This window comes from Thermincola sp. GK-1 (genome assembly GCF_059412445.1).
On record NZ_JBSQAT010000006.1, the window covers coordinates 57,672 to 113,985 of the forward strand.

The following is a 56,314-nucleotide window of genomic DNA, read 5'->3' on the forward strand; positions in this document are numbered from 1 at the left end:
TCAAAATCTTTTTTTAAAACATCTTCAAATTCCCTGGGATATAAATGGGGTTCGGCAAACTCTATCCCTTTGAGAACCTGGATTTTGTCCCCGAACTCTTCCCGCATGCGTTCTATAGTCTCAGAATACTTCGCGTAATTGAAATATTTATACCCATTATCACTCGGGTTGTTATCAATGTGATCAGTAAAACAAATATAGCTTAGTCCTTTACTGATAGCCGCCCGGCACATATCTGCCATATGGTCTTTTCCATCTGCCGAGAAATTGGTATGGGTATGTAAATCTGCAAGAACATTCAACTGGCTCGCCTCCAACTGTTACAACAACGATAATCCTAACTTATTATGTTATAACATGTTTTGAAGCGTTTAGCAATGAACAAGCTTGCGAAGCAATCCCATTTTTTTGCGAACTAGCAGTATTTTTCTTGCTATTTGGTTCACCCGGTTGTGTCGGTTCGCTAAATTTGTCCGTTTGCTTTTTTGTCTACTTATTCAACAGGCGGAACTGCAAAAACACGTTCCGCCCGAACATCTGGTATCGGTTATCAATCGGCGTTGGCGCCCTGGTTTCTTCCCTGATGGACCGCCACATCAACCAGAACGAACTATTGGAGGCCCTGAAAAAAACACCCTTCGGTCAAACCCCTGATCGCGGGAACTGATCCTAAAGAATATATGGCCCATCTAATTCCGGAAGGCGGCTACAAAGGTATGCCAAAAATAGTGGATCATGGCCTGGGTGGTAGTCGGAGATGCCGCGATGCCGGTCAATGTAAGCCGTCATTTACCCCATTAACTGGCTGCAGGCGCCGGGTAAATCTCAGTTACTTTTATTTTTACCACATATGTAGGTTTTGGAAGATTTAAATTTAACCCTTCCACCGCAGAACAAACCTTATCGTAGAGTTCACCCTGATCCAGGAGTTCAGCTTCCCCTTTAAACTGGTACCCGACCATTTTCTTGTGGTCTGCCACGACGATACATATCTTATTATTTTCCTGTAAGTTTTTTCTGGTTTTGGCTGAAAAAATGTCAGCAAAAACTAAATTTTCGTCGTCCAGAACCTGAATCGTTCCTTTGAATGATGCATTAGGCATCCCGTTGCTGTCAGCCGTGGCAGCAACACATAATTTAACGTCCTCAATAAATTCTTTCATTTCAGCCGTTAACTTACCCACATTAAGCACCTCCAAGACTTTTCTCTGTTTAACTAATTAACTCTGCCTGATATTAAACCCAATACTACTTTTATCACCTCCTCCTTTACATATTAACCCTTTAACACTATCATCGCTGTAAATTCCTTAACATTTAAAAAAAAACCTCCAAAAGGAGGTTAACACTAATTAAGCCAACTATTGTTTTTCAGAAAAAACGGCATTTTTAAGACAAAAATCTGTTTTTATTGTATAATATTTACCATGTTTGCTGACAATTCCCGCGTCCCTTAACCCTGATAAAACCTGGGACACCTTGACGCGGGAAGCTCCAATTAAGTTGCCCATTTCCTGCTGCGTTATATTTAACTCAATTATTGTCATATCGGATGCCACTTTCCCATATTCGTTGGCCAGCCGAATTAACAACCGTAGCAGCTTTTCTTTAACAGATACCCCTGAAGTCTCACTAACTTGCTGCATAATTGTATTCAATTTGCGAGCCAAGTGACTTATTATCTTTACGGCAAAACCAGGATTGCGTTGAATGACCATTTCCAAATCCTGTCTACTAAAACCGCACAATCGTGCATTTTCTAAAGCAACTGCGCTAAAATGCAACTCGTGATCCTGAAATAAAGCTGTTTCTCCCAGCACTTCCCCAGGACCGACGATAGAAATAATTATTTCCCTTCCATCCTCTGTATTTTGAATAAGTTTAAATTTCCCAGATTTTATTAAATAGACAGTACGGTGGTCTTCTCCTTGCCTGAACAAGAACTGCCCTTTAGCAACTGACCTGTTTATCACCCCCGGGCAAATACTGTAAAAATCGGTGTCACTTAGCCCTTGAAATAGCGGTAATTCCCTTAAACAAAGGAGATGACGAGGCATATACTCACCAACCGTTCCTGCAATTTATTAATCTGTACCTCAAACTGCAAGAAAAACATGTTAAGTAAAGTATAACAAAAGGAGTAAAGGCTATCAACCCGGGGCAAAACGGTTTAACCGGACATAAGCGTTAATTAACCGATAATGGGGCCAACAGATAATTTTTAAAGTATCTTTAGTAAAAAAGGAACTAAAATTACTGTAATAAACCCCGCCAAACCTATGGCCAGGCCGCTCATAGCCCCCTGGACCGGCCCAAGTTCAATGGCCTTTGTGGTTCCAATTGCATGAGCAGAAGTACCCATAGCTATCCCCACGGCAACTTCATCCCTGATACCAAATAACTTACAAATCAACGGCCCTATAACAGCGCCTATCATACCGGTAACTATTATCGCCCCCGCCGTGACGGAAGGAATGCCGCCGATTTGCTTGGCGACTTCAATACCAATAGGGGTAGTTATCGATTTGGGCAGCAAGGAAACAGCTAAATCTCCTGTAATGCCGAATAACTTAGTCAAAAAAAATACGCTTGTTATACTGACGACGCTGCCGACAGTTATGCCCACAATTATGGGAATAAGGTGATCCTTCAGGAGGGATAATTGCTGATACAGCGGAACGGCTAAAATAACGGTAGTGGGACCTAGAAAATATGAGATAAAACGACCTCCCTTATTATAAGTTGCAAAAGAAATATGGAATATCGAAAGGAAAACCGTAATGATAATTACACTAACCAGCAATGGATTGCAAAGAGCAATCCTGAATCTCCGGTATATAATCAGGGCGCATTGAAAGGCCAATACTGAAATGCCAATACCAAATAACGGTGAATTTAACAGTGCAGTCATTTATTTAGTTTCCTCCCTAATAACTGGACAGTAAGACCTGTGGAGACCATAGTAACGACGGTAGAAAACAAACATATAATTACAATTGCCAGCCATTTGCCATGCAGCAAATTCATTAAAGTTATCAGGCCGACAGTGACCGGAATGAAAAAAAAGCTTAAGTTATCCAACATTAACTTACTTACTCGGTCTACCATTTCCACTTTAATGACTCCCGCACCAAGGCAGGCCAGGAGAATGGCCATTCCCAGCACATTCCCCGGTATGGGAAGAGAAAGCAACTTGCTAACTGTATCTCCGATATAAGAAATAATTAAAATAATGGCAATCTGGCTCAATAGTTTCAATTTAAACCAACCCTTTGTTTTTTTAGAAAGAAGCTTCCGGGCAAACCCGGAAGCTTCAGTAATGTATGCAACAATATTTTCAGTAAGATTATTCAGCCAGAAAAGCTTCGCCAATGGCATCGGCCGCTAAAATGGCGTTGTATACCAAATCAGGAGTTACGGGGAACGGCATGTTATAGATTGTTTCCCCCTCTGCACAGGACATTTCAGCAACTTTCCTGATTTTCTCGGGAGTAACTTCCGTTACACCAATTTGTCTTAATGTTACAGGCAGTCCCACAGAAACGCAGAACTCCAGAACCTCATGCAATTCCTCATTGCTGCGGTTTTCCATAATCATTTGCACCAGAGTTCCAAAAGCAACCTTCTCACCATGGAAATAATGATGAGTTTCTTCCAGCGCGGTAAGGCCGTTGTGTACGGCGTGGGCTGCGGCCAGGCCGCCGCTTTCAAAACCAAGGCCGCTTAACAGGGTATTGGCCTCGACCACTTTTTCAACATCTTCAGTAGCCACACCCTTTTCTACTGCCAACTTGGCCCTGTAACCATAATCAATTAACAACTGGTAGCATAACCTGGCCAGGGCAAGGGCCGACTGGGTAGCAGCACCACCGGGCATATTTTTGGCCGCAGCCTTGGCACAGGCGTCAGCTTCAAACCAGGTAGCCAGGGCATCACCCATTCCGGCAACCAGGAGGCGTACAGGCGCCTTAGCCACTATGCCGGTATCAACCAGTACCAAATTGGGGTTAGCGGGTAAAATCAGGTAACTCTCAAATATCCCCTCGGGAGTATAAATTACCGACAGAGCGCTGCAAGGAGCGTCAGTGGAGGCAATGGTCGGGACGATCACCACAGGGAGGTTCATGTAGTAAGCCACTGCCTTGGCAGTGTCGAGGGTTTTTCCTCCGCCGATGCCAATTATTACATCTGCTTTTACCTCTTCACCAATGGCCTTTAGGCGGTTGATTTCCTGCATTGAGCACTCGCCGCCGAACTCTTCGAACTTAAAATTGATCCCATTGTCCTGCAGGCTTTTCTGGACATCTTCCCTGGTGAGGGGCAGGGCAATCTTGTCCCCTATAACCAGAGCAAATTTACCAAGGCTTTTCACTTGTTCACCGATCTGCCTGATAGCACCCTCACCCTGTACATAACGACCTGGAGAAATCATGATTTTCTGAGCCATTTGAATTACCTCCTTAACTTTTTGAATTTGATAAAATGAATTTAATTTAATGCGGCGAGCAGATCTTTATGCGGCGCCGCAATAAATTCCGCTCCGGCATAAAACCCGTCTTCCCGCAGCTTTTGCACCGCTGCATTGATACTTGACTTGACAGCGCTTACTTCTCCGCTCAGGAGAAAAAAACTCTTGCCTCCCAGCCCCCGGGCCAGCCTCACTTCCAGCAAATCCACACTGGCTGCTTTGGCGGCAACGTCAGCGGCGGTAATGGCTGAAGCGACCGAATAAGTCTCCACAATGCCAAGGGACCGAATCTTCTCAATAGCGTTGGTTCCCGATAAGGCGGGGAAAACTGACCTGTGTACATTGGGCAAAATCAGGGTATCTATCACCTGGTCAGCGGCACGGGCCATCCCTGCTTTTATAGAGCTCTGTACAGCTCCCACATCTCCTGCCACCAGGGCTATAAACTTACCCGGACAGACAGGCATGGCCTGCAGTAATTTAACGTCAGCCGCCTTTACCATCTCATCGGCGGCAGTAATACCCCGGGCAATGCTCTTCATTTCCAGTAAACCTATTGCCGCTTTCATTGTTCCACCTCCTTTAGTTCTCTATGACAATTTCTTTTTCTGTGACCATGGCTACCCGGCCATTTATACTTGCATGAAGGGGAACACTCAAAGCGCCTTCCGGGGCTTCAGCTATCAGGTCTCCGCATTTGACCGAATCACCGGGCCTTACTACCGGTTTGGCGGGAGCGCCAATATGCTGTGACAGCGGAAGGGTCACCCTATTTGTACTGAAGTTTTTCGGGCTAAGAGGAGCCGGCAGGTTATAGGATTCCAAATTTAACCTTATTATCAGCCTTTTTACAGGAATTTTCTTCATTTCCCGGTCAGCATTAGCCTGCAGTGTGGCGTTACTGTAAGGATTCTTAAGTCCTGCCGCCTGCAACTGCTTCTTCAGTTCCGCGTTTATTCGGTTAGGCGCCAGGCCCATATCACAACCGTAAATCTCACAGGCCCCGCACTGGCAGCAAAGGAATGCCATGGCCAAATCACCGGCCAGACCACCGATACCCTGTCCCACGGCCCGCATGACCCGGTGGGGTTTCATCCTGTGGCCTAAGAGGTACCTGGGGCAAATTTCCGTGCATTTGTTGCACTGGCAGCAAACGGACCTGGCCCGGTTTAGAGTATGGGCCATGGTTATTTCTTTTCTGGCAAGTAGTGAGTGGTTTTCCGGCAGTACAATCAAACCTTTGGTGATTTTTGTCACCGGTTTGTCTGGGTTCTCCAGGACGGTGCCCATCATAGGACCGCCCTCAATTACCTTGTACTTTTCCGGCACAGGATTAGCTGTTTCAACTAATTCCCGTACACTGATACCAACAGGCACCTTCACCGTCAGGGGCTTCTCCACGGCGCCTGTAACAGTAACATATTTCTCCGTTACAGGTTTGCCGGCCAAAGCATGTCCGACATTTAACAAGGTTTCCACATTGGTAACAACTGCTCCCACGTGCACTGGAATGCCACCCTCAGGTACTATCCTCCCCGTAGCTTCATAGAGCAAAACCTGCTCGTCTCCTGCCGGGTAAAAATCCCCTAACAGCTTTAATTCAATTTTGCCGGAACCTTTAATGGCTTTTTCGAGGGCCTCCACCGCTGCCGTGTACTTGGCTTTGAGAGCAAATATACCTTTGGAAGCTCCTGTTATCTCCAAAACCTTTAACAGGCTGTCCGTCAGGAAACGGGCCTCTTTTTCCATTAACTGCTGGTCAACCCGCAGTAAAGGCTCACACTCAGCGCCGTTGACGACAACTACATCTACTTTCGCATCCAGTTTTTTATAAGCCGGGAACCCGGCGCCACCTGCTCCCACTACTCCGGCTTTCTGAATCGCCGCAATGGCTTCTTTAGACATCTCACTTCACCTGCCCATCTAAACAATGGAGAAACCGTCAACTAATACACAGCGGCGCTGCCTGGTAAAGCTGCTGGCGGCGGTAAGTCCTTCGCCTGTAGGGCCTGCAATGGTGAAGGTGGTATACCCTTCACCGCCTATACCGATACCGGCATAGGATGGCCCGTTTTTCACAAAAATTGTGGTTTGTACTGCCCTGGCGAAAGCGCTCAGGTTATCAATATTTTGCGAATGCATTACCGCTGTATGGCGGTTGCCGTGCTCAACCCGGACACCGACTTCTATGGCCTTTTGCACGTTAGGCACCCGCACAATCGGGAGAATAGGCATCATCAGTTCTTCCAGGACAAAGGGGTGGTCTTCATCCACTTCACAAATAATTAATTTGGTGTCTTCGGGAATATCAACTCCAATTTTCTTCATGATGTAAGCGGCGTCTTTCCCGACATATTCCTTGTTAATACCTCCATAAAGCCTTTCCGGCTTTACAGTGCATCCTTCTGCCTTTAGGTTCTCGTTCTTAGTCAGTACCAAATCCATCAAGGCTTTAATTTCCCTGTCATTAGCCAGGTATGCACCGTTCTGTTTCATGTAGGAGATCAACTGGTTGGCCACATAGTCCACCACAATTACTTCTTTTTCAGCTATACAAGGCAAATTATTATCAAACGAAGCGCCGGCTACAATGCTTTTGGCTGCCCTCTCCAGGTCGGCTGTCTCGTCTACCAGCGCCGGCGGGTTGCCTGCTCCTGCCCCAATGGCCTTTTTACCTGATGATAAGACCGCCTTCACCAGCCCCGGACCGCCGGTAGCCACAAGAAGTTTGATATCCGGATGTTTCATCAAAGCATTTGTGTTTTCAAGGGACGGACTGGCAACTGCTGTCAGAACATTAGCCGGCCCACCCGCCTTTTCAATAGCTTCGTTAAGAATCTCTACTGTTAAAAGCGAAGCCTTTTTGGCCCCCGGATGAACACTGAAAACAACAGAATTACCGGCAGCTACCATGCTGATACTGTTGTTTATAACTGTTGCACAAGGGTTAGTGGAAGGAGTAATGGCCCCAATAACACCGTAGGGAGCCCTTTCGATGAGGGTCAATCCCCTGTCACCGGTGACGGCGCTTGGCTGTAGGTTTTCTGTACCGGGTGTTTTCTCTGCAGCAACACGGTTTTTAATAATCTTATCCGTTACTCTCCCCATCCCCGTTTCTTCAACTGCCAGCCGGGCCAGTTCTTCGGCATGGGCTATAGCGGCTTCCCGCATTGCCTTTAAAAGCATTTCCCGTTTTTCAATCCGCATAGCGACCAGTTCTTTTTGGGCCGCTTTAGCTGCTTTTACAGCCTCGTCAACGGACTCAAAAATTCCCTTGGCTTTGCCGGCAAAGCTGTCCCCGGAACCTCCGGAAACCATCTTTTTCATAACTTCCTCAACAATCTTTTCTATTTGATACGCTTCAATGGCCATGTATTATTTCACCTCTCAGTCGTTAATTTAAAGCCTTGATGCCTGCCTCGGCCACCTGCTTGTCCTGTTCGACGCTCCCGCCGCTCACACCGATGGCCCCAACCAGAGAACCATCCAGATAAATGGGGTATCCACCGCCAAAGGTGACTATGCGGCCCCTATTAGTAACTTCAATGCCGTACAGTTCCTGGCCCGGTTGAGAAATCTCCGCCAGTTGATGGGTAGGCATCTTAAGGGCAAGCGCTGTATAAGCCTTGTTAATTGCTATGTCCACACTGGCCAACAAAGCTTCATCCATGCGTTGAAAGCTTTTTAGGTTCCCGCCGTCGTCTACTACAGCAATGACCATTGGTATACCTATTTTTTCAGCCTCTTCCTGCGCCTTCGCTATCACTTTTTGGGCCTGTTCCAAAGTCAGTTTCATTTCCTCCCCCCCTTTGCCGGTGTTTGGTAAAAGGCTGTACCTTTCCAGCTCGCGAAGTACTAACCTGGTTACGAGTTCTTTTATTTCCCGCCGGCCAACAACCCTGGCCATTATAAATAACAGGTCTGAAAGTCGGTTTATATATGCTAACAAATTGGCATTTATCTGGTCCTTAACGGCAAGACCGGTTAAGAGCCTCTCCATCCGCCTTACCACGGTTCGGCTTATATCAAGGAAGGAAGCCGCCAGACTTTCTCCCGGCGTTACAAAACCTCTGACCCCGCCACATTCTTTGGTAAATTGGTCAATCAATGTTTCCAGACGCTCTACATGTTCATAATGGATTCTGGCAGGAAGCTGCATGGCAGAATCGGGAGTGGCCAGCTCAGCGCTTACCACAAACAGCTCCTGCTGTATTTGATGAATTATTTTTTTTATGTCCTCGTATTTAATAAGCGATTTAGCCGCGCCCAGAAAAGAATTGGCTTCATCCACCGTGCCATAAGTATCCACCCGCCGGTTGCACTTGCTAACCTTGTCCCCATTGTATAAGGTTGTTTCTCCTCCGTCTCCTTTTTTGGTATAAATTTTCATAATTGCTTTTCACCATCCAAAAGAGACAGTTTTTCCGGCTGCAGCAAATCACCGCAAGTCTCTACTTCATCAATTATGCCGACAATAGCGCAATCAATAGGGGCATTTTCTTCTGTCACAGCGCGCCTGGCAGTACTTCCGTCAACGCAAAGAACCATTTCCCCAATACCGGCACCAACAGAATCCACAGCCACCAGTGGGTACTCTACTTTTTGAGGATAGAGCGCTACCGGCACAACCAGAAGCAGTTTACATCCGGTGAGCCGAGGGTCTTTACTGGTGGAAACCACCGTTCCGACAACTTTTGCTAGATACATCACCGCACCTCTTTCTATCATCACTCATAGCAGATCTCGATGCCTGCCTCGGCTGCCGTTTCTTTAGCTAACGGGGTAACCACGGTATTTTTCGCAACAATTATTTTATAGTTTTCGGCGGCAGCAGCCTGTACTTTTGCCGAAGTCAGCACGCCTTCAACTCTAAACCTTCGTGAATTGTTGATGGGATCACAACCGAGGGCCTGCATGACACCTGGTAGAAGGTAATCTGCCTCCACCAGTTTGACACCAAACCGGGCCAGCGATTTCAGATTTTCCCGGAGCCTGGCTTTATGTTCAGGTTTACCGCCGGCGAGCCCTAATCTTTGCAGTTCGGGAGAATCGGGATCAGCCGAATTGGTGACGGCTATTACAGGTTTTCCCATCATCAAAGCCCATCCGGCCAGACAGGTAACCTCCGTATCCTGAATCCCGCCGGCCAGCTTGGCGGCTGTATTGACAGTCAGGGTTGGCAGCATCACCAGAGACGATTTTTTTACTGCGGCAAGTAATTCGTTTTTTTCAAGATTTTCGGTTACCCCGAAAATCCTGCTTAATTCCTGGGGGTCAAAAATCCGGCTGGCCGCTTCCGACAAGACCGGCCTTAAAACAATCCCGCGGTTTTTCATTTCCTCCAGTTTAAATTTAACCCTGGGCCATATGGCTCTGCCCCCCGTTAACAGGACCAGCACTTCCTGCTGAGCAGGGCAGTTTAATTGTTTCAATACTTCGGAGGTAATTAATTTTACTAACTCTCGCATTTCCACTGCCGCCACCTCCCTTATGCACAGTGCATGGCGATACCCAGCGGAGTTACCAGCAAGGGGTTGTAAGGCTTGACAGTCGGTAAGCCGGTGTACCGTGAAATTACTTTTTCAATGCCCTCCAAACAGGCCGTCCCGCCTACCAGAAAAATGGGCCCGGCATCTCTTCCGGCAATATGGGTATTGATTATATCAGCTACTTTTTCTATAACGGGAATTACCAGAGGAAATACCTGGTCGTACTTGTCAGGATCTCTCTTCAGCCGTTCAGCTTCTTCAAAACCTATATTGTAAGCGCCAGCCAGGACCAGGCTGAAATGAGTGCCGCCCGTCGGTTCATCAGCCACATAAATAACATGGCCGTCCCGCAGAATGGAAATTCCCGTCGTCCCTCCACCGATATCCACGACGGCGCCATCTTTTATGCCCAGGACAGTTGCAGCAGCCGTAGGTTCATCAACAACATTGGTCACCTCGAGGCCGACAGCCTGGACCACATTGACGATAGCCCTGGTATCTTCCGCCCTGGTTCCCGGCGGAATGGCCACAGCAGCTTCTTCCAGGCTCCTACTGAGTTTTTCTTCCACCTGCTGTACCAGCTTCCTGACAATGTTGATGGCGCCTATGAAGTCAACTACCAGTCCGTCTTTAACCACCCTGGCTTCCTGCAAGGCCCCTGCAACGGGTTGTTTATTTTCATCCAGCACGGTAACGACGATATTGGCGGTACCCAAATCAATTCCGGTATAAAGCTTGCCCTTACAGTCCGGTCTTTCCGGGCAGAAAATTTTTTGTTCCATCCGGGCAATCAATTCATTGGGCTTTTCAAAATCAATCATCATCATCAGTTCCTCTGCTTGGTCCGATAATCCTGACCCTGTCCTGGTTGTTTAACCCGGCCGCATTGCCTTCTTCCACGTCAATATGCATCTCCAATTCGAAGTCTTTGTGGACACGCACCAGAACGTTCTTAAAAATAACCCCCCTGAGGCCGGGCACTTCCACATCGACCCTGGACCCGTCCTGAACGCCAAAACGCTCTGCGTCGCCGGGACTCATGTGAATATGCCGCCTGGCTATAATTACACCGTTCTCCAGGGTAACAGCTCCCCGGGGCCCTATTATAATCAGCCCCGGCGTACCTTCCAGGTCGCCAGAATCCCGCACGGGCGGATTGATCCCAAGTTTGAAACCGTCGGCCCGGGAAATCTCAACCTGGGTTTTCTTGCGCACAGGCCCCAGCACCCTGACTTTTTCAATAATACCTTTGGGGCCGGCCAGAGTAACTGTCTCTCTTGCCGCATACTGCCCCGGCTGCAATTCCTTTAACACTGACAGTTCATACCCGGGTCCGAACAACAGATCGACATCCTGGCGGGCCAGGTGAACATGCCGGTTGGAGATTCCTATCGGCACCAGACCTTCCTCGTTGCTGCCCTCCTCCGGGCCGGCGGGGTTGTAGTTGAATCCCTGCAATTTTTTGGTCAGTTCTTCTAAAACCTGCTGTACCAGTTGGTTTTCATCTGTTATCATAGCACCACCTGCAAATTACCGGTCTGTGACAGGCGCCTGCCAGCGGCGCCTGTCAGGGACCTTACTGAATTTTTTCGTCTTTAGCCAATCTTGGGTAAAATCTTTTCTACGTCGGTATGAGGTCTTGGAATTACGTGCACCGATACCAGTTCGCCAACTTTTGCCGCAGCAGCTGCTCCGGCATCTGTTGCTGCCTTGGTAGCGCCGACGTCGCCCCTGACCATCACAGTAACCAGACCTGAACCTATTTTTTCATAACCGATAAGTGTCACATTAGCGGCTTTCACCATGGCGTCAGCAGCCTCAATGGCGCCAACCAGCCCTTTTGTTTCAACCATTCCCAGAGCTTCGCCTTTCATTTAAAACCCTCCTTAAGCAGTTTTTTTGATTTAAGTCCTTGTTAATTTGCGTATTGGGTCAGACATGTCAACCTTTAACCCTTTTTATTTTTCTTCTTGGCGCCCCTGTTTTTGGGCCCATCGTCGGGTTCATCCCGACCGCCCGTTTCCTCGCCCGTACCGGTCTTATCAGGAATACTGGCCGTTGTTGTCTCCGTAGTTTTTACACCCTTTTCGCCGGGACCTCCGGGCGCAGTTGTTGCATTCGTCCCTGAATCGTTTTCCTCACTCCCGGTTGGGTTGGCATTGGCTTTTATTGCATTGCCTTCCACATTACCCGTTTGCCTCACTTCAGGTTCTCTTGCTTCTGTTTCTCTTTTTATTGGGTCTTTTGTTTCTGTATCTACTGTTTCAGATTCTGCTGTTGCTTCCCGGAGCGCTCCCTCTGCCAGCACCATTTTTCCGGTATCTCCGGCAGGCCGCGGTATTACATGGACCGAACGGACGTCGTGCACCCGCCGGGCTTCCGCTGCTCCGGCTTCAACAGCCGCTTTTACAGCAGCAACGTCCCCCTCAAGTTTTACGGTTACCAGGCCGCCACCCTTGGTCAGTTCATATCCCAGCAACCTTATGTTGGCGGCCTTGGCAGCAGCGTCCGCCGCAGCAATTGCTGCCGGCATTCCCACAGCCTCAATTAGTCCGAGGGCTTGTCTGATCATAACTACCCTCCTTCATTACTGTTTATGGCCTAACCCGGCCAGATCTTTAAAAGGTATTTTTTTCACCAATCGTGCCGCATTTGTACCCACTAACCTGGCCACTTTTTCAGAAGCCCAATCCGCCGATAACAGGAACAGGGGCTCCGAATTTTCACCACGGTTAAAATAAACAGCTATGGAACAGGCGGGGTCTATCCCTATTCCTACTCCCAGTCTGGATTGGCGGGCTCCCCGCAAAGCCAGTTCTGCGGCGCTTAAGGTACCTTCTTCCTCTCCTTCCAGCCACGGCACTGATTCCTCTTCCATACCGGCTTTTATGGCAGAAACCAATTTTGAAAATTTCCTGTCCGCGTCCAACCCACGCGGGCGCAGTAAACTTATAACAGGCCGGCGTTCCAATTCCTGCTCCATATTCAATTTATGCCACCTGCCTCTTCATAGGAGAGCACCAAGCCGGTGGCAACCGCGTTCCGCGGTCCTGCCTGCCCCCTGATATTACCGCGGCCCGCCACTACTCCGTATTCAGCCAAACGGTCGGAGATAAATCCCGGAATTTCGAAGTCCAGCGCTGAACCGCCAACCATAACCACAAATTCCACATTACGGATATTTCCGTGGGGCGCCACCCGCTGTAATGCCCTGACTGCATTGGTCACAAACACCTTTTTCTTGGCTTCCTGACGGATCAGTTTTATCTTTTCTAGGGAATCCTTAACCGGAATAGGCTCCATAACTCCCTTTTCTTTTAAGATTACTACCCTGGCAAAAAGCCTGGGGTCGAGGGCCTTGTCAAAAAACTGTACGCTCCCGTCTTCTGTCCGGATATGATACAGGGACTCCACCTTAGCTAAGGGATACCGCTTGATTTCCTCCGCCAGCCCGGGATTGTCCAGGCCAAGCTCGGAATTAATCAGCAGAGTGACCATATCTCCGGCGCCGGCCAGATGCACAGAATTGATGTGGCCTTCTCTGTCGATGATAGCTGCATCGGTAGAACCGCCCCCCATATCGAGAATGGCCAGGGGCCTGTCCGAACCCGGAGTGGTCAGGGCGCCACGTACAGCCATCTCTGCCTCCACGCCGGCAATTTCCACTTTAATACCTAATTCCCCGGCCAGTTTTTCGGCGATTTCCTGCATCTGCAGTTTGTTGGTTTTCACCATGGCTGCCAGTCCCACGGCATTTTCCAGAGAAAACTCGCCTGCCAGAGCACCCTGGACTTTCTGAGGTATAAAGGTATCTACGGCCAAAATATCCTGAATCTTCATGTTGTGCACCGGTTGGTTGGTTAGGTCGCTCATTACATGCCTGATACGTTCGATCATACCGCCGACATTGGTTCCGGGCTCTCCCCTGACGTCTTCCAGTTTGCCGGCACTCTCAATTACTTCCTGGACTTTTTCCGCACCCGCCTGGATATCCACTTCAAATCTCTGTCGTGCACCCAGAATAGATAGTTTGCCGGCAGGAATGCGCCTCGTTTTCACATCACCCCGCGGGGTTCTGATAACCACTGCTGAACGGTTACCGATCAGCGCCCTGGCTACCGGTACAATCAGCTTGGTTTCTTCGGGCGTTAACTTAAATACAGTAGCTATCCCATAAGGGTCGGCCAGGACCTTGATTGTTTCCCCCGGCGCCGTAACTTCCACGGCCGCCTCCATATTTAAAGGGATGCGGTCAATGTATTCCACTTCATCTATGACAGGGATGATTTTATTCAGCCGGTTAGCAACCAAAACCCCGTCATCATTTTTCAGGATAGCCCCCTGTACATCCACGCCCCGCGCAACGGCCCTATTCAACTGCTCAGCCACAGTACGGAAATCCACATCCTGGTCAGCCACCACAATTACTTGTTTACCGGGCGGGCAGCCGTCCAGGTTACTTAACCTTACAGTTGTCCCAATCCCTAAGCCTGCTCCACCGGGAGTGGCGGGATTATGGCCAATCATGGTAGACTCTGTAATAACAGTTTCGGTGATAGTTTCCATGGCCACATCGCCAATGACCGGCGTAGCTTCGTTGAGCCTTATTAAATCAATGTCATTTAAGCTGATACCAATAGAAGCCGTTGTTTCCTTAAGAACTTTAATAATACCTACCACATTATCAACGGTACCCTTAATCCCGGTAGTCTTTGTTAACCCGCCGCCCAAAAACCTAAAGCCGTTAAAATACTCCGCTATGGCCACTTCGGTAGTTGAGTTGCCCACATCAACTCCGGCAATTATTTTAGCGCCCATTTTCCATGCTACTTCCGCAAGCGGTTCCTTTTTTCGTATACTTCTGCAGCCTGACGGACCATAGCGGCGTTAATTTTAGCCTGGTAACGGTTCTCCAGTTCATCTGCAATGGCCAGGAGTTCTTCTTTCGTTGAACGGTACGGTCTCAAGGCATTATATATTTCAAGGACCCTTTGGTCCGGAATTTTTGTAAGCTCCGCAGCTCTCCTGAGGTTTTGGGCAAACTGGGGCCTGTTTACCTTTTCCGCAATGCGCGCCTGCAGCAGCAGGGTTTCCGGCGTAATCCTCAAGTCGTCCGATTTAATTTCACCTTCAACTACTTTGGCTAAGGTTATGTCGGTAAGCCTGTTTCCGGCAGGCGTTTTAATCAGTTCAGGCCGCTTGGTTCCCAGGGGATAGTCCTGCAAGCCGACTTCCTGACAACTGTCGGAACTGCCTGTCACTGAAGTCGGGCAATTGTCTTTTTCTCCGTTTCCTACTTCACCAATGCCCGTTTCCTTGGCTAAAAATGTCTTTACCACTTCACGAACCAGTGTTTCGAGATCTTTCCTATTAAAGTCAGACATTTATCCCACCCCTTTCCGTTATATACTGAATTCCAACTCTTCAGGCTGGCTGTCCGGCTGGATAAACTCCGTTTCCTTGATGTGCAGAAGGGCTGCCTTCGCCTGATATTTGGGCCTGGCCATCTGGTCGTTCAAAGTGGGCACAGGGTCCGGAGATTCTCCCTTGACATATTTTGCTGCGTTCTTACCGATTTTTCGGAAGGTTTCAGGGGTAAGAAGCGGCGCCTGGGGGAATAGTTCCAGGTTGTTCAACGGAAGTAAATCTCTCTGATGAATGATTGTGGTGCCCCGGGACTGGATGCCGATACCTATCCCCGAACCGCTCAGCTTGGCGGCCGTAAGGCCGATGTAAGCCAGGTCGCTGGTATGTTTCACACGGACAACCCGGGCAGATACTCCCTCTTCCTCTATCCCGGCAATAACTTCCCGTAAAACTGTAGCATGAGGAATATCTACTATGGTCTTATGCTGGCCCAGCCCGAAGGCAGGTCCCACGCCGATTACAACCTCATCCGCCTTAACCCCTTGCCGGGCCGGCCCTTTTACTTTCAGCAACGCGGCACCTGTGTCAGCCTCTCCCTTACCTGTCAGTTCCTCTTTCTTATTCTCCACCTGTTGTAAAGCATTTTGACTAATTTCCGCTACAACCTGAGTAATCAATTCTTTTAAATAATTTTCGTTTAGATGCACTAATGACACCCCCTTTAATTTAAATACCGAGTTTTTCCGGACTGAGGGCCCTTTCAATGTTTTTGATTTCTTCCCAACGCTCGGGGCTCAGCCGGTAACCTGTTCCCGGGCCGCGGTAATCGTTAGGATTATTTACGGCGCTTAACACGTTAAAATTCTTATCAAAAATTGCCGATGTATGCAAATAGTCCCCTGATACCCTTTGTTTCAAGAGGTTCAGCAGGTTTTCAGCCACATCATGGAAGTTATGCTTGGCCAGGGCTTTAACCACATCCAGACCGGTGATATTGCCCCGCATCAGCGCTTCAGCGGCCTTCAGGTCTTCAGGAATATTGCGTTTGATAATGTCTTTGCTACCGTGGGCATAGGTAGCAGCTTCCACCTCTTCGTCGGTGATAAGGGGTAACCCCAGTTCCCTGAATACTGCCTGCAGAGCCCTGGCGGCCTTGTTTCTTACCGCAATAATTTCCTCTTCTTTTACCGGCCGGAGACCCCCATCTACCATTAGGTCCCTCTGCAGGAGCAGGTAATCATCGAAGTCTTCACAGTCAAAGTTAGACCCGGCAAACATATTGTCATAATTTGGTACTGCGCTGTAACCCGAAAAGATAAAGTCTGTTCCCGGCAGCATCTGCATCAACATCCGGGCCGTTCTCCTGATGTCCGAATGAGAGAATGTCTGGTCGTTGCCGGAAGCTACTTCCAGGTCCAGCATAGTGGTAATCAGGTTTTCCGCCAAAACAGCCCTGATGCCTGACGGAACAGCGCCCGGGATGCCGATACAACTGATAGAACCGTTCTGTAATCCCTGGACGCCGGCCCCTTTGGTAATCATGATACACCTGGTCTCCAGGTAAAGCATTGACTTACCCTCGGCGTAGCCCATTTGCACTTCGGAACCGGTACCGGAAGTAAATCTCATTTTCAGACCCCGGGATGCGTAAGCGGACGCCAAAAAGGCTTTGGACCAGGGAGTGTCGTCACCGTCTACAAAAACCTGCTCTGTTCCGTATACCGAAACCGTTTCGGCATAGCTGGTAAAACCTTTCATGCCCAGCATCAGCTCAGTTGCTTCTTCAACGGCGCATTGGGTAATAACGCCCCCCCTGCCGGTCTGGGAACCTACTAATATGGCCAGGGCGTTTAAAGGCGCGTAACGCACTACAGCAACAGTAGTCTCCATTTCATCAAAGCCTCTGGCAGCAGCTTCTGCCGCGTCGGCAGCCAGGAGTACGGGGTTGTCTTGCAGGTTGGTAACATGACACTGGTTAGAAGGAGTTTTCCGGGCCCGCATCTTTTGCAGAGCCATCATCATTTCAACCACGTTAAGCTGGCTGACTACTTCCACAATTTTAGCTGGGGTCATGCCTCTGGTGAGCTTAATTATCTCTTCCCGCGAACAGTTGATATCCACCAGCAACCGGGCAATTTCCGTAGAATCCATGTTCATTACCTTTTCTGCCACAGATACATCAATAGCGTAATCAGCAATAAATTGGTCTATCATATCAAATTCTTCCGCCGGCTTGCCATCCAGTTCAACGACAACGCCATCCCTTATTTTAATTCCCGGTTTAGGGTCGTTGGGACTGTTCATGGCAATTAAACCAACCTCCGGCCATTCCTGAACAAGACCGTCCTGGTTAACAGGCCTGGCTTCGAGAACTTCAAATCTCTTTGAACGGCGCATCTGTCAATGCCTCCTTTTTACTAATTACTTTTTTAAACGCCTGTTACGGTTTGCATTTATATATAAGGTTGCGTAAGGGACTTGCAGGGGCCGCCCAACGCTGATAACAATTGCAATCCTACTTCACGCGCAGCTATCAGCGCCTGTCTTACGGCGCCGGAATCACCACTGAAGGCGAGGATAGATTCGTTAGTATGGCTGGTTGTGCTGGGGCTAAGGTAGGAAATCACTTCAATTTCGGCCGCTTTTACCGCCGTATCACATAAAAGCACGCCTATTGCCGCGGGGGCGCCGACCAGCAAACCGAAAGCCTGCCCAACAGGAGCATTAAAGGCTTTTTGAATAGCGTAACTGGCCCTGGCCGTATATTGGAATTCCAGATGTCCGGCGCTGTTGACATAAACGTCTCCCATGGTCCGGTTCAAATCTTTTAACGCCACTTCCACAGCCCTCCGGGCATCAGATACTTCCTCGGCGCCAAAAATGATCAAAGAGCCGTGGCCCGCTCCACCTTCAGTATCCCTGGGCAGTTCAATGGCTACAACCTCTGTATTGGTAGCCTTAACTGCTTCGTCAGCAGCCATTATTTGCGGGCCGGCTCCGGTCCGACCGCCAAAAATACCGATAGACCGGTATTTTTTGTCCAGGCCCATTTTTTCATGCAGTTCACTGTCTACATTAGCGATTACCAGGCCGATGGTATTGCCTATTGCAGTACCCACAAACTCAGTCAGTTTGCAGTTTTCAGTTACTTTTTCCAACACCGGAGCCTCAGGTTTGGCCATATCCTGAGCTACTTTTTTCATAACTTCGTTCAACACTTTTTCCACCAGTTGATCACTCACAGTTTGTACACCTCCAAAGCGTTATGTGATTACTCCAGTTTCGGTAAGATTTTTTCAACATCAGTATGGGGTCTGGGTATTACATGCACAGATACCAGTTCCCCGACTTTCTGGGCGCTGGCCGCTCCCGCATCAGTAGCCGCTTTAACAGCGCCTACATCACCCCTGACCATAACGGTTACCAGACCGGACCCGATTTTTTCGTAACCGATTAATACAACATTGGCTGCTTTGCTCATAGCATCCGCAGCTTCAATGGCCGCCACCAGACCCTTTGTCTCCACCATCCCCAGCGCTTCATAGGACATTATTTCACCCCCTGTTCCCACATGTTCTATCAAAAATTTAATCAACGGAGATGATCACGTGATTAGATTTCTCTGCTCTGGGCCATTCTCTTCTGGATTATTCGAGAGTGCGTCTGGACAGGTTTGACTCTTCCAAACAGGGCAAAAAAAATAATCCAGCCTGCTTTATGCAAACTGGACTATTTTGTCCTTCTACTATCTTTTCTTGACTTTTTATGAAATTCAGGGCCTTTTCCTGGCGTATTCACTGGGTGGTATGCCTTCCAACCTGCAAAAGACCCGGCTAAAGTAATTGGCATCAGCAAAACCTACCTTCCTGGCTGTAAGTGAAACAGACAAACCTTCTTCTTTCAATAAAATCTTGGCCCGCTCAATACGTCTCCTGGTTAAATATTCAATAAAGGTTATCCCTGTTTCCTTTTTAAACAGCCTGCTAAAATACTGGGGATTCAGGTAAACCACCCCGCATATGTCTTCCAGGGTTATGTTTTTGTGCAGGTTTTGTTCAACATAGTCCTGCACCTGTTTAATTACCCTGTTGGATGACAGCTCCCAGGTCTTTTTAACCAGCATGGTAACTTCAGCAAAACCCTTCTGCATCCATCCCTTTAGCTCCTCTAACTGGTTGAGTTCCAATAGTTCGTTTACCAGGTTTGAATTTATTCTGACTAACTCCTCGGCATCAGCCCTTGCATCTGCGGCCACCCTGCACAGGACCCCAAGCAGTTGGAGGCACCGCGCTTTTGCCCAGATCAGATTGCCGCTACAAGAGCGGAAAATTGCCTGGTAAAGTTCCTGAACACATTCACCAATCCCCTCACAGTTTCCCTGGAGGACCAGTTCGGCCAATTTCTTTTCTGCCCCCAGGGAATATTCAGGAATGTTGTTGTAATACCTGACACACTCACTTATATGCAACACCGAATTTTTGCCTTGCAGGAGGTTGGCCAGGTTTACGGCGCTGCAGGCTTCCCGGTATGACTTATATAAATCAGCAAAGTCATGATAAACCCATCCGATACCAATACAGCTATCCAACCCTGTTTCCTGGGCAACCTGCTGCTGTAAATTATAAGCCATTTCCTTCATATCCTGCAGGGTTAATTCAACCTGTTCCATGTTATGACCCCACAGGAATGCGATACGGTCCATTCCTACGGGCACTACAAAGGCAAAAGGAATATCTGCCAAAAAATCTTTGATGGATTTACATGCCTGTTGGATAGGCCTGGGGTTATTTGGGCTTTTAATAGAAATGACCATTACCAGAGCGCTCTTAAATTCAAAATTCAGATATTCGTTCTTGTCCCGGAATCCTTCTTTATTATAAAAATTACCGTAAAGCAGGTCATAAACCAGGGCGGTCTGAATCATCGGCCTGGATTGCCGGAGTTCCTGCTGCAGTTGTTCATGTTCAGTCATTTTCCGCCGTTCGTACTCCAGGCTCTCCATTACTTTACGGCATGTTTCTTCCAGTATATCGGGCCTGACAGGTTTCAACAGATAATCAGCAGCTCCCATCTGTAAGCCTTTCCGGGCGTACTCGAACTGGTCATACGCTGTAAGAAATACAACCCGGCACTTGGGGTTTGTCTCAAGAATTTTTTTTGCTGCCTCCAGGCCATTCATTCCAGGCATCTGGATATCCATAAATATCAGGTCCGGCTTTTGTTCAGCGGCTTTACTCACCGCTTCCGCACCATGTCCTGCTTCAGCAACACATTTAAAGGGCAAACTGCGCCGCTCCATTATTACCTGAATAGCTTTTCGTTCCAACTGTTCATCGTCAACTACCATGAAACTATACATCGTTTTCGACCTCTTCCGGTAAAGGGCATTTCAGCAAAATCCTGGTTCCCTTTGCTATTTCGCTGTGTATTTCATAAGAAAATTTTTCGCCAAAATAATGGGACAACCTTTTTATAACATTGGTGAAACCTATTCCCGTGGTATGGCCGCGCCCTGTTTGAGCGGCCAATGAGTGACAGATTTCCTGCAATCGCTGTTCGGTCATCCCCATGCCATTATCCTCTACTGTAATCCTGACTATGGAGCCTTCTTCCGCTGCGGCAATTCTGATATTCCCTCCTTCAATCTTAGGTTCCAGGCCATGGACTATAGCATTTTCGACCAGAGGCTGCAAAGTCAGGATTGGCAGCTTCAGTCGTGCCGCTTTCTCTGAAATGTCAATTTCTGATTTCAGCCGGTCTCCATACCGGTACTGTTGTATCATCAAATACTCTTCTACATGTTTTACTTCATCCAGCAGAGTAACTTCCTGTTCTATCCTGCGCAGGGTATACCGGAGCAGGTGGGCCAGGGCATAAGACACCTTTTCAGTTTCTTCGGCCCCTTCTATCATAGCCAGTCTTACAATAGTATTTAACGTGTTAAACAAAAAATGAGGATTCACCTGTGACTGGAGGGCTTTCAATTCCATGGTTTTTAAGTCGTTTTCCAGACGGATTCGGGAAGCTTCCTCCTGCATCAGTTCCATGTTTTTTTGATTAACCAGTTTTTCATTCAACGAGTTAATGCCTATCTGCACAATATACTGGGCCATTATCTGGAGTAATCCGGCTGCAGCCTCAAACCTAACAGTAGACATAACCGGCAGTTCCTCTACCAACTTATCACCGTCCGGCAAGTTCCCGAGACAGTTAAACAAGTAGGCGGCCAGTTCTCGGTTTTTGGACGGTGACTTTTCCGGCAGGACCTGACCGCATAGTACAGACCCCAGGTGTTTTCCGTTAACTATTATGGGAGCTGCTAAATCCATTAAACCGGCATGGCAGTAGGCCATTACGGGTTTTTGCGACTGGCTGGCCATAAGGCCGAGCTTTGCGTCGGACTGCTGGCATTTCACCAAACCGCCCGGTGTAGACCTGATTAACTCACAAAACCTGGTAAAACAACTCGGCCTGGTAAGGGGATTACCGTCTTTGTCGGCGATAACCGCGGCCAGGCCCGTTGCCTGGGCAAATTTATCCTGAACTTCCTGCAGCACTTCTATGTCAATAATTTCTGTAAGACTTTCCACCCCGTATTCCTGCACAGGGACCCCCCCAAATAAGATGAACTGTGGCTTTAATTATAATTTTGGCCCCGGTCCTGAAAAATCCTTGTGGAAATTTATGAGGGAATACTTCTCTGGAGAATTATTTTTTGTGCATCCCGGGCTATCAGCAGTTCTTCATTAGTGGAAATGACCATTATTTTTACTTTTGAATCTTCAGCGGAAACAGTTATGGCATCGGGAGTTAAGTTTCTGCGCCGATCTAATTTTATTCCCATATGCTCCAACCCGGTGCAAATTTTCTCTCTTACCAAGGCAGAGTTTTCTCCGATACCTGCCGTGAAAATCAAGGCATCCAACCCTTCAAGCAAAGCATAATAAGAACCGATATACTTTTTAACAGACCTGCAGAACACCTGGATGGCCACATCACATAGGTGATTTCCTCCGGCAGCCGCCTGCTCCAAATCCCGGAAATCACTGCTGACCCCGGAAATGCCGTAAACGCCACTCTTCTTGTTTAATACTTCCATAACCCCATCAAGAGACATGTTTTCTTTTTTCACTAAAAATTCAATAATGGCGGGGTCAATAGTGCCGCTCCGGCTGCCCATCGGAAGGCCTTCCAGCGGTGTAAAGCCCATACTGGTATCAATGGAACGACCTTCTTTAATGGCGCATATACTGGACCCGTTCCCCAGATGGCAGGAAATAAGCTTTAACCGGTCAAGAGGCTTATTTAAAAGCTCAGCGGCCTGCTCTGCCACATAGCGATGTGAACTGCCATGAAACCCGTAACGGCGAATTTTATGCTTTTGGTAGTATGCATATGGTATAGCATAAAGGTAAGCCTCTTCCGGCATAGTCTGGTGAAAGGCCGTATCGAATACGGCCACCTGAGGCGTACCCGGCATCAACCGCATACATTCCTCTATACCTGTTACATTCGCCGGATTATGCAGGGGGGCCAGCGAAATACAATCTTTAATTCCCCTTAATACTTCTTCGGTAATAAGGGTCGCGGCTGTGAAGAGTTCGCCCCCGTGGGCGACCCGGTGTCCCACAGCATTAATGGTACTAATATCGGAAATAACCCCGTAATCCCGTTGGGTTAAGGCCTTTAAAACAGCCTCCAGGGCATTGGCATGGGAAGCATAAACCTGGCTGTCAGTAAATTCAATAGGTTCTTCGGTTCCCCGGTAGTATTTAAACTTCCCGCCGCTTAACCCAATACGTTCTACAAGGCCCCTGGCCAAAACCTCTTCTGAACGCATGTCAAATAACTGAAATTTTAACGAAGAACTGCCACAATTTACTACTAAAACAACCATTCCCATTAACTCCTTTGCTCATTTTTATTTTACTCAATATTTCTCTTTTGATATTAACTTCACCTTCTGCCAACCGACATAAATTAGTAAAGGGCACTGGATTGCGCAGCGCCCTTTTGGCCCTAATTAATTATGGATTATTCTAAGTTAGGCTTTTGGAAATACTTTGGCAGCACCGCCGATACCCAGCCAAGTACTGTTCCGAAAACAAAAGGAATCACCGCCGCCATAATATCCCCATTAGCACCAAAATAGACTGCACAACCGGCAAAAGCCGCAGGTGTAAAGGAAAATAATTTAACAGGCATGACCATAACCATGATGATAGCGATAACAGTTACACCAACAGCCACAAACCAGGCTCCGGGAATCAGGGCAGCGCCTTTGACAACGGCCAGACCAAGAACCATACCTAGTAAACCGGGGCCAAGGACTTTTTTCACTGACTCATTGTCTCCTCCTGCCGCAAAAAACAGAGCCCAACCCACAAACGCCGGCCAGGTTAGAATTTGAAAACTCCCAGAAACAAAAGTCCAAATGCCGGCTAAAATTCCGATACTTAATGCAAGCGGCAACATATTTAAAACCTCCCTTGAAATAGATGCGGGAACGCCCTGAGCAGACTGCAACCTCCTTTCTTCCAGGCGGCCCTTTTCCTTTTAGCTGCTTAATTCTCCGCAATTTCAAGGTTTCTTCTGGATTTTTTCAGTTATCATCTGGAGTAATTTGACTTGTGAATAGAGTACGCTGCTTTTTCCCTTAATACCCTTGCGTATAAAGTTACTTAATACTTCCTGACATGGGGCCTTGGCAAACCAATAATCGCACGGCGAGCAATGTCCCAACAGGATTTAACGGCCTCTTCAACCTGGTCTGCTCTTCTTCCCAGCAGCCGTACCGCAATACCGTTTTTAACTGTAAGTGAAGCGCTGCCCATAACATCCTTTTGTTCGAGCAGCCTCTCATGTAAATTGTCAGCCAGGCCCTGACATACTTTTTCAGAAAATATAAAGAGGCTCCCCTGGTGAGTAAAGCCGTCGCAAATGCCAAGAGAAGCAATATCGTTCTGCCTGGGACTCAGGCACCAGTTATCCCACAGTACCGGCTCCCCATCCCAGTAAACCCTGGTTTTTGAACGGTAATACTCATATTGAAAAACCTCGTTGCGCTTGATTCTGCCCGGGGTCACTATTTCGGACAGGAAGGCCGTACAGCCTTTTGTCAAATGGACTTCCGTATCCCCTACAAACTTTGATCCAGCAAAGGGGATTGACGGGTCGGGAAAATACTCGAAAAGGGCATCTCTGCCAAGCCTGAATAAATTGTATTGTGCAGCACAACATTGAGGTGTACGGTATATCCTGGTGGCCGACTGGGTCGACATAAACAGGCGCCCGCCGGGTTCGATTTCTACTTCCTGGCGATATACGTCTCCCTGGAGCATGCCGCCAGAGGGGTTCATCTGGTAAATAAAGATTTCACCCGACTCCGGCTCCAGATAGAAAGGTTTGGCTATCTTCAGAGGCGCCTTGTTGTACGCGTCTAATATCACTGTTCTCCCGTTTTTTACGCCAAGACGCAGCATCAGTTCACCCTTGTCGCCGTATTGCAGTTTCACAATATTGCTCTGCCTGGTCACCCCGGGTATGACAGAATCTGTTCCGGGCGTTTGTAAATTGGGTTTTAACATGCCAGGTCCTCCAGTAAAGCGTGCTTTTTGATCCAAGATATTACCTCATTGAGGCCCTCTTCTGTAAACAAATTGGTAAATATGAAGGGACGCTGCCCCCTCATCTTCCGCGAATCCCGTTCCATTACTCCCAGGTCGGCCCCTACGTATGGGGCCAGGTCAATCTTATTGATTACCAGCAGGTCTGATCTTGATATGGCCGGCCCGCCTTTCCGCGGGATTTTGTCACCCTCGGATACGTCAATGACAAAAATGAACAAGTCCACCAGTTCGGGGCTGAAAGTGGCAGAAAGGTTGTCACCGCCGCTTTCCACAAAGATAATGTCAAGGTCGGGAAACCTGTTTGAAAGTTTGTCAATTGCCTCCAGGTTCATGGAAGCATCTTCGCGGATAGCAGTATGGGGGCATCCCCCGGTTTCCACGCCGATGATCCTGTCCGCCGGCAGAACCCCGTTGCGAGTAAGAAATTCAGCGTCTTCCTTTGTATATATATCGTTGGTCACTACAGCCAGGCTGTACTCCTTGTGGAGGCGGCGGGTCAGTTTTTCTATTAAGGCGGTTTTTCCCGAACCAACAGGCCCCCCGATGCCTATTCTTACAGGCTTTAAATGATGTGCTAGCTGACTCAAATTAACCACTTCCTCTACAAAAAATTTAAAACTGTTCAACCAATTGATAACCGACAAATATATAAGGCCCTTAATTTGTAGCCATGTAGAAAATCTGAATTTTAGGCCTATGACATAAAAAGCCGCGAATACAACCTCTCGTGCTGCATTGACCTGATCTCCAGGGCGGGGGCCGACGACCCTATATCCTCAAGTGAAAACTGCATGGCCTTCTTAGCTGTTTCAGCCATTAAATCCTGTAGTTGGGCCAGGACCCACTGGCCGTCATTTTGTCCCAAAGGTATTAATCGGACGGCATTGTTTATCATACTTGCGGTCACAGCATATACATAAGCCAGTGCCGCCTCTTTTATCCCAAATCCATAAACCTTCGCTACTATGCCATAGACTACCGCATGATTGCCAAAAGCTTGTCCGGAATCTATCAAATCACTCAACCGGACTAACCTTGAGTCCTCAATTAGCTTCATAACTGCCCGCAGCATCCGGGTACCCGTTTTAACACTCGCTTCACGGCTCTCCCTGGCCAGTTTTTGTGCTGAAAGTAGGTAGTCCAGTTTCAGGACCTTTTCCCACTCCTCATTTTCGACATATCCGTAAGCCAAAACCATGGCCAGGCAGTCTGAAGTGGCGGTGGATTCCAGCAGGTAAGCAGTAAGGAAGCGGGCCAATGTTTCTTTGGATGCCACCTGGCCCTCCTGCACATAAGTCTCTAACCCATAGGAATGCGAAAAGGCGCCGGTGGGAAAAAAACTGTCACTGATTTGTAGTAATGACAGTAAGCTTTGTTCAGTGATGGTGAGGTGATTCAGGCAGGAGGCCATGTTCCAACCTCCTCCTTTCAATTTTGACAGGGATATTCAGGCGTTCGAACAATTCCACTATTGTCTGGTCAAAAGGGACCAGGATCTGTTCCCCGCTCATATACAAGGGAGCATGCCGGTTCCCCAACTGGTAGCAAACCTGAGCCATCTCCGGCATATTTCTGGGTTCCAGCACAATGGCTTTCGTGGGCAGTACTTCAACAGCGATGACCCTTTCGGGCGTAAGCAAAAGGATATCGCCATGCCGCAACCGCCGTCTCCCTTCCACGGCAATCCCGATGTCGTTGCCCTTATCAGTGGTTTTGCATAGCAGCCTTTTATCCAGTTCAAACCATTCAAGGGCCACTTTTTCAATACGATGATCCGGTATGTCCAGGTCATGTAAGTTACCAAGTACTTCTTTAAATATCACAGTCATCACCTCTCTAACCGGGTGTGGAGATTAAAGTGGAGATTAAAACAGAAAGTATCTCTGGGCAAGCGGCAGTTCCTTCGCCGGCTCGCAGGTTAAAAGCTCCCCGTTGACCCTTACTTCATAGGTTTCCGGGTCAACGGTAATATCCGGCAGCGCATCGTTGTGGAGCATCTGCTTTTTAGATATGCTCCGGCAGTTCTTCACCGGCACAACCTCTTTTTCCAAGCCCAGCAGAGATTTAACACCATGGACAAAAGCGTATTCCGATACAAAGGTCAAACAGGTCCGGAACTTTGCTTTGCCCAGGGCACCGAACATAGGCCTGGAAAAGACGGGCTGCGGCGTAGGGATAGAGGCATTGGCATCGCCCATCTGGCTGTAGGCTATCATACCGCCCTTGATCACTATTTCCGGCTTTACGCCGAAAAACTTGGGCTGCCACAGGACAATGTCAGCCAGTTTCCCGGTTTCAATAGAACCCACATACCTGCTGATCCCGTGAGTAACGGCCGGATTGATGGTGTATTTGGCAATATAACGCTTGGCCCGGAAATTATCATTCCTGCTGCTATCTTCAGGTAAAGGCCCGCGCTGTTTTTTCATCTTGTCCGCTGTCTGCCAGGTCCGGATAATAACCTCACCTACCCGGCCCATAGCCTGAGAATCAGAGCTGAACATACTGAAAACGCCCAGGTCATGAAGAATGTCTTCGGCGGCAATGGTTTCGGCCCTTATCCGCGAATCTGCAAAGGCAACATCCTCAGGTACTTTGCTGTCCAGGTGATGGCAGACCATCAGCATATCCAGGTGCTCGTCGACAGTGTTAATTGTAAAAGGGCGCGTAGGGTTTGTGGATGAAGGCAATACGTTGGGTTCGGCGGCAATCCTGATGATATCGGGGGCATGGCCGCCACCCGCGCCTTCAGTATGGTAAGTGTGAATGGTCCGCCCGTTGATTGCGGCAATTGTATCTTCCACAAACCCGGCTTCGTTCAGGGTGTCGGTATGGATGGCTACCTGTACATCGTATTCATCGGCAACACGCAGGCACTTGTCAATGGCTGCAGGTGTGGACCCCCAGTCTTCATGAAGTTTTAAGCCCATAGCCCCGGACATAACCTGTTCGATCAAAGGGGCTGCAAAAGAACAGTTGCCTTTGCCCAGAAAACCCATGTTCACCGGAAACTCTTCCGCGGCTTCCAGCATCTTATGAATATTCCAGGCTCCCGGGGTGCAGGTAGTGGCATTGGTCCCTGTTGCCGGACCTGTGCCCCCGCCAATCATGGTTGTGATTCCGGAGGCAATGGCCGTTTCTACCTGCTGCGGGGAAATAAAGTGAATGTGGGTATCTATCCCACCGGGTGTTACAATCATCCCTTCCCCGGCAATAACTTCCGTAGCTGCCCCCACAACCATACCGGGGTCAACCCCGTCCATCAGGTTAGGGTTCCCAGCCTTGCCTATACCGACAATTCTTCCGTCACGGATACCGATATCGGCCTTAACAATACCCCAGTAGTCGAGGATCAGTGCATTAGTGATGACCAGGTCCAAAACCCCCTCTTCCCTGGTGGCGTTCGGGGACTGGCCCATCCCGTCCCGCAGCACCTTACCCCCGCCGAATTTGCACTCGTCTCCGTAAACCGTAAAATCGCGTTCAACTTCAATGATAATATCAGTATCGGCCAAGCGCACCCTGTCTCCCACCGTAGGTCCAAACATATCGGCATACTCCCGGCGCGTCATTTTCAAACTCATTATTTTCTCACCTCTTCAAGCTACTTTTTGCCAAGGCAGGGTTTTTGCGCACCCTTAAATTTCCCTCTAACCGCCTTTTCAATGGCGCAGTTCGCTGTCGCCGCGGAACGGACCGCCCCCTCAGTCAGGCCGTTAAGCCCGTAGACTGTTTTTTTACCGCCAATTTCTACCAGTGTAACATCCTTTTCTTCTCCGGGTTCAAACCTCACGGCAGTCCCCGCCGGAATGTTGAGCCGCATCCCCAGAGCTTTGGCCCTGTCAAATTCCAGAAACTTATTCACCTCAAAGAAATGAAAATGTGAACCTACCTGTACCGGCCTGTCACCCGTATTGGCAACGGTAATCTGCACCGTTTTCCTGCCCTTGTTTGCTTCAATCTCACCTTCACCCAAAATATACTCTCCCGGTATCATAGATCCTCACCTACCTTATCGGATTATGTACTGTTACCAGTTTTGTGCCGTCAGGAAAAGTAGCTTCCACCTGTATTTCATGAATCATTTCACTGACGCCTGGCATAACGTCTTCGCTGGTTAAAATCTGGGCGCCATACTGCATAAGTTCGGCAACGGTTCTGCCGTCCCTGGCCCCTTCCTGAATAGCCGATGTAATAATTGCCACCGCCTCGGGGTAGTTCAGCTTGAGTCCCCTTGCTTTCCGCTCCCAGGCCAGTTGGGCAGCCAAGTAAACCAACAGTTTTTCCTGCTCACGGGGAGTCAAACGCATAACTGCCACCTCTTTCTTTATGCCTTTTTTCAAGAATTCTAATAAGGTCAGGTAACAGGTAATTTTCAAATATATTGATAAAATATTACCTGTTACCTGATTAATCATATATACAAAATCTTTACATCCATTTAGTATGTTCGCTCAATACCAAAGGGGTATAGCAGCAAGACAGCAGCCAATCTTCTCAACCCGGTGCTCTACAGCCGCTACTTTGATCTCTTTCAGAGGCTTCCGGCGCGTTTCAAAACCCTCCCGCACCATAGCGGCAACAGTTTCTTCGGCTTCGGCTTTACTGCACTTGCCGGAAAATTCCATGATTACACCGAAGCTTTCTTCTGAAATACCTACGGCTACCGCCGCGGATATCAGCTCCCCAGGCACATCGCTAACAATAAATCCATAGGCCGTTGGCACAAGTGACCCGGGCGGGATGACCAGATCGTTATCCAGTTCAGCGGTAGGCGGCAAGATACTGCTAACTCTGATCAAATTAAGGTTGCCGATTCTTGCATTTAACAAAGCGTTATCAAAAGCTGTAAGCCTGCTCCTGCCTTCCGCAGAAGCAGCGGTAAGAAAATACTTCTTAGGTGTCGGTAACATTGCTCAACCTCCTACTTCAATGATTAATAAAGAGAATCTAGCCCGGCCGCCAGAGAAATATACCTGTTTATATTTTGAGCATACGTTGCAGTAACAACGAACCGCATGCTAATCAGAGTGCTGATGATGAAAGGTTTGCCCGCTTAAGCGGGCAAACCTTCCAAATCTAATCAATAATTTACTTTTTGGGAAGTTTGCCATTAGCCACCATAGTAGCGAGTACATCAAGCATGGCCCTCACACCCAACTGGGCTGTAATATCACTAATATCATACGGTGGTGAAACCTCCACCACTTCCATGGCACAAATTCCTTCCTTGGCTACCAGTTGAAGCAGTTTCAATGCTTCTCGCGGTAGGAATCCACCCGGCTCCGGCCACCCGGTCCCAGGAACAAAACCAGCATCAACACAATCAATGTCAAAACTCAAATAAACCGCTTTAGCCCCTTTCCAGGCCACCTCGAGGGCTATTTCGGCCACTTTTTCGATACCTATCTTTTCACAATCGGCCACAGAAATTATAGTTGTTCCCCTCTCGCGAGCAACTTTCACACCGTCGCGCGGCACCTGCCAACCGCCAATGCCGATCTGGACCAGGTTAACAGCCGGGGCATTGGGAATATTGGTTGCATGAAACCACGGGCAGGTATGCATCCTCTCGTCCATATCCTTTTCCTGGGTATCGGCATGCCTGTCCAGGTGGATAATCCCTATGTTGCCGTCAATATGCGGGGCAATACCCCTTACACAAGGATAACCGATGGAATGGTCTCCACCCATTATCATGGGCATGGCACCACTGGCAAAAACGTGGGACACTGCCTTGGAAATCTGGTCAAAGCTTTTTTCGTTATTGGCGTTAATCGTAAAGACATCACCTACATCACACATCTTCAGGGACTCACGGAGGTCAACACCCATCTCAAAATAGTACGGTGTATATAAGGCCGAAATCCGCCTCATAGCTTGGGGGCCAAACCTGGTGCCCGACCGGTAAGTTGTGCCGCAGTCATGAGGCACGCCCATGAAGGCCACGTCATATTCACCCACCTTGCGGACGTCTTCCAGGTACGGTACCTTGAGCAATGTGTTGATTCCCGCGAAGTGCGGCAATTCACCGCGAGAGAAGCAGCTTATATTCCTGTCTTGTATGCTGTCAGCGGCCTCCAGCCCGTATTCCAGACTTCGCCGGATTTCCTCTTTACACTTGGTATCAGGTATTTTCGCCTCGGCATTGGCTGCCTGTATCCCTTCGAAATGTTCCTTATGAAAAAATCCCATTTTACATTTCCCCTTTCTGTATTGGTTGCTAGTTTTTGATCAGGGCAACAATTTTTCTCTTCAGATTGATAAATGCTTTGGTATCTTTAATATCATTGTTTCTCTGTTCGGGCAGATCGATCTTAAATTCTGCCACGATGCGGCCAGGGCCGCTCTGCATCACATATACCCTCTGGCTGAGGAAAATTGCTTCCTCTATATCATGAGTGATAAAAACCACTGTAGACCTTTCCTGTCTCCAGATAGCAAGCAGTAATTCCTGCATGGTCGCCTTGGTTTGCGGGTCAAGGGCCCCAAAGGGTTCGTCCATCAGAAGCACACTCGGGTTGTTAGCCAGTGCCCTGGCAATGGCAACCCGCTGTTTCATCCCTCCTGATAACTCCTTCGGGTAGCTGTTGGCAAACCGTTCCAGACCAATCAGGTTCAGGTATTTTTTCACTATTTCCCGGCGCCTGATTTCCGGTACACCGTTAAGCTTCAGGCCAAAAGCGATATTGTCAGCTACCGTAAGCCAGGGGAAAAGGGTATAAGCCTGAAATACCATACCCCTGTCGGCACCCGGTCCCCGAACCTCATCACCTTCCACCCAGATCTTACCCTGGGTAGGCATTTCAAGTCCGGCCAACATTTTCAAAAGAGTGGATTTGCCACACCCGGAAGGTCCCACAATACTGATAAATTCATTTTCCCTGATTTCCAGGAATATGTTCTCCAGTGCAGTGAAGCTCTTGTTTTTTGAGGTATACACCTTACTGACTTCCCTGACGGCTATTTTGGGTGGAATATATGTTTCCTCTTCCATTCCGGGTGGCCCACATACCTCGTAATCTCTTACCTCCTTAGCCTTTACAGCCATTGTCATTTTAACTACCTCCTTCCGCCCATGGGAATAACTTCTTATTGGCAAAAGCAAACAACCTGTCCGTCAACAGTCCCAGGATACCGATTACCAGAATGCCTACAAAGATAACATCAGTCTTCAAAAAACGTTGGGCTTTCAAAATACTGTATCCGAGGCCGGAATTAGCTGCAACCAGTTCCGCAACCACCAGGTAAGTCCATGCCCATCCAATCATTAACCTTAAAGTGTCCATAAGGTTTGGCATCATTGCCGGTATTAGCACTTTTGTTATCACCTGGAACCTGGTCGCCCCCAGGGTATAAGAGGCGCTGAGTAAATCCTCCGGCACAAGCCTGATATTATCAGCTACCATTAAAACCATCTGAAAGAAGGTACCTATGAAAATAACCAGGATTTTTGCTCCTTCCCCTATACCGGCCCAGACCATGACCAGAGGGATAAAAGCAGTAGCCGGCATATAACGGATAAATTCGGTCAGGGGTTGAATAGCAGCTTCGGCAAACTTAAAGGTTCCGGCCAGTATCCCCAACGGGATTCCTATAACCGCTGCCAGCAGGAATCCCATAGTAACCCGGTAAACACTGATCCCAATATCTGACCAGAGGTTCGGGCTCTGCAGCATCTGGACGAATACCGCCAGTACCCTGGACGGAGTGGGTAAAAAAGTACTATTGACATATTCCCCATAGCTCAGCAGTGCCCAGATAAATAACAGCCCAACAAATGACAACAGCGCTCCCGTCATATACCATGACCTGCCGACATCAGCCCTGATTCGAGTCAAACTCCCATTTGCTTTTTTCATTTGCCTCACCTTCTCACGGGGTAAATCCAAAGGTTTCCCCTGCTATTTTTCTTTCCTTTCCCGGGCAATTGCCTGGATAAAAGAATCATCCAATATTTTTTCCACATCGGGGATAGTGTCCAACATGTTTTTGCTTTTCAGGAATTTTGCTGTCTTTAAACCTGTGTATCCGAGGTATTCCATACTTTCGGCCTTGGTAAAAGCCTTAATATTGTCTTCCAGTGTAAATATCTTGACACTCTGGACGGATTGTTTGTAATCCTCGGGCGAGGTGTCAGCTCTTTTAGCCATTATTTGAATTGCCTCTTCGGGATTTTGCTTCCACCACTCCATGGCATCAAACCAGGCCATCAGAATTTTTTTGACATCCTCCGGACGCTCCTTAATAGTCTTCTCATTAAATACCAGCAGGTCCGGAATCAGTCCCGGGGTATCCTTGGAAGAGAATATGATTTTTCCCTTGCCTTCTTTTACCGCTTTAGTCAAAAACGGTTCCCATAAGACCGCTGCGTCAAGATTACCAGCGATGAAAGCCGGGCCGGCATCATTCACCGTCATGTTGGTATACTGTACATCGCTTTCTTGAAGCCCGTACTTATCGAGACCTGTAATCAGCAGCAGGTGATCGATAGTACCCAATTCAGTGGCAACTTTTTTGCCTTTCAAATCTGCCATGGTTTTATACTGGGGTTTGGCCACTACGCCATCGCCGCCAAAGGAGTTATCATTGACAAGAACTACTTTGAGGGGCAGTCCCTTAGAAACAGGCGCCAGGGTATCGCTTAAAGTCTGGCTGTTGGCATCCACCTGTCCTGTGGCCAGAGCCTGTAGTGAATCACTGTATACAGGGAACCATTTCAGTTCCACATTAACACCGTATTTTTTAAAGAAACCCTTTTCCTCTACCAGGTACCATGGGATCCAGCCGGGCCAGGGGCTCAATGCTATTCTAATTGGTTGTTTAGAACCATCCGCCTCCCCGGCGCCACCTGCAGCTTTTTCTTTAGCCTGTCCGCATCCAGCCAGCAGCGAAACAGCAATTAACAAAACCATTCCCAACGCTAACCATTTTTTCAATTTCATTTAATACACCTCCGGTTTTCATTTAATACACCTCTGGTTTAATACACTGACATACTTTTTTCTGTCAAATTCGGGTCGCAGGTTAATTCTTACCACCCCCTGTCCTGGCAAGTCACACCAGCGTCATTTCTACTCCCGGGAACTCTTTTGGTAAATAAAAAAGAGCCTTTTTACCCACAATATACAATGGATAAAGAAGGCTCCTTCGCCAATTTAAGCTTCCATGCATTCAGTACTTTAAAGCGCCTATGCCTAAGAGTACATTATTAAATCAGAAAATACAAAAGCCTTTTCCGACAACAGTTCCGATGCCGGAAAAGGCTTCTCTGCCTGTGTTTCGTGCCACATCGCACATAATTTGTAAAACAAAAAGCCCAAGGGTAACATAAGGTGTTACCTCCCGGGCTTTTATCCCTCCGTGTACGGTTCAAATAAACCGCTGTCTTCTCTCGGACCAGACCCTTACGGCGGAACCCTAGAAGACAAAAAACCATATTCATGTATGCACATAAGTCGGCGTCACCTTATGTTGCATTTATAATATCAAGAAATAATAAGCTTGTCAATAGGAATTTCTGATTTGCCGGCTCCCTTTTTTAGGGACCCGGAATTTGTTATCGGATTACTTCCTATCTTTCCGGTAGTAACTCCGGAGTCTTCTTTTGAGCTGCTTCCGCTATTTCTTCATTCAGTTTTTCCGTCAGTTGCACACCTGAGGGTACACCGTAATCAGGGATATTGGTTTTCCCGATATATTTTCCGTGATCATAATTCTTTTTTTCTTTTTGTTCCCTGTCCTTCAAACAAAAACACTCCTTAAAAGTATTGGGCCCTAACCCGCTCACACCCTATTCCGTATTTACGGGAGCCGCAATATCATTGTTTAAACCTCCAATGGGGGTATCCATTACCTCAGAAACGCTCTTTTCTCTTGCAGCTTTCGCTATTCCTTCATCAAGGGCTATTCCCTGCAAATCTCCCATTTGCTGAATCATATCGGTGGCCTCGGTGATGCCGGGCATATATGTCTCATTTTTCTGGCTACCTTTATGCTTGGTAGTAGCAGGCGCTTTCCGAACCATTGGCTATCACCCCTCCTTTCGTTTCCCTTTCTAATATGTCTCCCTTTACGGTTTTTCATTAATAAAATAACAGGGCATTCTACACTTCCGGATAAATAGTTGGGTTATTATATTCAACATCGGTGGAAAGTATCTTTATATTCATATGTCCTTTGCCTTCTTTGATATTTATCCATTCCTGCACGGTATATCTCCACACCCTGCTCCTCAATCCTTTGACGTAGCTTTTCATCCACAGCGCTGTTCATGTCTATAACATCGATTTTATATATTCCCGCCGCCTCATCCAAGTCCAGCCATAGCCCGGCGGACAGTTTTCCCTCACAGTAAACAGCCAGGTCGATGTCGGAGTTGTATTTATAATCTCCCCGGGCGCGTGAGCCGAAGATAACCGCCCTGGTTACGTTTTCCCGCTTTTGTAATTCGCTAACAATAGCATTCAGGATACGTTCCGGCAGCCCAAAATTCATTGGACCACCTCCGACATCTTGACATCAAGGGCAGCAAACTGTTTAAAATATTTCTCTCTGACCTTATTATAAATCTCTTTTGCCCTTTCTTCGTTGTATGTATGAGCAGCCAGACTTCGGTCATTGATCATTTCGATCCAAACATCCCCATCAAAAATCAGTCCTGCCGCAAAAGCTTCCTTAAAGGCTGCCCGCGGTGAGTTGACGGCCACTATCCCCTCATATTCAAAATAAGCCTTCATCAATTTCCAGGCCAGTTCATAAGTAAATTCAAACCTCTTGATTGCAGCATCATACACAAACTGATCCGGTTCTTTTGTTGTCAAGGCTTCCTCGAGCCGCGCCAAAGCTTGCTTATACTTTTCCAGTTTTTCGACTATTCGTTCCTTGGTCATGTTTCCCGCTCCTTTCAATAATCGGGCTGAGGGCTGCTCAGACACACGAAGTCCAAGATTCAGCCACTCCCAATCGGCGCAACTATGACTCATGCTTGATCACCATGGCGCTCACAGCTTCAATTATACGTCGGTCCTCTGACCTTAACATTTTCAGTTCATCTATCTCTTTACCCTGACTTGCTACAGTACCTTTAAGGTAGTTTAAATCTTCACTTATCTGCAACAATTGGGCAGTATTTTCTTCTGTGCGGTGCTCCAGGGCCGTAATAAATCAGTATGTTCCTGAAGAGTAGCTTTCATAACACCAATGTCAGATTTCACTTCAGCCATTTCCGACTTGAGCATGCCTACATCTTCCTTCAGCATGCCTACGTCTTCCTTCAGCGTGCTTACTTCCGACTTAAGCGTACTTACATCTTCCCTGAGCGTACTTACATCCGACTTAAGTGTGCTAACATCCGACTTAATGCCGTTGATATCAGTTTTTACCTCACCTATAGCCTGTTTAACCACAGTTTCCACTTTCTCCAAAAAACTGTCCAAAATCTGCCGGTCAATATTCATCTACCGTACCTCCACAACACAGAAAACACAGATATATTGACAACGGTGCACCGGTCGTCTGAAAATATAATACCATGAAGTGGAAACAAAATCAAGAACATATGTTCGCTCGGTAAACCTTTATGAATCCCTTGCAGAGTATTCAGCAGCAGTTCCAGTTTCTTGGGTTCACGGGGTAATCGGGATGGATATTTCAACTTGCCGCCCATCTCAGCCAGGCAATCCTTCACAAAAGCGCTTGCCCACGGTATACTCAGATTCAGACCGTACAGTGGTCACCACATCACGGCGCAGGGTCAGTTTCTCGCTTTCCTCCAGGTAGATAAGGCGCAACACTAACAGAAAATAGGTCTCGTATTTATTCAGCCTGTATCGGTTGGTCCCATAGCGGTTGCAAAGAGCCGCCACGCCCAGTTGGGGATCCGGGGTCAGGTCCCATCCCGCCAGGTCTAGATATCCCTTAAAAATGGAATAATACCGTTCAAGAAACCTGAAGTCCCGGTCTATAACCACAGCTTTCTCCCTTGGGTCAACCCGCTCCCGGAGCAGGAAGGTGCGGGCCAGGAGACGGTTGACCAGGCGCGTAAACTGCTCCTTATCCCTGTCATTTAGTCTCTGGTAGTCGTCAATCCACATGCTTTTCTCCACCTTTTTTCTCAATGGTCAGGTCCGGGATCCGGAAACCGTTAACCACCAGGTACCCTTCCTCAAAGGTTATCCGGTAAGGTACCCCCTTTTCGTCTGCTTTGATAACCCCCAGAATCAGCTTGATGAAGTCCTCGGTGACCTCCAGTTCCAATTGATGGGCCCTTACCCGGTCCTGTCCGTTCAGGAGACTTTTCATGAAATCCATAACTTTTTTGTGGGTCAAGCTGTCCCGAACCCGTTTTTTGATCTGGTCAAACTCGGCCTCAAATTCCCCGGGGTCCGAGCGGTTACCCCTCTCCAGGGGTTCCGGCCGTGTAAACACCCGTTTTTTGGGCTCACGGTAAAGAGAATTACTGTCTACCCAGTGTTGTTCAAACAAGTTCACCGACAACCACAAATCACTTAGGATATTATCAGGCACTTCACGGTTGATTTTGGGCAGGGCCTTGATAATTTCAATAAGCTGTCCTTTGGTATCCCGGTTGGTATTTAACAGATACTGGGTACGTTCTACCGAGGCTCTGGTATAACTGGCATTTTTGCGGTCTATTTCTTTGAGGAGCCGGTCCATTTTTTCGTACTGGTCAATGATAAATGTTATCATCCTGACGGTTTCATCACGGGCAGCCGGCGCATCGGCAAACCGCCCCTTGCGGACCAGTTGTGCAGTAATTTTTTCAATAAGCTCCCCGTCAACCAGCCACTGGCGTAAAATCGAGAGAATCCTGGTGCGGAACCGGGGCACGCTGTCAAAGGTTTTGAGCGGGTGATATATCTTATCGGAGATTAACACCTGGTAGCGGTCAAAATGCTCCCGCAATACCTCTCTAACCTCCTCCTGTTCCTGGAGAGCAAGGTAATAGCTGCCCATGTTGTTGAGCAGGCTTTTCAGGCTGTCCACCAGGCGGTCGGTTAAGCTGTAGGCGGCCATCAGCGCCTCCGCCACGTAGTCTCCTCTTTCCTCCTGGGCTTTGCTCAGATTGGAATAGGTGGAATATACCAGGGAATTGTATTCTTTGGGCCTGTCCTCGCTGATTTCATAAAGTACCTGCAGGATTTTCACGCTGTAGTCGGGCACCGCTATATATTCATCAACGGAATGAACCAGCGGGTCCAGCTCAATCCACCCGGTGGCCAGGAGCCGGCGGACAAGCCAGTGGGCCCGGCCGGACAGGGAGTAATCATCCAGCTCTTCGCCTTCCTCCGCAGCCAGTTCAAACATGCGGTTTTCCAGAGTGGCGATAAGCATGTTGACCAGCTCTTCTTTTTTGATCATAAATTCCTGCTTGTAACACCTGTAAACGACAAACAGGGCCTCCACGTATATCTCCCTGTTGGGAGAGGCCAGCAGGGAAAAAAAGTGAGGATTGCGAATAATCTTAAACAACTGCATGGTTTACCCCCGGTTCATCTTTGTTATTGTATACTTCGACATTTTACGGCCGAATCCTGTATAACGTTTTGCAGATAAAGCGCCGGTTCAAACCCCGCGTGGAAATAAAAACATTGGCACTATCAACCTCAAAAGAAGAAAGAGCCGTCTAGGCTCTATCCTGCAAAAACCTCCGCGTGAGCTATGGTTGCTCCGTCTGTTTTTTCCTTATCAACCATCGGTATAAGCCTCCTTGAGGGCTTTATCATACTCCCGGTAAAAATAATGCAGGTCTATGGCATAATCCTGGTAGAGGTCCATGACTTTTTCCATGTAATCACAGGTAGTTATATAATCCCGCTCGTAAATGATTTTCCCCTCCGAAATTGCCCGGAACTGCAAGTTAAGAGGGGCCTTGTTCAGATTGACCAGATCAACCCGGTCGGTGCCGAGAATTTCGGAAAGGCGGCTTAAAAATGCCGCTTCCTCCGCAATACCAAGTTTTTTGTCAAACAAAACAGCAAAGTCTATGTCGCTTAAGGCAGTCTGATATTCTGTGCCGTATGAAAGCCTCCCTGATTTTACCCCCATTCTATCAGTGAGTTGCCTTTATGTCAATGTCTGGAAATTGTCGAAGCTATCATGTACTTATATCTCAAATATTGCCCTCCATTGGGATAATTAAGCCATTTTTCCGAAGGTTACGCTGGAAGGCTATCAATACTGCCACAATATGTTTGCAAATACCGTCATAACCGGCAAAAGCGGGGCAGTCACACCAACAACTGTATAAGTCGCCCTCCGGAGATAATTTAATTTCCACATCATAGAGCTCTTTCCCCAGAACCGTCGCATAAACCGCCGGCTCTTCCGCGTCAAACCGCAGGTCTTTCACCCTGTTTTCTACATAGTAAGTGTGCCCACGCAGATACACCGACGAACTGCGGGCATAATTCCTTATTTCGCTGTCAGTCAGGGACATGTTCTTCATTCCAGAATTCCTCCCAGCCTTTGATAAATAAGATTGGCAGTTGAGAAAAGGTGGCTACATTTCCGTTTCTCCGGCAAGTTTTTCCAGGGCTGCCTTAACTTCGGCCGTCCGGTCGCCTTCGGTAAGAACAATCAGGTAATCTCCCGGGAGTATCTCTACATGGCCCCGGGGAATGATCTCCGTTTCTCCTCTTTTTAAGCCCACCAAAAGGCAGTTTTGGGGCCATTCAACTTCTTTGACCATGCGGCCGGCAACAAGCGCACCCAGGCACACCGGTATTTCAAGGATGATCTTTGTGCCCCTGTCCTGATGAGGTGCATTATCACGGTTCTGTAAAATCCTTTTCAGTAAAAGCTCATATACAGGTTCAGACCGCAATAAAGTAACAACCATGTATGATGTCATGGAAACAGTAATCAGCGCCAGCAAGTGACTGAAGGAGCCTGTCATCTCCGTAATTAATACACTGCCCGTTACCGGAGCCTTGACAATGGCAGTAAAATAAGCAGCCATAGCCAGGACAATAAAATTGTTCAAGTATTGTGGATTTATATGAAACAAATTCACTGCAATACTGCCGAATATATCCCCCGTTAAAGCGCCAATCACAAGTAAGGGCAAGAATATGCCACCGGGCACGCCCGAACCGTAACTGAGCATGGTAAAAGCAAACTTCACCGCCAAAAGCGCAAATAACATAATCAGGGAATAGTGCCCACTTCCCAATGAATCAATCAACCTGTGTCCCCCACCCAAAGTTTCCGGGAGGTAAAACCCGAGCACGCCCCCTGCCATCAGAGGAAGCAAAGGTTTAACAATTTCCGGTACCACCTTCACCTTTCCGTACATGTTTAACGTAAATACCAGCGAACGGTTGAAAAAAACACCAAAAACCCCGGCAATTACCCCTAGAACTACCAGGAGGAAATAATACTTCAAAGGCAAAACTTGCAGGTCATGAAAATGAAAAATCGGCTTTTGGCCGAAAAAATTTTGTGACACCAAATCGGCTGTAAGCGATGCCGCCATAGCGGCAGTTAAAACCACCGAGGAAAAATTTTTGTGTACTTCCTCAAGAGCAAAAATGACACCTGCCAAAGGAGCATTAAAGGCAGCAGCTAAACCCGCGCTCGCTCCGCTCGTAACAAGATATTTTTCCTCAACCCTCAATCTTCTCAGGGCACGACTGACTCCCTGCCCGGCGGCAGCGCCAAGCTGAATGGAAGGCCCTTCCCTGCCCAATGAAAGTCCACTTCCAATGGCCATAATGCCTCCTACCAGCTTGGCCGGTATAACCTTCCACCAATTCATCGTCAACTGCCCAGATAAGTACCCCTCTACCTGCGGAATGCCGCTTCCGGCCGCCATTGGCTCATACCGTACAATTTTGCCTAATAAAAAAGCTATGACAATGAGTGTCAGAAAGAATACTGCTTTGGGCCACCAAGCGTTATTCTGTAAGACAGGGTATATGTAATCGCGTAATACTTCAGCTTTTTCCAGCATGAAACGGAAAAACACTACCAACAGTCCAGCCACAAAACCACTTATTATACCTTCAACAAAAAGCTTGAGGCGAAAATCCCACCAGTGACTTAATACCCTGTATGTACGACTTTTTCCCATAAATCTTCACTCCACGGACTTTACAAGAAAGTAAAACTTTTCAATATATTTATCTTAAACCTTCTTGTCATTTCCGTCAAACACGGTTATCCTGCAAAATCTTGCCCCAAACCGGCAGGATTTGGGGCCAATATACAAGAATATAAGAGAATAAAACAAAAATATAAGAGAATAAAACAAACGGCTATGGATGGTTGTATTACAGATAACAGCAAATAAGGATGAAGGGAGAATGCTTATGCCCGAAAAACAAAAATCCTGTTGAGCTTCCGGCGAACCTGCCCGTGTGGCTCCTGAAAATAAACTTATATCAAATGATAATCTGTGTCCCGTTTGCGGTAAACAGGGCACCGGCGTCAAAAACGAAACTGTCGGGCACCTGGTTAAGAATGATTTGAAAAAAAGCGTAGAGTCACATGATTACAATTTATGTATGACCGAAGACTGCGACGTGGTATATTTCAAACCCGGTATCGTCTTTTACAGGAAGGATTTAACCGTCCCTGTTTGGTTTAAAACCAATGCCAACCCCAGGTACATTTGCTATTGTAACAGGGTTACTCAGGAGCAAATCGAAAACGCTCTTATTAACGGTAATGCCCGCACCGTAAAGGATGTTGCAAGGCTCACAGGAGCAATGAAAAACGGACAATGCTTACTGAACAACCCTACAGGGAAATGCTGTGGCCCCGTTATCCAGCAAATAATTGACAATGTCCTGTTGCAGAAATAGCGGGGAACCCAATGCGCGGTTTATGTTTAAGACTGTTGCTACCGGTTAAGCCTGCTTTACCCGGAATGGTCCGTACCGGACAATGTCAACATCTACAACCATAATAAGACCCCGGGGCACCATTTCCTGGACCATCGGCAGCACCCTGGTTATGTTTTCTGCCGAATCCACTGCCTCCAAAATCATGGGCAGATCGGCAGACAGGTCCAGTATTCTGGCCGAATGCAGCACTTTATCGGCTCCGTAACCTTCTATTCCCCGGTAAACGGTTACGCCGGCTATCCCCTCTTCCTTTAATTTCAGTACCAGTTGGTGATACAGCGATTTTCCATGCCATTTCTCTGTTTCCCCGAGATAAATCTTCAATAATTTACCTTTTCCCGTAATATCCATGCCCAATCCTCCTATACATATTCACCTAAAGTCAGGCCAAGCCATGCCGCTAATAACCCCAGTATAACACTGCCTGAAAGGTACCTGACCGCAATTCCTTTTTCCCCGTCCTGAATCAGATTTATAATTTCAAAAGCAAAAGTGGAATAAGTGGTATATGCCCCCATAAAACCGGTGGTGGCTACGGGCTTCAACCAGGCCGGAGTTGCCCCGCCTTTGGTCAACAGGACAGAGAGCAGGCCCAACATAAAGGAACCGGTAATATTAATACAGAAAGTGGCCAGGGGGAAATCCCCTTTCCAACGCCGGCCTACCCATTTGCTTATCCCGTATCTCGAAACAGCCCCAAAAATTCCTCCTATGCCTACAAACAAATATTCCATAAGTAGATTCCCTCACTATATTATTATAACTCTGAAGGTTCTTCCTAACCAGCCTGCCGTTGGGCCAATGCCATCGCTGCAACGGAACCGGCCCAGGCCAGTATCACACAGCCCAGTGGCGTGGCCAGGAGATAAACCAGTGCCGGCCAAACCTGTTGGTTCCGGATTAAATTAATTGACTCGACAGCAAAGGTGGAAAAGGTGGTATAGGCCCCCAGAAATCCGGTGCCTGTCGCCAAACGCAATCTGGGGTTTATTTCCAGCCGTTCCAGGGTTAAAGTGAGAAAAAAGCTTAATGCAAAACATCCCGTCAGATTTATGATTAAGGTATTGACCGGAAAAGACCAGCCAAGCCATGTATTAATTATTTTCCCAAGAAATGCCCTGGTAACGGCACCCAAAAACCCGGCCAAACCTACAGCAATATAATCCACAAACCAAACACCTGCCTTTGTTAAACTATATTATAAAGTAAAAAATTGTAAATCTGAAATCAAAAATTGCGTTACAGAATAAAAACTCCTACCGGCGTTAAGCCAGTAGGAGCCATCATCTGTAAAAACAGCGGTTCGAGGCGAGCCCCATCGCCTTTTTTGTAATATATTTTAAATGATACATATTCTACATAAAACAAGCATTTCCTGCCGGTCTCCCAAAATCCTAAAAATTGCTGTTGGAGAATGAACAATTGCTTGAACTTAGATCCCTTGGAAAACTTACAAAACAATTATAATAATGGCAAAATCCAGAGTCCTCCCCCATATCTATTAACATTCAACTTTTATCATATTCAACTTTATTCCCCGGAGCCAGAACAGCAAACAAAGCAACTCCGGCAAAGATACCCATAAATCCGCCAAAGTAGAAAGGAGCCGCTGCTCCGAAGCTTGTCCACAGAAATCCGGCAAGAGCGGAAGCCGGTAACAAGCCTATGCCTACCAGCATAGCATGCAGACCTATCAGTGTTGCCCGCCGGTCTTCCGGGGCGATATCTGAAACCAATGCCTTTTCCACCGATTCAGTTAATCCGGCATAAATCCCATAAGCCCCAAACAAGAGCCACAGCCACTGTCTTTCTGTAACCAGAGCAAAACCCAAATAGACAAGCCCGTAAAACAAGTATCCAAAAACCAAAAAGTTTCGCCGCCCGAATTTATCGGATAATCTCCCCGCGGGATAAGATACTAAGGTGGAGATAACATTAAAAGCAAGGTACAACAGAATGGTCATCCCTGTGCTGAAACCCAGGTCTTTTGCCCTCAGGAGCAAAAACTGGTTGGATGAATTGCCCAGGGTAAAGATAAACGTTACAATCAAAAACAGTTTCAGTCGGCGGTCAAGGGTATTCCATTGAAATTTTAAATTCCTGGCCGTACGGGTTGAGTTTGCTTTATGTTCGCGGACCAGAAACAGCGTTGCCACACCCAATACAGCGGGAACAATTGATACAAAAAAAACCGGCTGATAGTCCCCCTCATAATAAGTAACAAAGAAAAAAGCAAGAGTAATTCCGATTACAGCGCCCAAATTATCAAGGGCTTTATGCAGCCCAAAAGATTTACCGGAACGTCCGCGTTGAGAACTTTCCGCAATCAGGGCATCTCTAGGGGCAGTCCTTATGCCTTTGCCAAAACGGTCGGCAACCCTGGCCCATAATACCCAAAGCCATGAACTGGCCACTACCAGCAGTACCTTGCCGGCTGCCGAAAAACCATAACCTCCAATAGCCAACAGTTTTCTGCGCCTGAATTTATCAGAGATATATCCGGAAAAGAGCTTTAGCAAACTGGCCAGGCTCTCGGCAATCCCTTCAATAATCCCGACGATGGCCGGTGCAACCCCCAGTTTAGTTGTTAAATAAATAGGCACCAGTGGATACACCATTTCACTGCTGATGTCAGTCAGAAAACTTACTATCCCCAATATGATTACATTGTACAATTCTCTCCCCCCTTCAGTTCACACATGCGCAGTAGGGCGAATTCTTATCCACCACCGAAACTCCCCTCCCTTATACGCCTTGCCAAACCTTCGGAAAATATCCGTTGGGCAGGTAAAAAATCAAAATACAGGTCCATTGTTTTCACTTTAAAGTCAACCAACTGGCCTTTCCTTTCGTCCCGGGCAAATAACAATTCTCCATCTTTAATAACACGGTATGCCAATGCAGGAGGCGCTTCATTAAGCACAACCAGTTCAACCCTGTCTGTTTCAAGAACTATTGACAGTTCACCCATTAACCTGAGTCTCTCAGGAAGGTAGCGCTCCCGTTCAACAGACTTGTCAAACAGGATAGCCAAGTCAATATCGCTCTGTGGTGTTGCCCTGCCGGCGGCGTAAGAGCCGAAGAGGTAAAAGGCAATTATTTGACCACTGTCTCTGATTGTATTTATGAACTTTTGCAGTCTCGACCTTAGTTTTTCTATTGGAAAAATGTTATCCGTGGTCAATAAAAGTCCCTCCATACACTGTTTAAATTATTATACCTCATTTGATGTGTCATTTCCTGCCATTTTCTGTAACCGCCACAAGTTTTTTATATCAGGTATTTCTCAAAATCTGATGGAAGCAGCATCCTGTGTTCATTCAAGGAACTCTTTGCAATTTCTACCCTTCGCACTGCTATTTTTTTGGGTTGATTTTGAAATAATATAACAGATATAACAAGTTAAAGGAAGTGCAAACATGCAGACAACGTATACCAATTGTCTTATCAACGAAAAATCCCCCTACCTTCTCCAGCACGCCCACAATCCAGTGGATTGGTACCCCTGGGGCGATGATGCCTTCCGAAAAGCAGAAAAAGAAGATAAGCCCATCTTTCTCAGCATAGGCTACAGCACCTGCCACTGGTGCCATGTGATGGAACGGGAATCCTTTGAGGATGAAGAAGTAGCAGCCATACTTAACGAACACTATGTCTCAATAAAAGTGGACCGGGAAGAACGCCCCGATATAGATACCATCTACATGTCCGTCTGCCAGGCTATGACCGGACATGGCGGATGGCCGCTGACCGTTATCATGACTCCTGATAAAAAACCCTTTTTTGCAGGAACATACTTCCCCAAAAAAAGCGCCCGGGGAATGCCTGGCCTGACAGACATCCTGATTCAGATAGCCGATTTGTGGCGGGAAAGAAAAAAAGAACTGACAGAATCAGGAGAAAAAATAACGGAAGCTGTAAACAGCCATTTATTTTCCCATACCGGCGGAGATGTTTCAAAAGAGATGCTGGACAAAGCCTTTGCCTACTTTGAAGAAAACTTTGATCGCCTTTATGGCGGGTTCAGTGCAGCGCCCAAGTTCCCCACTCCTCACAACCTGACTTTCCTCCTGCGTTACTGGAAAATGTCGGGCAACGGCGCTGCCCTGGAAATGGTGGAAAAGACCCTCGATGCCATGTACCGCGGTGGGATTTACGACCACATAGGTTTCGGTTTTGCCCGGTACTCCACCGACAGGAAATGGCTGGTGCCCCATTTCGAAAAAATGCTTTATGACAACGCCCTTCTGGCCATCGCATACCTGGAAGCCTATCAGGCCACAGGAAACCGTAAATATGCCAAAACAGCCGAGGAAATTTTTACTTATGTGCAAAGGGACATGATATCACCGGAAGGAGGTTTTTATTCGGCGGAAGACGCCGATTCAGAAGGAGAGGAAGGCAAATTTTACGTCTGGACGCCCGAAGAAGTGAAAGAAGTGCTGGGTGATAATCTTGGGCGGTATTTCTGCCGTGACTACGGCATTACTGCACAGGGTAATTTTGAAAGCAAAAGTATACCCAACCTGATTGAAACAGGTTACGTAGAAGGCTACGAAGAAGCCAGGAAAAAACTTTTTGCACGACGTGAGCAGCGGGTGCACCCCTTTAAAGACGACAAAATCCTGACCGCCTGGAACGGTTTAATGATTGCCGCTATGGCCTATGGCGCGCGGGCCTTAGGGGAAAAAAAGTATGCCGAAGTAGCTGCCAATACGGTGAACTTTATCAACAAAAACCTGCGCAGAGAAGATGGGCGGCTTTTAGCACGGTTTAGAGACGGCGAGGCGGCATTCCTTGGCTATCTGGATGACTACGCTTTCTATGTTTGGGGTTTAATTGAACTGTATGAAGCTACATTTGAGCCTGCATACCTGGAACAGGCCCTGGAGCTGAACAACGATATGCTGAAACTTTTTTGGGATGAAGAAAACGGCGGCCTTTTCCTCTATGGTAACGATGCCGAAAATCTTATCACCCGGCCGAAAGAAATCTATGACGGCGCTCTGCCTGCCGGTAATTCTGTAGCAGCCGTGAACCTTTTCAGGCTGGCCAGGTTAACAGGTGACCGGCAACTTGCAGAAAGGGCCCGGGAACAACTCAAAGCCTTTGGGGGAAGTGTGGCAGAATCGCTCATGGGTCACTCTCACTTCTTAATGGCTGTATGGTTGGACCTGACACCGCCTGTGGACATAACTGTAGTCGGCAACCGGAAGGCAGGCGACACAGAAAAATTGCTTGCCACCGTAAACAGCAGATTCATGCCGGAAGCAACGGTGATCCTAAAACCACCGGGACCGGAAGGAGAAAAACTTGCTCAGGCAGTGGCCTTTCTCAGGGACAGGAAAGCCGTTAACGAAAAAGCCACGGCCTATGTCTGCAAAAACTATTCCTGTCACCCGCCCGTCACTGATGCAGATGAATTGGAAAAATTGCTGTAACTGCAAAAATTATTAAGAAGATAAGGACCATATCTACACAGTATACCAAAATTAATAGAGAAAGAAGGGTTTTTAATGAGTGACTGGATAATCCCGTATTTTACATTCAAAGGCAACTGTGAGGAAGCAGTGAAGTTTTATCAAAAGGTCTTAGGCGGAGAAATGCAAATATTACGTTTTGGTGATGCACCGCCCAATCCGGCATTTCCAGTGCCTGACCATATGAAAAATCTTGTTCTTCACGCTGAGTTAAGAAAAGACGGTCATGTAATTCGTTTTTCGGATACTTCCCCGGATGCGCCATACAGAGCAGGAAATAATATTTCTTTTTCACTGGAATTTGATACAGAAGATGAAACACGCTTAACATTTGAAGCGCTGTCTGAGGGAGGACAAGTGGAAATGGAGCTGCAGGAAACCTTCTTCAGCCCGTTGTACGGCAAATTAACAGACCGGTTTGGCGTGACCTGGCAACTGGTGTGTAAAGCTAAATAATAAAAAATTTTTCTATACGCTTCGATGGGCCCCTGATAATGTCCTCTGCCCCTTATCCGTTTGGTATAAATGGCCCTTTAGAGGCAGTTGTTAAAACAGGTCCAGCACCCGGCACATTTGCCGGGAACGAACCATCCACTATTTCTTTCACGAAATTTCCTGCCTCCGGGGCCAGAACGACTCCCTGTTCCACTTCAGTAGTACCAACCTGCATGGAATCTACGGCTACCTTGGTACCCCTCTGGAACATCACTGTTTTTGCAAGTACAACATCCCCGCCACAATTAATGCCGATATCCAGAATAGCACCTTTTCTATCAGGTGGCTCTTGGGGTTCCCGTAAATCCGCCAACCGGAGAAGATTAGCAGTATTCCCGGTAAAACAAAGAGCCAGGGCTGTAGTTCGCCAAGGGTCTTTTCCAGAAAGACTGTCAAACCGTTCAAACCCAGGGGCAGCAAAGCCGAGGCGATACAGCAAAGGTGGCTTAAAAGTACTGTAAACAGGGCCCCGGTGAGAAAAAACAGGGAATTTTTTTGATTTACCCGCCAGATGATGATTTGCACTTTATCCCTCCAAATTTATTCTCAGGAAAAAATTATGCGCCATTAATCCGTCTTATGATTCCTATCGCCTTTTCGGTGTAAAAAACTACCAGAGTGTGCTGTAGCAGTTTTTTGCATAACGATGTAATTCCTTTCTACCGGGAACGTGGTCTCTCCATATCTGCAATTATTACCGACAATAGGCGGGAGTACAACGGAACAGAGACTCATCCCTACGAACTGTATCTGGCTTTAAATGACATAGAACACCGCCGAACTAAAGTGCGCCGGCCCCTGACAAACGGATTCGTGGAGAGATTCAACAGGACGGTATTGGATGAGAAGTTTAGCTGTATACAATATAAAATACGATATTTCGTACTGCTTTGTTGTATGAAATCAATTCTCGGACAGACTCATAGTTTATGTTGCTTAGTTACTTTTTTTAAATATAAAGCTTTTTATTTTGGATAAGTATCCTAGAAATAAGCCAATTATAATTGAAATAGGTAAAAAAATAAGACCGTAATTATGAACTCTAAATAGTTGATCTCTGGCCTGCCAATACCATACTACCCAAAAAGGTGCAGTAGGATAATCGTATGGTATCCACTTCGTACTTAACCACGTCAAAAATAAAAAGCTTATCGCTAATCCAAGCAAAAACCGCTTTAAAGAAAACATTTAAAATTCCTCCTTTCGGGTTATTCTTCTAGTTCAATTTGTATGTTCCTTTTATTTTTTAATATGTGAATTATTAGAGCCGGTTTTTCTCTTTTCCAAGAAAAACCGGCCAGCCCTAAGAAATAGAACCATCTTTGCTTAGCTATTATAAAGCCGGAACAATTGCGGACATTTCTGCAGTATTGTTATTTATTTTTGCCTCAGGATGATGCTTCCCTTTTCATACCAGGAGTTGACAAGCTGGAAGAACAAGCTACCGGCCAGGCTGTCCAGAGGCACATTCTCTGCCAATAAATAGTAGCATTTTTGTTAGCTGGAACATTAATAGAATAGCTAACTGTTACTGTACCGCTATTAGTTAAGGTTCTTCCAATTTGAACTTCTACATCATTAATAGGAACTTTTAGTGTTCCCCCTATACTATCAGACCAACTAGCTTGTATACTTGCACCTAAAGTACTACCATTAGGTCCTCCTGCCCCTGAAACTAAGGTATATTTTTCTCCATAGTACTTAGTAGGACCTGATAAACCGGTTATCTTCCAATAATAAGTATAATAAATCGCATCTGTTTCAACATTGTTTTTATCAGCTACTTTAACATTCTTTTGGTCTTTTCCTTTCTCATAAAACGGTCCATCTGCTGAAAATTCCTTAATGGGATCAAAATCAACGATTTTTTCGTTTGCATATGCCAAACCTGTCAAATTAGTTATTAAAAACACCGTTAGCAAAGGACCACAAACAATTTTCTTTCTCTCATAAAACAATCTCCCTCAATAATCTTTTGATATCTCCTTTTTGCTCGCTTAATCATAGATTTTCACTTTTTCAATTTAGAGTCTCTTGGATAATTAATGCTTAGCAGTATAATATTGAATGTACGTATGTGGAGTAAACCAGACCGCTGGTTGTTTGTATTTTACGGCCGTTGGGATTCCACATTGTCTCCGGTGGGAACCCTCCCATGTCTCACAGGGTCAATGCCCTAAATTCCTTCGTTCTGCCTCTCCAAGAGGTGGAATGTCAGTCATGCTCCTAAGCAGGGTCTTTGCCCGTATGGATAAAATTCAACCTGACTATCCCAGCTCTAAATTGTCAAAGATCTAAATCTATAATCAATCTTGGTTACGGTATTACATAAATGTACCGCTGCTCACCACATGGCTGCCCTTAACGCCGCGGTCACGAGCCAGTCAAGGGCCGCTTCAGCGGCTCCGCTTCGCCCTTAACAGGCGAGGAAGTGCGGTGTATAATTGACTGCTGCAGTGTAATTCTAAGCCACTAACATTTTTGGCCTGCGGATATCACTTAGCATCTTTTGCGGGTCATATGTTGTACCTTTGGTTAAAAGTGCATAAAAAATTCGGATTAGTTTGCAGCACAGGGCCATCAGGGATTGCATTTTGGTTAAAGGATTTTTCTCCCGAGTAGTATAGTGCTTATGCAACTCCCGAAATTCTGGATTCTTGGCCACGAGCGGCATCACTGCCTGGAATAGGCCCCGTCGCAGATTCTTGTTGCCACGTTTACTCAATGTTATTTTACCTTTGTGCTTACCTGAACTGTTTTCATTAAGATTCAGCCTTCCCAGTTTCTGAATTTGCCGCAGATGCGCAAACCTTTTGATTTCTCCCACTGATGCTATAAAACATAAACTTCCATGGCCACCCGCAGTTCACGGTACACACCTTCCGGTAGATACGGTTCCAGGTACCGGCCATCTTTGACTAGCATTGCAATAGTTTTGGGATCCTTCCGGTCATTCTTGGTCGGGCTGTTGTCATCCAGTTCCTTGGTTCGTTTGACATGGAACGGATTGACCAGGGCTATCTTTACCTGGCCTTCTAACAGGTGAAAGCCCAGGCTAAACCAATAATGTCCTGTTGGTTCCATACCTACAATAACTTCTTTTTTACCATGTCAACGTGCATTTTCTGCCACCCATCGGTCAAACTTCGCAAATCCTTCATATTCTCTTTTTCAAACCTCATTTTATTTCATTACAGGAATGCTCCTTATACAATCCTGTAGCCTCTCGAAAATCAGAACAATAGTTATCTGAACAAAACAAAAATCGTCCTTAAGCTCATTGACTTTGATGGAATTTAGGATTTTTGTCACCGCCGCGAACAAGTAGGCCATCAAAACTGGACCCCTTCAAGAATTAAGTTAACGCTCTGATAAATGATGGAATACTTAACTGTCAGGGCATCTTCGATCAAAGCTATGGGTTACCACCGGGTTCTTTTTTTATCACAAAGTTTTACCAATCTCATCAAGACGCTTAAAAATAACTGCAGCCGACTCAGCTTCGACGATAGATGGGCCTAGAGTGCGCACCATTCGACGAAGTTTTTTTGTGTAATCTTCAAGTTTTGAAATGTCATTTTCAACCATTTCACCTTTCGAAGCTTTAAACAAGATTTCGTCTACTAGGTTTTTCCCTTCGTTATGAAACTCTATCAATGATTTAGGCATGGGGACATGTTTTATTATTGGATCTAAATACGTAAACTCTCCTTTAGCTAACATCAATTTATTTGTAAAATCAGAAGTATTATTCCTAACATCAAGAGAATCCTGTAAGAAGTTAAGTATATCATATTGTTTAGCCATGTACATTTTATAATCATTAACTGCCGATTGCTCCCGTTTTTTCCACAAACCGTAACTAAGCGCTGATAATAATAAGATACTTATTAATAACAACAATATAATAGTTTTCAATTTTCTGTTTTTCATTGTAGCCTCCCAAACAGTAATGCACAGTATAATAATATAATATTATCAATGACCACCCAAAGATCAAATAAAATGCTAATGATGGGCAGAATAATATCTGCCCATCACTTTTAATTAGAATATGATACCGTCTCACTTGCTTCTTCATTAACACCAGTTATCCATGAAAAAGATATGCCCCACGGATAAGACACGGAAGGATTTGAAATATCTAGTTGGGTATGTCCATAAGCTATTCTCATTTGCATATCTCTCGTCATGCCTCCCCTAGATACCTTAACAAACCCCCAACCTTCTGCTGCCCACATTTTGTTATAAGAATCCCATAAAGGAAATTTAGCCTGAGCAGTATTAGTACCCGCCAGGGCAAAATTATATTGTTTTGTATACGACGTTGGACTCCCTATTGTTGTTGCTTTATATGTTACAACATTATAAGATTCTGCTGTAAGTAAAGTCATTGTAGGTGCCCAGCCTGCCCCAATAATGTCAGTACTTAAGTAAAGAGGTTTACTACTCCATGACCAACTAAAACCTGTCTTCCAATAAGACCGATCATTTTTTGAGTCATACCAGAAGTTTAAGTGATATGCATCAAATGTCAAAGTTGCTGCTAAAGCATTTATTTCATCTTCAGTGCCCTTAAAGCATTTAAGCTTTTTTATTTGTTCATCAGTATAGCCGTAGTTTTTGAGTGTCATGTCGTCAAGTTTAGCTCTCTTTTTTAATTCTTCTGCATAATCAATTTTTTTGAGTTCTTTGATTTGAACATCGGTATACCCTAGCTTTTTTAACTCATTGTCATTTTTTTGTTGAAGCTCTTTAATTTTTTGGTATTCATTAATTGTTTTAGTTTCACTAATAGTAACTTCCTTAGCAAACGCCGGGGCAAAAGTCATTAATGTTAATAAAAACGCCATTAAAACCCCTAACAACCTTTTCATTTTTAAACCTCCTTATTTTGCTACTTAAAAAACGCTTCCCCCGCCCCCTGCTCATAAGGCGCAAATCCCAAATCAACCGCAGTATTCGTCAACTGCCTTTTCACCTCATCCGGTGTCCAATTTGGGTTTTGCTCCAGAAGCAAAGCAGCGGTTCCTGCTGCCATCGGGGTTGCCATAGATGTCCCCGACATGGTAACATAGTAATTGGTAATAGTGGTTTGTGCAGGTTTTTCCTGGGTTTCGGCTTGAGCGGCTTTTCCCGGTTTACCTGCCGAACCGCTATTTTTCTTGGGCAAATACGACGTGTCTGATGCCAGAGACGTAATATTTACCCCCGGGGCCACTAAATCAGGCTTGGTTAAACCGTCAATGGTCGGCCCCCTGCTAGAAAAACCGGCAATAACATCATCCTTTTGGTCAACTGTCCCCCTCTCATCCACAGCCCCTACCGTGATTATATGCGCGTTGATGCCGGGGGTGTTTATTGTCCCTGCCGCCGGCCCATTATTTCCTGCGGCTGCCACTACCACCAGCCCCGCGTCCCAGGCCGCGCCCGCCGCTTGGCTCAAGGGATCGGCAGCATAGGATTGTGTTGCCGGAGAGCCCAGCGATAGGTTTATCACTTTGATATTATAAGTGGCCTTGTTTTGAACAACCCACTGTATTCCGGCGATTACGTCACTGGCGCGGCCGCCGCCGGTATTGTCCAGAACCTTGACTCCTACCAGGCTGGCTTCAGGGGCTACGCCCTTATATTGCCCGTTGGATTTACCACCATTACCTGCAATAATCCCTGCTACATGTGTGCCATGGCCGTAGTCATCGTAAGGTGATGTTTTTTTATTGATAAAATCCTTGAAAGCTATAATGCGGTTCGTAGGCTGAGTTAAATCAGGATGCGGGTAAATGCCAGTGTCAATAACGGCTACAGTAATACCTTTCCCTGTAAAACCGACTGCCCAAGCGGCAGGAGCATTGATTGCAGGTACCGCAATATCAAGGCAGGCACGGACTTCGGTATCATAGGAAATTTGGACGACATCTTCATCCTTAGACATTTCTTCTATGGCCGAAGCAGGTAAATCAGCGGAGAAACCCTTGATCAGGGAAAGGTCGTGCTTCAATTTACCGCCTGACTGTTGGATGCGGGTTTTATGTTGTTCCTGTAAGCCTTGCTTTGTTTGGACAATTACGGGAACTATGGAGTTGGAATTATTTTTGATCTTACTTGCTAAATCAGCGGAGACCTTTTCATGAACGGCAAAACCCGGCGCGGCAACAGAAAACAGGGAAAAGATTAATAATGTTGTGAGGATTAATTTTACTGCCTTTTTTAAATTGAGCCTCATTTTTCACCTCCTTATCTGTTAAAGTAGTTTATAGGGAGAAGGGAAAACCCTTCCCACCAGCGTAATGAAGTCAGAGAGCCCAATTTTTCGGGAAAAGACTATCACCTCCTGGTCAGTTCGACTGCTTTCGAAAGAGTTGTCTTTCCCGAAATAAGACTGTAGTCGGTCATGGTCGATAGAGGGGTCGTGCTTCGAGCACCGCAGTTAGATAAGGCTGACCACCGAGCTACAGTAATTAATCTCTAAATCGAGGAGGTCATGAAGTTGCTTTACGTCGGTATTGATTGGGCTGATACCCAGCACCGGATATCTGTTATCGACTCCCAAGGCTTAGAAAAGCTAACTTCACTATCCCTCATACCCGTGAAGGCCTAGAATGTTTGAAGGAAAAGCTCCTTAAAATGGCCAAAAACCCTCAGTCGGCAGCCTGTGTCATAGAAACCAAACACGGCCTGTTAATCCAGTTTTTGCTGGAAGAAGGTTTCACCGTTTATCCTGTGAACCCCAAGGTTGTTGACCGGCGGCGCAAGCCTTCCGGTGCCAAAAGCGACCCACTGGATGCCCGTATCCTGGCAGAACTGGGTAGAACGGATATTAGCCGCTTGCGACAACTCAAACCGGACTCTGAGCTGATCCAGGAGCTAAAAACTTTAACCCGTGACCAGGACACTTTAATTCGGGAATCCACTCGTTTAACCAACCGTTTAATTGCTTGCTTGAAAGAATATTTTCCGGTAGCATTGGAGCTTTTTTCTAAGCCTACTCTCCCTGTTGCTCTGGATTTCTTGAAACTCTACCCCACATTGGAAGCAGCGCAGCAGGCTTCTGTGCCGGAGTTAGCTGCTTTCTTAAAAGCTCATAAGCATCCAAAGCCCAATCAGACGGCTATAGCGCTGTATCAAAAGTTGCATTCTCCCCAGTTAAAGGCTAGCCCGGTAGTTACTAGAACCAAAGCCCGTTTGATGTTAGCTGTGATTTCTCAGCTCGAACCGCTCCTCGAGCAAATCAAAGAGTATGACAAGGAGATAGAGCGCCTTTTTAAGCTCCACTCTGACAGCAAGTTGTTCGCCAGTTTGCCTGGAGCGGGTTCGCGGCTGGCCCCGAGACTTTTGGCAGAGTGGGGAGATGACAGGGAACGCTTTCTGAACGCTTCTGTAGTACAAGCCCTGGGTGGAACTTCACCGGTTCTTTATCAAAGTGGGAAATACCGCTTTGCCAAACGACGAAAATCCTGCGTGAAACCCTTCCGCAACGCATTGCACCAATTTGCTTATCAAACGGTACGGTGGGTTAGTTGGGCGCGCGAATACTACGACAAAAAGCGCTCCCAGGGCAAGGCTCATCATGAAGCTATACGGATTTGGGTCAGGATTATCTTTGCTATCTGGAAAAACCGTAAACCGTATGATCAATCAGTTTTCCTCGCAGCAAAGGCGAAACATAGTTTAGTTGCCTAGAAACTGCAGGATTTTTACACACGGCTTTTTATCAAAGATTTAACTTCGGATATAGCTACCATCATATTACATATCTGGCATATACCGGTTTTGGTTTTTCTCAATCCAATAAATATTTACTTTTAATTATTGACATAGAGGGTCTTTCCCCGGGTTGTTATAGTATAATCTCATCATAGCATACCTTTCCATAAATTTCTGTCCCCCAAAATGGGGGATTTTTCAGTCACATTTCGACATAATTTTGTCCCCCAGAAGGGGGACATGCTCATTCATCAAGTAACCGTAATTCCCTGGCTTTCTTTAAGCAATCGCTTTTCCTGTTAACTCCCAGCTTTTTATAAATTCTTTTACAGTATGTTTTTACTGTCTCCCGGCTTATTCTCATTGCTTTTGCTATCTCACTTATCGTTTGTCCACCGGCCATTAAACGAATTACTTCTCTCTCGCGGATACTCAATATCCTTAATTTAAAGGGATTATCCAGTAGAATATCTGCTCCTTTTAAACTTTCATCAGATAGCTGCTTTTCACCCATTTTTTCTTCTATATATTTCACAGCCAACTGCACCAAAGCCAGTGTATGGCCCAATTCTTCCTCACTGTCCATAGAAACGTCAAGGTATCCGATAATATCCCCACCGGGCCCTCTTAACGGCGCCGCAATGCAGCTCCAATCTTTAAATAACCGGCAGTAGTGCTGCTCCCCTCTTATGACAACCGTTTTCCCCAAGCTCATGGCCAAAGCAATAGCATTGGTCCCGCAGACCTCTTCCCTGAAACAGGTTCCCGGGCCAATATTCATACTATAGCATAACTCAAGGGCTTTCGG

The 56,314-nt window shown here is 46.8% G+C and carries 66 protein-coding genes, 2 pseudogenes and 2 riboswitches (2 of these 70 only partly in view); of the genes and pseudogenes, 5 read left to right on the forward strand and 63 right to left on the reverse strand.

From position 1 onward, the window contains the following. From ACSNJE_RS07400 to clcA, 50 genes are all read right to left on the reverse strand, one after another. Positions 1-302: the 5' portion of a histidinol-phosphatase HisJ family protein gene (locus ACSNJE_RS07400; protein WP_495252351.1), read on the reverse strand. The gene continues 478 nt to the left of window position 1, outside the view; 302 of the gene's 780 nt are visible here — the first part of the coding sequence; the start codon lies at positions 300-302; its stop codon lies beyond the left edge, outside the window. Positions 303-797: 495 nt separating this feature from the next. Continuing rightward, positions 798-1,184, reverse strand: a complete 387-nt coding sequence (locus tag ACSNJE_RS07405; RefSeq protein ID WP_013119531.1) for a pyridoxamine 5'-phosphate oxidase family protein — start codon at positions 1,182-1,184, stop codon at positions 798-800. A gap of 177 nt (positions 1,185-1,361) precedes the next feature. After that, positions 1,362-2,057, reverse strand: coding sequence for a Crp/Fnr family transcriptional regulator (locus tag ACSNJE_RS07410; protein WP_083436931.1), 696 nt, complete (start codon positions 2,055-2,057; stop codon positions 1,362-1,364). A 164-nt stretch (positions 2,058-2,221) separates the two neighbouring features. Then, positions 2,222-2,911, reverse strand: a complete 690-nt coding sequence (locus tag ACSNJE_RS07415; protein ID WP_495252352.1) for an LrgB family protein — start codon at positions 2,909-2,911, stop codon at positions 2,222-2,224. Then, a complete protein-coding gene (locus tag ACSNJE_RS07420; RefSeq protein ID WP_495252353.1) occupies positions 2,908-3,372 on the reverse strand; it encodes a CidA/LrgA family protein in 465 nt (154 codons plus the stop codon). Before ACSNJE_RS07420 ends, ACSNJE_RS07415 begins: the two co-directional genes overlap by 4 nt. Next, positions 3,347-4,447, reverse strand: a complete 1,101-nt coding sequence (locus ACSNJE_RS07425) for a glycerol dehydrogenase (RefSeq protein WP_013119527.1) — start codon at positions 4,445-4,447, stop codon at positions 3,347-3,349. Before ACSNJE_RS07425 ends, ACSNJE_RS07420 begins: the two co-directional genes overlap by 26 nt. A gap of 41 nt (positions 4,448-4,488) precedes the next feature. After that, on the reverse strand, positions 4,489-5,037 hold the full coding sequence (locus ACSNJE_RS07430) for a BMC domain-containing protein (protein WP_474773726.1): 549 nt from the start codon (positions 5,035-5,037) through the stop codon (positions 4,489-4,491). A gap of 13 nt (positions 5,038-5,050) precedes the next feature. Beyond that, complete coding sequence (locus ACSNJE_RS07435; protein WP_474773725.1) at positions 5,051-6,373, reverse strand: 4Fe-4S dicluster domain-containing protein; 1,323 nt, start codon at positions 6,371-6,373, stop codon at positions 5,051-5,053. An 18-nt stretch (positions 6,374-6,391) separates the two neighbouring features. Next, entirely contained in the window at positions 6,392-7,840 is a 1,449-nt protein-coding gene (locus ACSNJE_RS07440) for an aldehyde dehydrogenase family protein (RefSeq protein WP_495252354.1), read from the reverse strand. Positions 7,841-7,862: 22 nt separating this feature from the next. Continuing rightward, positions 7,863-8,858 carry a cob(I)yrinic acid a,c-diamide adenosyltransferase gene (locus ACSNJE_RS07445; protein WP_495252355.1) on the reverse strand — a complete coding sequence of 332 codons (996 nt, stop codon included), beginning with the start codon at positions 8,856-8,858 and terminating at the stop codon, positions 7,863-7,865. Beyond that, a complete protein-coding gene (locus ACSNJE_RS07450) occupies positions 8,855-9,175 on the reverse strand; it encodes a EutN/CcmL family microcompartment protein (protein ID WP_013119522.1) in 321 nt (106 codons plus the stop codon). The genes ACSNJE_RS07445 and ACSNJE_RS07450 overlap by 4 nt, the downstream gene beginning before the upstream one ends. Positions 9,176-9,195: 20 nt before the next feature. After that, positions 9,196-9,936 carry a flavoprotein gene (locus ACSNJE_RS07455; RefSeq protein ID WP_242843593.1) on the reverse strand — a complete coding sequence of 247 codons (741 nt, stop codon included), beginning with the start codon at positions 9,934-9,936 and terminating at the stop codon, positions 9,196-9,198. Between the two features lie 20 nt (positions 9,937-9,956). Beyond that, entirely contained in the window at positions 9,957-10,739 is a 783-nt protein-coding gene (gene eutJ, locus ACSNJE_RS07460; protein WP_242843592.1) for an ethanolamine utilization protein EutJ, read from the reverse strand. 31 nt (positions 10,740-10,770) lie between these two features. Further along, positions 10,771-11,472 carry a phosphate propanoyltransferase gene (locus tag ACSNJE_RS07465; RefSeq protein ID WP_495252356.1) on the reverse strand — a complete coding sequence of 234 codons (702 nt, stop codon included), beginning with the start codon at positions 11,470-11,472 and terminating at the stop codon, positions 10,771-10,773. A gap of 80 nt (positions 11,473-11,552) precedes the next feature. Beyond that, positions 11,553-11,831: a propanediol utilization microcompartment protein PduA gene (gene pduA / locus ACSNJE_RS07470; protein WP_013119518.1), complete on the reverse strand. Its 279-nt coding sequence runs from the start codon at positions 11,829-11,831 to the stop codon at positions 11,553-11,555. Positions 11,832-11,905: 74 nt separating this feature from the next. Further along, entirely contained in the window at positions 11,906-12,529 is a 624-nt protein-coding gene (locus ACSNJE_RS07475) for a BMC domain-containing protein (protein ID WP_495252357.1), read from the reverse strand. Between the two features lie 15 nt (positions 12,530-12,544). Next, positions 12,545-12,940 (reverse strand): glycerol dehydratase reactivase beta/small subunit family protein, encoded by a 396-nt coding sequence (locus ACSNJE_RS07480; RefSeq protein ID WP_461568333.1) that lies wholly within the window; start codon positions 12,938-12,940, stop codon positions 12,545-12,547. A 2-nt stretch (positions 12,941-12,942) separates the two neighbouring features. After that, positions 12,943-14,775 carry a diol dehydratase reactivase subunit alpha gene (locus ACSNJE_RS07485; RefSeq protein ID WP_052218564.1) on the reverse strand — a complete coding sequence of 611 codons (1,833 nt, stop codon included), beginning with the start codon at positions 14,773-14,775 and terminating at the stop codon, positions 12,943-12,945. An 8-nt stretch (positions 14,776-14,783) separates the two neighbouring features. Beyond that, positions 14,784-15,341 carry a diol dehydratase small subunit gene (locus tag ACSNJE_RS07490; protein ID WP_052218563.1) on the reverse strand — a complete coding sequence of 186 codons (558 nt, stop codon included), beginning with the start codon at positions 15,339-15,341 and terminating at the stop codon, positions 14,784-14,786. A gap of 18 nt (positions 15,342-15,359) precedes the next feature. Beyond that, entirely contained in the window at positions 15,360-16,031 is a 672-nt protein-coding gene (locus tag ACSNJE_RS07495; protein ID WP_052218562.1) for a propanediol/glycerol family dehydratase medium subunit, read from the reverse strand. A 19-nt stretch (positions 16,032-16,050) separates the two neighbouring features. Further along, positions 16,051-17,721: a propanediol/glycerol family dehydratase large subunit gene (locus tag ACSNJE_RS07500; protein WP_052218561.1), complete on the reverse strand. Its 1,671-nt coding sequence runs from the start codon at positions 17,719-17,721 to the stop codon at positions 16,051-16,053. A 56-nt stretch (positions 17,722-17,777) separates the two neighbouring features. Further along, on the reverse strand, positions 17,778-18,566 hold the full coding sequence (gene pduB / locus ACSNJE_RS07505; RefSeq protein WP_052218560.1) for a propanediol utilization microcompartment protein PduB: 789 nt from the start codon (positions 18,564-18,566) through the stop codon (positions 17,778-17,780). 29 nt (positions 18,567-18,595) lie between these two features. Next, positions 18,596-18,874, reverse strand: a complete 279-nt coding sequence (gene eutM / locus ACSNJE_RS07510) for an ethanolamine utilization microcompartment protein EutM (protein ID WP_052218559.1) — start codon at positions 18,872-18,874, stop codon at positions 18,596-18,598. Between the two features lie 222 nt (positions 18,875-19,096). Next, the gene (locus ACSNJE_RS07515) at positions 19,097-20,683 is read right to left on the reverse strand and encodes a response regulator transcription factor (protein ID WP_052218558.1); all 1,587 of its coding nucleotides are present in this window, start codon (positions 20,681-20,683) and stop codon (positions 19,097-19,099) included. Then, positions 20,676-21,929, reverse strand: a complete 1,254-nt coding sequence (locus tag ACSNJE_RS07520; RefSeq protein ID WP_052218557.1) for a sensor histidine kinase — start codon at positions 21,927-21,929, stop codon at positions 20,676-20,678. The genes ACSNJE_RS07515 and ACSNJE_RS07520 overlap by 8 nt, the downstream gene beginning before the upstream one ends. Before the next feature lie 77 nt (positions 21,930-22,006). Then, a complete protein-coding gene (locus ACSNJE_RS07525; RefSeq protein WP_013119507.1) occupies positions 22,007-23,221 on the reverse strand; it encodes an acetate/propionate family kinase in 1,215 nt (404 codons plus the stop codon). Positions 23,222-23,358: 137 nt separating this feature from the next. Next, entirely contained in the window at positions 23,359-23,799 is a 441-nt protein-coding gene (locus ACSNJE_RS07530; RefSeq protein ID WP_495252358.1) for a DUF1097 domain-containing protein, read from the reverse strand. Positions 23,800-24,005: 206 nt separating this feature from the next. Next, the gene (locus tag ACSNJE_RS07535) at positions 24,006-24,911 is read right to left on the reverse strand and encodes an urease accessory protein UreD (protein WP_474773721.1); all 906 of its coding nucleotides are present in this window, start codon (positions 24,909-24,911) and stop codon (positions 24,006-24,008) included. Further along, entirely contained in the window at positions 24,905-25,540 is a 636-nt protein-coding gene (gene ureG, locus ACSNJE_RS07540) for an urease accessory protein UreG (RefSeq protein ID WP_461568292.1), read from the reverse strand. The genes ACSNJE_RS07535 and ureG overlap by 7 nt, the downstream gene beginning before the upstream one ends. A gap of 107 nt (positions 25,541-25,647) precedes the next feature. Then, positions 25,648-26,364, reverse strand: a complete 717-nt coding sequence (locus ACSNJE_RS07545; RefSeq protein WP_495252359.1) for an urease accessory protein UreF — start codon at positions 26,362-26,364, stop codon at positions 25,648-25,650. Continuing rightward, positions 26,330-26,776 carry an urease accessory protein UreE gene (locus ACSNJE_RS07550; RefSeq protein ID WP_495252360.1) on the reverse strand — a complete coding sequence of 149 codons (447 nt, stop codon included), beginning with the start codon at positions 26,774-26,776 and terminating at the stop codon, positions 26,330-26,332. Before ACSNJE_RS07550 ends, ACSNJE_RS07545 begins: the two co-directional genes overlap by 35 nt. 42 nt (positions 26,777-26,818) lie before the next feature. Then, positions 26,819-28,537 (reverse strand): urease subunit alpha, encoded by a 1,719-nt coding sequence (gene ureC / locus ACSNJE_RS07555; RefSeq protein ID WP_495252361.1) that lies wholly within the window; start codon positions 28,535-28,537, stop codon positions 26,819-26,821. A 20-nt stretch (positions 28,538-28,557) separates the two neighbouring features. Then, on the reverse strand, positions 28,558-28,950 hold the full coding sequence (gene ureB, locus ACSNJE_RS07560) for an urease subunit beta (protein WP_474773718.1): 393 nt from the start codon (positions 28,948-28,950) through the stop codon (positions 28,558-28,560). 10 nt (positions 28,951-28,960) lie between these two features. Beyond that, entirely contained in the window at positions 28,961-29,263 is a 303-nt protein-coding gene (gene ureA / locus ACSNJE_RS07565; RefSeq protein ID WP_013119499.1) for an urease subunit gamma, read from the reverse strand. Positions 29,264-29,407: 144 nt separating this feature from the next. Further along, positions 29,408-29,866: a pyruvoyl-dependent arginine decarboxylase gene (locus ACSNJE_RS07570; protein WP_495252362.1), complete on the reverse strand. Its 459-nt coding sequence runs from the start codon at positions 29,864-29,866 to the stop codon at positions 29,408-29,410. 178 nt (positions 29,867-30,044) lie between these two features. Continuing rightward, on the reverse strand, positions 30,045-31,148 hold the full coding sequence (locus tag ACSNJE_RS07575) for an agmatinase family protein (protein WP_495252363.1): 1,104 nt from the start codon (positions 31,146-31,148) through the stop codon (positions 30,045-30,047). Positions 31,149-31,176: 28 nt separating this feature from the next. Further along, complete coding sequence (locus ACSNJE_RS07580; protein WP_495252364.1) at positions 31,177-32,010, reverse strand: ABC transporter ATP-binding protein; 834 nt, start codon at positions 32,008-32,010, stop codon at positions 31,177-31,179. A gap of 1 nt (position 32,011) precedes the next feature. Continuing rightward, positions 32,012-32,815: an ABC transporter permease gene (locus ACSNJE_RS07585; RefSeq protein WP_495252365.1), complete on the reverse strand. Its 804-nt coding sequence runs from the start codon at positions 32,813-32,815 to the stop codon at positions 32,012-32,014. A 42-nt stretch (positions 32,816-32,857) separates the two neighbouring features. Continuing rightward, positions 32,858-33,898, reverse strand: coding sequence for an ABC transporter substrate-binding protein (locus tag ACSNJE_RS07590; protein ID WP_495252366.1), 1,041 nt, complete (start codon positions 33,896-33,898; stop codon positions 32,858-32,860). Positions 33,899-34,293: 395 nt separating this feature from the next. Further along, positions 34,294-34,388, reverse strand: a riboswitch (guanidine-I (ykkC/yxkD leader). A gap of 139 nt (positions 34,389-34,527) precedes the next feature. Further along, on the reverse strand, positions 34,528-34,701 hold the full coding sequence (locus ACSNJE_RS07595; RefSeq protein WP_474773714.1) for a hypothetical protein: 174 nt from the start codon (positions 34,699-34,701) through the stop codon (positions 34,528-34,530). Positions 34,702-34,746: 45 nt separating this feature from the next. Then, entirely contained in the window at positions 34,747-34,980 is a 234-nt protein-coding gene (locus tag ACSNJE_RS07600) for a hypothetical protein (RefSeq protein ID WP_474773713.1), read from the reverse strand. 113 nt (positions 34,981-35,093) lie between these two features. Next, complete coding sequence (locus tag ACSNJE_RS07605; protein WP_495252367.1) at positions 35,094-35,450, reverse strand: nucleotidyltransferase family protein; 357 nt, start codon at positions 35,448-35,450, stop codon at positions 35,094-35,096. Further along, positions 35,447-35,845, reverse strand: a complete 399-nt coding sequence (locus ACSNJE_RS07610; protein ID WP_495252368.1) for a nucleotidyltransferase substrate binding protein — start codon at positions 35,843-35,845, stop codon at positions 35,447-35,449. The genes ACSNJE_RS07605 and ACSNJE_RS07610 overlap by 4 nt, the downstream gene beginning before the upstream one ends. A gap of 82 nt (positions 35,846-35,927) precedes the next feature. Further along, complete coding sequence (locus ACSNJE_RS07615; protein ID WP_495252369.1) at positions 35,928-36,074, reverse strand: hypothetical protein; 147 nt, start codon at positions 36,072-36,074, stop codon at positions 35,928-35,930. After that, positions 36,062-36,412: a hypothetical protein gene (locus tag ACSNJE_RS07620; RefSeq protein WP_495252370.1), complete on the reverse strand. Its 351-nt coding sequence runs from the start codon at positions 36,410-36,412 to the stop codon at positions 36,062-36,064. Before ACSNJE_RS07620 ends, ACSNJE_RS07615 begins: the two co-directional genes overlap by 13 nt. Positions 36,413-36,622: 210 nt before the next feature. Further along, the gene (locus ACSNJE_RS07625; protein ID WP_495252371.1) at positions 36,623-37,048 is read right to left on the reverse strand and encodes a DUF4194 domain-containing protein; all 426 of its coding nucleotides are present in this window, start codon (positions 37,046-37,048) and stop codon (positions 36,623-36,625) included. After that, entirely contained in the window at positions 37,038-38,453 is a 1,416-nt protein-coding gene (locus ACSNJE_RS07630; protein ID WP_495252372.1) for a Wadjet anti-phage system protein JetA family protein, read from the reverse strand. The genes ACSNJE_RS07625 and ACSNJE_RS07630 overlap by 11 nt, the downstream gene beginning before the upstream one ends. 210 nt (positions 38,454-38,663) lie before the next feature. Further along, complete coding sequence (mntA, locus tag ACSNJE_RS07635; RefSeq protein WP_052218544.1) at positions 38,664-39,023, reverse strand: type VII toxin-antitoxin system MntA family adenylyltransferase antitoxin; 360 nt, start codon at positions 39,021-39,023, stop codon at positions 38,664-38,666. A 64-nt stretch (positions 39,024-39,087) separates the two neighbouring features. Next, positions 39,088-39,423, reverse strand: coding sequence for an SWIM zinc finger family protein (locus tag ACSNJE_RS07640; protein WP_495252373.1), 336 nt, complete (start codon positions 39,421-39,423; stop codon positions 39,088-39,090). A 54-nt stretch (positions 39,424-39,477) separates the two neighbouring features. Further along, the gene (gene clcA / locus ACSNJE_RS07645) at positions 39,478-41,049 is read right to left on the reverse strand and encodes a H(+)/Cl(-) exchange transporter ClcA (RefSeq protein ID WP_495252374.1); all 1,572 of its coding nucleotides are present in this window, start codon (positions 41,047-41,049) and stop codon (positions 39,478-39,480) included. A 238-nt stretch (positions 41,050-41,287) separates the two neighbouring features. On the opposite strand from clcA, the gene ACSNJE_RS07650 reads away from it, so the two are divergent. After that, on the forward strand, positions 41,288-41,782 hold the full coding sequence (locus tag ACSNJE_RS07650) for a Csac_0668 family 2Fe-2S cluster-binding (seleno)protein (protein ID WP_495252375.1): 495 nt from the start codon (positions 41,288-41,290) through the stop codon (positions 41,780-41,782). Positions 41,783-41,827: 45 nt separating this feature from the next. Here the strand turns inward: ACSNJE_RS07650 and ACSNJE_RS07655 are convergent, their stop codons facing one another. From ACSNJE_RS07655 to mntA (ACSNJE_RS07675), 5 genes are all read right to left on the reverse strand, one after another. After that, a complete protein-coding gene (locus ACSNJE_RS07655) occupies positions 41,828-42,175 on the reverse strand; it encodes a DUF190 domain-containing protein (protein WP_495252376.1) in 348 nt (115 codons plus the stop codon). Between the two features lie 11 nt (positions 42,176-42,186). Then, complete coding sequence (crcB, locus tag ACSNJE_RS07660) at positions 42,187-42,558, reverse strand: fluoride efflux transporter CrcB (protein ID WP_474773704.1); 372 nt, start codon at positions 42,556-42,558, stop codon at positions 42,187-42,189. A gap of 44 nt (positions 42,559-42,602) precedes the next feature. Further along, positions 42,603-42,992, reverse strand: a complete 390-nt coding sequence (gene crcB, locus ACSNJE_RS07665) for a fluoride efflux transporter CrcB (RefSeq protein WP_495252377.1) — start codon at positions 42,990-42,992, stop codon at positions 42,603-42,605. Between the two features lie 99 nt (positions 42,993-43,091). Then, a riboswitch (Fluoride riboswitch) is annotated at positions 43,092-43,156 on the reverse strand. Positions 43,157-43,332: 176 nt separating this feature from the next. Continuing rightward, positions 43,333-44,499: an MFS transporter gene (locus ACSNJE_RS07670; RefSeq protein WP_474773703.1), complete on the reverse strand. Its 1,167-nt coding sequence runs from the start codon at positions 44,497-44,499 to the stop codon at positions 43,333-43,335. 44 nt (positions 44,500-44,543) lie between these two features. Then, complete coding sequence (gene mntA, locus ACSNJE_RS07675; RefSeq protein WP_495252378.1) at positions 44,544-45,023, reverse strand: type VII toxin-antitoxin system MntA family adenylyltransferase antitoxin; 480 nt, start codon at positions 45,021-45,023, stop codon at positions 44,544-44,546. A gap of 220 nt (positions 45,024-45,243) precedes the next feature. Between mntA (ACSNJE_RS07675) and ACSNJE_RS07680 the strand changes: the two genes are divergently transcribed. Together ACSNJE_RS07680 and ACSNJE_RS07685 are read left to right on the forward strand one after the other, a co-directional pair. Continuing rightward, positions 45,244-47,265: a thioredoxin domain-containing protein gene (locus ACSNJE_RS07680; protein ID WP_495252379.1), complete on the forward strand. Its 2,022-nt coding sequence runs from the start codon at positions 45,244-45,246 to the stop codon at positions 47,263-47,265. A gap of 75 nt (positions 47,266-47,340) precedes the next feature. Next, entirely contained in the window at positions 47,341-47,760 is a 420-nt protein-coding gene (locus ACSNJE_RS07685) for a VOC family protein (protein ID WP_474773700.1), read from the forward strand. Between the two features lie 249 nt (positions 47,761-48,009). Here the strand turns inward: ACSNJE_RS07685 and ACSNJE_RS07690 are convergent, their stop codons facing one another. Next, positions 48,010-48,324 (reverse strand): hypothetical protein, encoded by a 315-nt coding sequence (locus ACSNJE_RS07690; protein ID WP_474773699.1) that lies wholly within the window; start codon positions 48,322-48,324, stop codon positions 48,010-48,012. 82 nt (positions 48,325-48,406) lie between these two features. On the opposite strand from ACSNJE_RS07690, the pseudogene ACSNJE_RS07695 reads away from it, so the two are divergent. Continuing rightward, positions 48,407-48,651, forward strand: a pseudogene (locus ACSNJE_RS07695) (integrase core domain-containing protein); the annotation flags it as partial. 536 nt (positions 48,652-49,187) lie between these two features. On the opposite strand, the gene ACSNJE_RS07700 reads toward ACSNJE_RS07695, so the two are convergent. From ACSNJE_RS07700 to ACSNJE_RS07725, 6 genes and pseudogenes are all read right to left on the reverse strand, one after another. Continuing rightward, positions 49,188-49,757 (reverse strand): hypothetical protein, encoded by a 570-nt coding sequence (locus tag ACSNJE_RS07700; RefSeq protein WP_495252380.1) that lies wholly within the window; start codon positions 49,755-49,757, stop codon positions 49,188-49,190. 506 nt (positions 49,758-50,263) lie between these two features. Continuing rightward, a pseudogene (locus ACSNJE_RS07705) lies at positions 50,264-50,910 on the reverse strand (transposase); the annotation flags it as partial. A gap of 72 nt (positions 50,911-50,982) precedes the next feature. Continuing rightward, positions 50,983-51,132, reverse strand: coding sequence for a hypothetical protein (locus ACSNJE_RS07710; protein ID WP_160315561.1), 150 nt, complete (start codon positions 51,130-51,132; stop codon positions 50,983-50,985). A 111-nt stretch (positions 51,133-51,243) separates the two neighbouring features. Next, on the reverse strand, positions 51,244-51,732 hold the full coding sequence (locus tag ACSNJE_RS07715) for a hypothetical protein (protein WP_474773695.1): 489 nt from the start codon (positions 51,730-51,732) through the stop codon (positions 51,244-51,246). Positions 51,733-51,842: 110 nt separating this feature from the next. After that, entirely contained in the window at positions 51,843-52,676 is an 834-nt protein-coding gene (locus tag ACSNJE_RS07720; RefSeq protein ID WP_474661217.1) for a hypothetical protein, read from the reverse strand. Positions 52,677-52,696: 20 nt separating this feature from the next. Then, positions 52,697-54,025, reverse strand: coding sequence for a S8 family peptidase (locus tag ACSNJE_RS07725; protein ID WP_495252381.1), 1,329 nt, complete (start codon positions 54,023-54,025; stop codon positions 52,697-52,699). A 380-nt stretch (positions 54,026-54,405) separates the two neighbouring features. Between ACSNJE_RS07725 and ACSNJE_RS07730 the strand changes: the two genes are divergently transcribed. Continuing rightward, positions 54,406-55,482, forward strand: coding sequence for an IS110 family RNA-guided transposase (locus ACSNJE_RS07730; protein WP_495252382.1), 1,077 nt, complete (start codon positions 54,406-54,408; stop codon positions 55,480-55,482). 268 nt (positions 55,483-55,750) lie between these two features. On the opposite strand, the gene ACSNJE_RS07735 is transcribed toward ACSNJE_RS07730, so the two are convergent. Continuing rightward, positions 55,751-56,314: the 3' portion of a response regulator transcription factor gene (locus ACSNJE_RS07735; RefSeq protein ID WP_495252383.1), read on the reverse strand. 300 nt of this gene lie beyond the right edge of the window; only the last 564 of its 864 coding nucleotides appear in the window; its start codon lies off the right edge, out of view; the stop codon is at positions 55,751-55,753.

Coding starts and splice junctions, on each gene's coding strand:
- ACSNJE_RS07410 (WP_083436931.1), bottom strand. CDS start 2,057: ATGCCTCGTCATCTCCTTTGTTTAAGGGAATTACCGCTATTTCAAGGG.
- ACSNJE_RS07415 (WP_495252352.1), bottom strand. CDS start 2,911: ATGACTGCACTGTTAAATTCACCGTTATTTGGTATTGGCATTTCAGTA.
- ACSNJE_RS07425 (WP_013119527.1), bottom strand. CDS start 4,447: ATGGCTCAGAAAATCATGATTTCTCCAGGTCGTTATGTACAGGGTGAG.
- ACSNJE_RS07430 (WP_474773726.1), bottom strand. CDS start 5,037: ATGAAAGCGGCAATAGGTTTACTGGAAATGAAGAGCATTGCCCGGGGT.
- ACSNJE_RS07435 (WP_474773725.1), bottom strand. CDS start 6,373: ATGTCTAAAGAAGCCATTGCGGCGATTCAGAAAGCCGGAGTAGTGGGA.
- ACSNJE_RS07440 (WP_495252354.1), bottom strand. CDS start 7,840: ATGGCCATTGAAGCGTATCAAATAGAAAAGATTGTTGAGGAAGTTATG.
- ACSNJE_RS07445 (WP_495252355.1), bottom strand. CDS start 8,858: ATGAAAATTTATACCAAAAAAGGAGACGGAGGAGAAACAACCTTATAC.
- ACSNJE_RS07450 (WP_013119522.1), bottom strand. CDS start 9,175: ATGTATCTAGCAAAAGTTGTCGGAACGGTGGTTTCCACCAGTAAAGAC.
- ACSNJE_RS07455 (WP_242843593.1), bottom strand. CDS start 9,936: ATGCGAGAGTTAGTAAAATTAATTACCTCCGAAGTATTGAAACAATTA.
- eutJ (WP_242843592.1), bottom strand. CDS start 10,739: ATGGAACAAAAAATTTTCTGCCCGGAAAGACCGGACTGTAAGGGCAAG.
- ACSNJE_RS07465 (WP_495252356.1), bottom strand. CDS start 11,472: ATGATAACAGATGAAAACCAACTGGTACAGCAGGTTTTAGAAGAACTG.
- pduA (WP_013119518.1), bottom strand. CDS start 11,831: ATGAAAGGCGAAGCTCTGGGAATGGTTGAAACAAAAGGGCTGGTTGGC.
- ACSNJE_RS07475 (WP_495252357.1), bottom strand. CDS start 12,529: ATGATCAGACAAGCCCTCGGACTAATTGAGGCTGTGGGAATGCCGGCA.
- ACSNJE_RS07480 (WP_461568333.1), bottom strand. CDS start 12,940: ATGGAGCAGGAATTGGAACGCCGGCCTGTTATAAGTTTACTGCGCCCG.
- ACSNJE_RS07485 (WP_052218564.1), bottom strand. CDS start 14,775: ATGGGCGCTAAAATAATTGCCGGAGTTGATGTGGGCAACTCAACTACC.
- ACSNJE_RS07490 (WP_052218563.1), bottom strand. CDS start 15,341: ATGTCTGACTTTAATAGGAAAGATCTCGAAACACTGGTTCGTGAAGTG.
- ACSNJE_RS07500 (WP_052218561.1), bottom strand. CDS start 17,721: ATGCGCCGTTCAAAGAGATTTGAAGTTCTCGAAGCCAGGCCTGTTAAC.
- eutM (WP_052218559.1), bottom strand. CDS start 18,874: ATGTCCTATGAAGCGCTGGGGATGGTGGAGACAAAGGGTCTGGTGGCG.
- ACSNJE_RS07515 (WP_052218558.1), bottom strand. CDS start 20,683: ATGTATAGTTTCATGGTAGTTGACGATGAACAGTTGGAACGAAAAGCT.
- ACSNJE_RS07525 (WP_013119507.1), bottom strand. CDS start 23,221: ATGGTTGTTTTAGTAGTAAATTGTGGCAGTTCTTCGTTAAAATTTCAG.
- ACSNJE_RS07530 (WP_495252358.1), bottom strand. CDS start 23,799: ATGTTGCCGCTTGCATTAAGTATCGGAATTTTAGCCGGCATTTGGACT.
- ACSNJE_RS07535 (WP_474773721.1), bottom strand. CDS start 24,911: ATGTTAAAACCCAATTTACAAACGCCCGGAACAGATTCTGTCATACCC.
- ACSNJE_RS07545 (WP_495252359.1), bottom strand. CDS start 26,364: ATGGCCTCCTGCCTGAATCACCTCACCATCACTGAACAAAGCTTACTG.
- ureC (WP_495252361.1), bottom strand. CDS start 28,537: ATGAGTTTGAAAATGACGCGCCGGGAGTATGCCGATATGTTTGGACCT.
- ureB (WP_474773718.1), bottom strand. CDS start 28,950: ATGATACCGGGAGAGTATATTTTGGGTGAAGGTGAGATTGAAGCAAAC.
- ureA (WP_013119499.1), bottom strand. CDS start 29,263: ATGCGTTTGACTCCCCGTGAGCAGGAAAAACTGTTGGTTTACTTGGCT.
- ACSNJE_RS07570 (WP_495252362.1), bottom strand. CDS start 29,866: ATGTTACCGACACCTAAGAAGTATTTTCTTACCGCTGCTTCTGCGGAA.
- ACSNJE_RS07575 (WP_495252363.1), bottom strand. CDS start 31,148: ATGGGATTTTTTCATAAGGAACATTTCGAAGGGATACAGGCAGCCAAT.
- ACSNJE_RS07580 (WP_495252364.1), bottom strand. CDS start 32,010: ATGACAATGGCTGTAAAGGCTAAGGAGGTAAGAGATTACGAGGTATGT.
- ACSNJE_RS07585 (WP_495252365.1), bottom strand. CDS start 32,815: ATGAAAAAAGCAAATGGGAGTTTGACTCGAATCAGGGCTGATGTCGGC.
- ACSNJE_RS07590 (WP_495252366.1), bottom strand. CDS start 33,898: ATGAAATTGAAAAAATGGTTAGCGTTGGGAATGGTTTTGTTAATTGCT.
- ACSNJE_RS07600 (WP_474773713.1), bottom strand. CDS start 34,980: ATGGTTCGGAAAGCGCCTGCTACTACCAAGCATAAAGGTAGCCAGAAA.
- ACSNJE_RS07605 (WP_495252367.1), bottom strand. CDS start 35,450: ATGAATTTTGGGCTGCCGGAACGTATCCTGAATGCTATTGTTAGCGAA.
- ACSNJE_RS07610 (WP_495252368.1), bottom strand. CDS start 35,845: ATGACCAAGGAACGAATAGTCGAAAAACTGGAAAAGTATAAGCAAGCT.
- ACSNJE_RS07620 (WP_495252370.1), bottom strand. CDS start 36,412: ATGAATATTGACCGGCAGATTTTGGACAGTTTTTTGGAGAAAGTGGAA.
- ACSNJE_RS07625 (WP_495252371.1), bottom strand. CDS start 37,048: ATGTGGATTGACGACTACCAGAGACTAAATGACAGGGATAAGGAGCAG.
- ACSNJE_RS07630 (WP_495252372.1), bottom strand. CDS start 38,453: ATGCAGTTGTTTAAGATTATTCGCAATCCTCACTTTTTTTCCCTGCTG.
- mntA (WP_052218544.1), bottom strand. CDS start 39,023: ATGGGGGTAAAATCAGGGAGGCTTTCATACGGCACAGAATATCAGACT.
- ACSNJE_RS07640 (WP_495252373.1), bottom strand. CDS start 39,423: ATGAAGAACATGTCCCTGACTGACAGCGAAATAAGGAATTATGCCCGC.
- clcA (WP_495252374.1), bottom strand. CDS start 41,049: ATGGGAAAAAGTCGTACATACAGGGTATTAAGTCACTGGTGGGATTTT.
- ACSNJE_RS07655 (WP_495252376.1), bottom strand. CDS start 42,175: ATGGATATTACGGGAAAAGGTAAATTATTGAAGATTTATCTCGGGGAA.
- crcB (WP_474773704.1), bottom strand. CDS start 42,558: ATGGAATATTTGTTTGTAGGCATAGGAGGAATTTTTGGGGCTGTTTCG.
- mntA (WP_495252378.1), bottom strand. CDS start 45,023: ATGGAGGGACTTTTATTGACCACGGATAACATTTTTCCAATAGAAAAA.
- ACSNJE_RS07680 (WP_495252379.1), top strand. CDS start 45,244: ATGCAGACAACGTATACCAATTGTCTTATCAACGAAAAATCCCCCTAC.
- ACSNJE_RS07685 (WP_474773700.1), top strand. CDS start 47,341: ATGAGTGACTGGATAATCCCGTATTTTACATTCAAAGGCAACTGTGAG.
- ACSNJE_RS07710 (WP_160315561.1), bottom strand. CDS start 51,132: ATGGCCTACTTGTTCGCGGCGGTGACAAAAATCCTAAATTCCATCAAA.
- ACSNJE_RS07715 (WP_474773695.1), bottom strand. CDS start 51,732: ATGAAAAACAGAAAATTGAAAACTATTATATTGTTGTTATTAATAAGT.
- ACSNJE_RS07720 (WP_474661217.1), bottom strand. CDS start 52,676: ATGAAAAGGTTGTTAGGGGTTTTAATGGCGTTTTTATTAACATTAATG.
- ACSNJE_RS07725 (WP_495252381.1), bottom strand. CDS start 54,025: ATGAGGCTCAATTTAAAAAAGGCAGTAAAATTAATCCTCACAACATTA.